At 29.0% G+C, this 45,207-nt stretch carries 42 protein-coding genes, 1 tRNA gene and 1 other annotated feature; of the genes, 5 read left to right on the forward strand and 38 right to left on the reverse strand.

The annotated features are described in order from the left end of the window. Window positions 1-53: 53 nt before the first annotated feature. The 18 genes from TCEL_RS05050 to lepA all read right to left on the reverse strand — a co-directional run bounded on the left by TCEL_RS05050 (window position 54) and on the right by lepA (window position 17,831). Complete coding sequence (locus TCEL_RS05050; RefSeq protein WP_018661794.1) at window positions 54-752, reverse strand: diacylglycerol kinase; 699 nt, start codon at window positions 750-752, stop codon at window positions 54-56. A 9-nt stretch (window positions 753-761) separates the two neighbouring features. Beyond that, window positions 762-1,265 carry an rRNA maturation RNase YbeY gene (ybeY, locus tag TCEL_RS05055; protein WP_018661796.1) on the reverse strand — a complete coding sequence of 168 codons (504 nt, stop codon included), beginning with the start codon at window positions 1,263-1,265 and terminating at the stop codon, window positions 762-764. A 5-nt stretch (window positions 1,266-1,270) separates the two neighbouring features. Next, window positions 1,271-3,346: an HD family phosphohydrolase gene (locus TCEL_RS05060; protein WP_198010645.1), complete on the reverse strand. Its 2,076-nt coding sequence runs from the start codon at window positions 3,344-3,346 to the stop codon at window positions 1,271-1,273. Beyond that, the gene (locus TCEL_RS05065) at window positions 3,321-4,286 is read right to left on the reverse strand and encodes a PhoH family protein (protein ID WP_018661800.1); all 966 of its coding nucleotides are present in this window, start codon (window positions 4,284-4,286) and stop codon (window positions 3,321-3,323) included. The genes TCEL_RS05060 and TCEL_RS05065 overlap by 26 nt, the downstream gene beginning before the upstream one ends. Window positions 4,287-4,300: 14 nt before the next feature. After that, window positions 4,301-5,488, reverse strand: a complete 1,188-nt coding sequence (gene yqfD, locus TCEL_RS05070) for a sporulation protein YqfD (RefSeq protein WP_018661802.1) — start codon at window positions 5,486-5,488, stop codon at window positions 4,301-4,303. An 11-nt stretch (window positions 5,489-5,499) separates the two neighbouring features. Continuing rightward, a complete protein-coding gene (gene yqfC, locus TCEL_RS05075; protein ID WP_018661804.1) occupies window positions 5,500-5,772 on the reverse strand; it encodes a sporulation protein YqfC in 273 nt (90 codons plus the stop codon). Between the two features lie 107 nt (window positions 5,773-5,879). After that, window positions 5,880-6,323, reverse strand: coding sequence for a GatB/YqeY domain-containing protein (locus TCEL_RS05080; protein WP_018661806.1), 444 nt, complete (start codon window positions 6,321-6,323; stop codon window positions 5,880-5,882). A 16-nt stretch (window positions 6,324-6,339) separates the two neighbouring features. Next, on the reverse strand, window positions 6,340-6,516 hold the full coding sequence (rpsU, locus tag TCEL_RS05085; protein WP_018661807.1) for a 30S ribosomal protein S21: 177 nt from the start codon (window positions 6,514-6,516) through the stop codon (window positions 6,340-6,342). Between the two features lie 152 nt (window positions 6,517-6,668). Then, window positions 6,669-7,007, reverse strand: a complete 339-nt coding sequence (locus TCEL_RS05090; protein WP_018661809.1) for a histidine triad nucleotide-binding protein — start codon at window positions 7,005-7,007, stop codon at window positions 6,669-6,671. A gap of 24 nt (window positions 7,008-7,031) precedes the next feature. Next, window positions 7,032-8,324 carry a tRNA (N(6)-L-threonylcarbamoyladenosine(37)-C(2))-methylthiotransferase MtaB gene (gene mtaB, locus TCEL_RS05095; RefSeq protein WP_018661811.1) on the reverse strand — a complete coding sequence of 431 codons (1,293 nt, stop codon included), beginning with the start codon at window positions 8,322-8,324 and terminating at the stop codon, window positions 7,032-7,034. A gap of 2 nt (window positions 8,325-8,326) precedes the next feature. Continuing rightward, window positions 8,327-9,070: a 16S rRNA (uracil(1498)-N(3))-methyltransferase gene (locus tag TCEL_RS05100; RefSeq protein WP_018661813.1), complete on the reverse strand. Its 744-nt coding sequence runs from the start codon at window positions 9,068-9,070 to the stop codon at window positions 8,327-8,329. An 11-nt stretch (window positions 9,071-9,081) separates the two neighbouring features. Then, on the reverse strand, window positions 9,082-10,020 hold the full coding sequence (gene prmA / locus TCEL_RS05105) for a 50S ribosomal protein L11 methyltransferase (protein WP_018661816.1): 939 nt from the start codon (window positions 10,018-10,020) through the stop codon (window positions 9,082-9,084). A gap of 114 nt (window positions 10,021-10,134) precedes the next feature. After that, window positions 10,135-11,277 (reverse strand): molecular chaperone DnaJ, encoded by a 1,143-nt coding sequence (dnaJ, locus tag TCEL_RS05110; protein WP_018661818.1) that lies wholly within the window; start codon window positions 11,275-11,277, stop codon window positions 10,135-10,137. A gap of 54 nt (window positions 11,278-11,331) precedes the next feature. Beyond that, window positions 11,332-13,146, reverse strand: coding sequence for a molecular chaperone DnaK (gene dnaK, locus TCEL_RS05115; protein WP_018661820.1), 1,815 nt, complete (start codon window positions 13,144-13,146; stop codon window positions 11,332-11,334). A 19-nt stretch (window positions 13,147-13,165) separates the two neighbouring features. Beyond that, the gene (gene grpE, locus TCEL_RS05120; protein WP_018661821.1) at window positions 13,166-13,768 is read right to left on the reverse strand and encodes a nucleotide exchange factor GrpE; all 603 of its coding nucleotides are present in this window, start codon (window positions 13,766-13,768) and stop codon (window positions 13,166-13,168) included. 12 nt (window positions 13,769-13,780) lie between these two features. Then, complete coding sequence (gene hrcA / locus TCEL_RS05125; RefSeq protein WP_040683746.1) at window positions 13,781-14,806, reverse strand: heat-inducible transcriptional repressor HrcA; 1,026 nt, start codon at window positions 14,804-14,806, stop codon at window positions 13,781-13,783. A 119-nt stretch (window positions 14,807-14,925) separates the two neighbouring features. Beyond that, entirely contained in the window at window positions 14,926-16,029 is a 1,104-nt protein-coding gene (gene hemW, locus TCEL_RS05130) for a radical SAM family heme chaperone HemW (protein WP_018661825.1), read from the reverse strand. Beyond that, window positions 16,029-17,831: a translation elongation factor 4 gene (lepA, locus tag TCEL_RS05135; protein WP_018661827.1), complete on the reverse strand. Its 1,803-nt coding sequence runs from the start codon at window positions 17,829-17,831 to the stop codon at window positions 16,029-16,031. Before lepA ends, hemW begins: the two co-directional genes overlap by 1 nt. Before the next feature lie 263 nt (window positions 17,832-18,094). Between lepA and TCEL_RS05140 the strand changes: the two genes are divergently transcribed. Beyond that, window positions 18,095-19,567: an IS1182 family transposase gene (locus TCEL_RS05140; RefSeq protein ID WP_479725388.1), complete on the forward strand. Its 1,473-nt coding sequence runs from the start codon at window positions 18,095-18,097 to the stop codon at window positions 19,565-19,567. A gap of 62 nt (window positions 19,568-19,629) precedes the next feature. Further along, the gene (locus TCEL_RS05145; RefSeq protein WP_018661831.1) at window positions 19,630-21,051 is read left to right on the forward strand and encodes an IS1182 family transposase; all 1,422 of its coding nucleotides are present in this window, start codon (window positions 19,630-19,632) and stop codon (window positions 21,049-21,051) included. Between the two features lie 78 nt (window positions 21,052-21,129). Here the strand turns inward: TCEL_RS05145 and spoIIP are convergent, their stop codons facing one another. Beyond that, window positions 21,130-22,194 carry a stage II sporulation protein P gene (gene spoIIP / locus TCEL_RS05150; RefSeq protein WP_018661833.1) on the reverse strand — a complete coding sequence of 355 codons (1,065 nt, stop codon included), beginning with the start codon at window positions 22,192-22,194 and terminating at the stop codon, window positions 21,130-21,132. 58 nt (window positions 22,195-22,252) lie between these two features. Continuing rightward, window positions 22,253-23,230 carry a GPR endopeptidase gene (gpr, locus tag TCEL_RS05155; RefSeq protein ID WP_018661835.1) on the reverse strand — a complete coding sequence of 326 codons (978 nt, stop codon included), beginning with the start codon at window positions 23,228-23,230 and terminating at the stop codon, window positions 22,253-22,255. Between the two features lie 178 nt (window positions 23,231-23,408). Between gpr and rpsT the strand changes: the two genes are divergently transcribed. After that, window positions 23,409-23,675 (forward strand): 30S ribosomal protein S20, encoded by a 267-nt coding sequence (rpsT, locus tag TCEL_RS05160; protein WP_018661836.1) that lies wholly within the window; start codon window positions 23,409-23,411, stop codon window positions 23,673-23,675. A gap of 26 nt (window positions 23,676-23,701) precedes the next feature. Here the strand turns inward: rpsT and holA are convergent, their stop codons facing one another. From holA to TCEL_RS05195, 8 genes are all read right to left on the reverse strand, one after another. Then, entirely contained in the window at window positions 23,702-24,688 is a 987-nt protein-coding gene (holA, locus tag TCEL_RS05165) for a DNA polymerase III subunit delta (protein ID WP_018661838.1), read from the reverse strand. Between the two features lie 15 nt (window positions 24,689-24,703). Then, a complete protein-coding gene (locus TCEL_RS05170; protein ID WP_018661840.1) occupies window positions 24,704-26,791 on the reverse strand; it encodes a DNA internalization-related competence protein ComEC/Rec2 in 2,088 nt (695 codons plus the stop codon). Window positions 26,792-26,800: 9 nt separating this feature from the next. Beyond that, window positions 26,801-27,058: a hypothetical protein gene (locus TCEL_RS05175; protein ID WP_018661842.1), complete on the reverse strand. Its 258-nt coding sequence runs from the start codon at window positions 27,056-27,058 to the stop codon at window positions 26,801-26,803. An 87-nt stretch (window positions 27,059-27,145) separates the two neighbouring features. Beyond that, complete coding sequence (locus TCEL_RS05180; protein ID WP_018661844.1) at window positions 27,146-27,658, reverse strand: ECF transporter S component; 513 nt, start codon at window positions 27,656-27,658, stop codon at window positions 27,146-27,148. A gap of 143 nt (window positions 27,659-27,801) precedes the next feature. Beyond that, entirely contained in the window at window positions 27,802-30,393 is a 2,592-nt protein-coding gene (locus TCEL_RS05185; protein ID WP_018661846.1) for a calcium-transporting P-type ATPase, PMR1-type, read from the reverse strand. A gap of 200 nt (window positions 30,394-30,593) precedes the next feature. Beyond that, entirely contained in the window at window positions 30,594-31,274 is a 681-nt protein-coding gene (locus TCEL_RS05190; RefSeq protein ID WP_018661848.1) for a TVP38/TMEM64 family protein, read from the reverse strand. Beyond that, window positions 31,274-31,438 (reverse strand): hypothetical protein, encoded by a 165-nt coding sequence (locus TCEL_RS13460; protein ID WP_018661850.1) that lies wholly within the window; start codon window positions 31,436-31,438, stop codon window positions 31,274-31,276. Before TCEL_RS13460 ends, TCEL_RS05190 begins: the two co-directional genes overlap by 1 nt. Further along, on the reverse strand, window positions 31,414-32,598 hold the full coding sequence (locus TCEL_RS05195; protein ID WP_040683747.1) for a D-alanyl-D-alanine carboxypeptidase family protein: 1,185 nt from the start codon (window positions 32,596-32,598) through the stop codon (window positions 31,414-31,416). The genes TCEL_RS13460 and TCEL_RS05195 overlap by 25 nt, the downstream gene beginning before the upstream one ends. A 130-nt stretch (window positions 32,599-32,728) precedes the next feature. Between TCEL_RS05195 and TCEL_RS05200 the strand changes: the two genes are divergently transcribed. Further along, window positions 32,729-33,709, forward strand: coding sequence for a biotin--[acetyl-CoA-carboxylase] ligase (locus TCEL_RS05200; RefSeq protein ID WP_018661854.1), 981 nt, complete (start codon window positions 32,729-32,731; stop codon window positions 33,707-33,709). 62 nt (window positions 33,710-33,771) lie between these two features. Here the strand turns inward: TCEL_RS05200 and TCEL_RS05205 are convergent, their stop codons facing one another. The 6 genes from TCEL_RS05205 to TCEL_RS05230 all read right to left on the reverse strand — a co-directional run bounded on the left by TCEL_RS05205 (window position 33,772) and on the right by TCEL_RS05230 (window position 39,534). After that, window positions 33,772-34,305, reverse strand: coding sequence for a biotin transporter BioY (locus TCEL_RS05205; protein ID WP_018661855.1), 534 nt, complete (start codon window positions 34,303-34,305; stop codon window positions 33,772-33,774). A 121-nt stretch (window positions 34,306-34,426) separates the two neighbouring features. Continuing rightward, window positions 34,427-34,523: transfer RNA gene (locus TCEL_RS05210), tRNA-Sec, on the reverse strand. Between the two features lie 72 nt (window positions 34,524-34,595). Beyond that, window positions 34,596-36,503: a selenocysteine-specific translation elongation factor gene (gene selB, locus TCEL_RS05215; protein WP_018661857.1), complete on the reverse strand. Its 1,908-nt coding sequence runs from the start codon at window positions 36,501-36,503 to the stop codon at window positions 34,596-34,598. Window positions 36,504-36,514: 11 nt separating this feature from the next. After that, on the reverse strand, window positions 36,515-37,900 hold the full coding sequence (gene selA, locus TCEL_RS05220) for an L-seryl-tRNA(Sec) selenium transferase (RefSeq protein ID WP_018661859.1): 1,386 nt from the start codon (window positions 37,898-37,900) through the stop codon (window positions 36,515-36,517). A gap of 9 nt (window positions 37,901-37,909) precedes the next feature. Then, window positions 37,910-38,941 (reverse strand): selenide, water dikinase SelD, encoded by a 1,032-nt coding sequence (gene selD / locus TCEL_RS05225; protein ID WP_018661862.1) that lies wholly within the window; start codon window positions 38,939-38,941, stop codon window positions 37,910-37,912. 47 nt (window positions 38,942-38,988) lie between these two features. Continuing rightward, a complete protein-coding gene (locus tag TCEL_RS05230; RefSeq protein WP_018661867.1) occupies window positions 38,989-39,534 on the reverse strand; it encodes a helix-hairpin-helix domain-containing protein in 546 nt (181 codons plus the stop codon). Window positions 39,535-39,644: 110 nt separating this feature from the next. On the opposite strand from TCEL_RS05230, the gene TCEL_RS05235 reads away from it, so the two are divergent. After that, window positions 39,645-40,868 carry a D-alanyl-D-alanine carboxypeptidase family protein gene (locus tag TCEL_RS05235; RefSeq protein WP_018661870.1) on the forward strand — a complete coding sequence of 408 codons (1,224 nt, stop codon included), beginning with the start codon at window positions 39,645-39,647 and terminating at the stop codon, window positions 40,866-40,868. A 20-nt stretch (window positions 40,869-40,888) separates the two neighbouring features. On the opposite strand, the gene TCEL_RS05240 is transcribed toward TCEL_RS05235, so the two are convergent. The 4 genes from TCEL_RS05240 to TCEL_RS05255 form a co-directional block, all read right to left on the reverse strand. Further along, entirely contained in the window at window positions 40,889-41,275 is a 387-nt protein-coding gene (locus TCEL_RS05240; RefSeq protein ID WP_018661872.1) for a RidA family protein, read from the reverse strand. Window positions 41,276-41,459: 184 nt separating this feature from the next. Next, complete coding sequence (gene leuS, locus TCEL_RS05245; RefSeq protein ID WP_018661874.1) at window positions 41,460-43,931, reverse strand: leucine--tRNA ligase; 2,472 nt, start codon at window positions 43,929-43,931, stop codon at window positions 41,460-41,462. A gap of 53 nt (window positions 43,932-43,984) precedes the next feature. Further along, window positions 43,985-44,166, reverse strand: a binding site (T-box leader). Between the two features lie 47 nt (window positions 44,167-44,213). Further along, complete coding sequence (rsfS, locus tag TCEL_RS05250) at window positions 44,214-44,537, reverse strand: ribosome silencing factor (RefSeq protein WP_040683919.1); 324 nt, start codon at window positions 44,535-44,537, stop codon at window positions 44,214-44,216. 356 nt (window positions 44,538-44,893) lie between these two features. Next, a partial coding sequence (locus tag TCEL_RS05255; protein ID WP_040683748.1) for an IS30 family transposase occupies window positions 44,894-45,207 on the reverse strand: 314 nt, incomplete at its 5' end.

Here is a 45,207-nt window from a genome sequence, read left to right on the forward strand (position 1 = left end):
TAATTTTGTGAAAAATTCAATACTTTTATAAAAAAAAATTGGGTAATTCTGCTTCATGATAACAATTTAAATATAAAAATTGTTATCAATATGCCAAGCAGAGCCCCAACAATAGTTTCATAAAGAGAATGTATTTTCCCCTCAACCCTACTTTGTGCTACTAAAAATGCTAAAAAATATACCAAAGTTATTATTAGTAAATCTTGTATAAACAGTGATATTGCCGTAGCTGCTGCAAATGCTAATGCACTATGACCACTCGGCATTCCACCCTTTAATGGAGTTCCTTCTCCATATACAGCTTTTATTATAACTGTAGCAATGACAACAAGTATTAAACAAATAAATACAACAGTTATATCTGATTGCTTAATTTTAAATAAAACTGTATTAGATAATGGTTTTAAACGATCAAAAAACAACAAATACCCAACAACAACAGCATTTATAGCAGCAATTAAAACAGCACCTGCTGAAACATTTTTTGCTATTTTAGCTAATGGATGATAATAATTAGCAGTAACATCGATTGTTGCTTCAATTGCTGTATTTATCATTTCTAGAACAATTACCAACGTTATAGTAAAAAACAATATTAGAATTTCAAGCTTTGAAAAATCGAAAAATAAACTCAAAAATAACACTAAAATAGCAGCCAACAAGTGTATTTTCATATTTCTTTGAGTTTTTATTGAGTAAATTATACCCTCAATAGCATAATTAAAACTATCAGATATTTTTTTTAGCTTCATATTTTCACCTTACCTTGGCAGTCCTATTTTGTTTAAGATTTCTTCTTCTTTGTATCTCATAATTTTTTTATCTTCTTCATTTTCATGGTCATAGCCTAGTAAATGTAACATACTATGAACTACAAGAAAAGCTATTTCTCTTTCAAAGGAATGACCATATTCATTTGACTGTTCTAATGCTTTTTCTAAGGATAAAACCATATCACCTAAAACAACACACCCACTTTCAGGGTTTATATCTTCTATACCTATTTCAATTTCACCCTCTTCTTCATAGCCCTCATCATATTCTAATTGTGGAAAGGACAGAACATCTGTTTCTTTATCAATACCTCTAAATTGTCTGTTTATTTCTCTTATCTCTTCATTATCAGTTATTATAACATTTACTTCACATGGATTATTAAATTTTTCATATTCCAAAACTGTTTCAATTGTTTTTTTAATTAAGTCTAAATGTTCATTTTTTAAATCTAATTTATTTTGTCTATTTTCAATTTCAATAAAGTTCATAAATCTTATTCCTCCTTTGTAATATCTGGATACTCTATTCTGTTATGAAAAATACCAATTAGTACTTTTACAAACACTTCTTTTATCTTCTCAATATCTTTTAAAGTTAATGGAGAATCATTTAATTGGTTGTCATAGAGTTTTTCATTTACTACCTTTTCTACCATGCTTTTTATTTCATCAACTGTAGGATTACTAATTGACCTTACTGCTGCCTCTACACTATCTGCTAACATTATTATTGCCGACTCCTTTGTATTAGGTTTTGGTCCTTCATACCTAAAGTTCTCTTCTTTTATTATTTCCCCATCATTTAAAGCTTGAACATAAAAATACTTAACTAAGGTTGTACCATGATGCTGCATAATAATTTCTTGTAATATCTTTGGAAGCTTATATTTTTGTGCTAATTCAATACCGTCCCTTACATGTGATGTTATAATTGAAACACTTAAGCGTGGAGTTACTTTATCATGTGGATTGTCATTTGTTATTTGATTTTCTTTAAAAAAGTATGGCCTTTTGATTTTACCAATATCGTGGTAGTAGGATCCAACTCTTGCTAATAATGCATTGGCTCCAATTTCATCCGCTGCTGCTTCTGCTAAATTTCCAACTAAAATACTATGATGATATGTACCAGGTGCTTCAAATAATAGCTTTTTTAATAATACTTGATTTGGGTTAGATAATTCAAGTAACTTTATAGGAGTTAAGATATCGAAAAATTGTTCAAATACTGGTAAGATTCCAATAGAAAATATAGAAGAAACAATACTATTAATAAAAACAAATATGCTGCTATAAAAAGTTTGTGAAAAAACTGAATTATTTAATATATTTATAGATGATATAATTATAAAATTTATTGCACCTACATAGAATCCCGTTAACAATATATTATTTCTTTCATGAACTTTTGAGGTAAAATATGTTCCAAGTATACTACCAAAAACATACATAACACAAACATCTAAATTAAAACCTGAGACAATTGTAATAACTAGTAAATTTATAAGAGACAATATAAAAGAAATTTTATGACCAAATATTAATGTTGACAATATTGGTAAAAAACTTATTGGTATTAAATATACAGAAATAATTTTAAATGCAAAAGATAATATAGCTGTTAGAACTATCAAAATGTTACTTATGAAGAAAAATGTAAAATTATCATACATAGTATTATTTTTTACTATTAGGTTTAAAAGAAACAACTCCAATAACACAAGTATAGCAATTCCTGTATATAGTATTAAATCATGTTTTTTATTTTGAGATAATATACCAGCCTTTGATAACAAATAAATATGGTGTTCATTTACAACTTCACCTTTTAGAATTATGTTTTGATTTTTTTTAATGATTACTGGATCAATTTGTTTTTTTATTTGTTGTTTTAAATCTTCAGTTTGTTGATAATCAAAAAACATATTAGGCTTTATTGATATAATACCAATTGTATTTGCTATATCTCTTAGATTCTTAGGAAGATTTGATGATTTAATATAGAAATCTAAATCTTGCTGAGCCTTTTTTATATCATCAAGGTTATTTTCGCGAATGTCTTGTGATAAAACTTTTATTAAATTGTTTTTAAAAAACTCATTTAATATATCTAATTCTTCTTCCTTTAATTTCAAAAGATATTTAATATCTTCGTCAGTTATATTAAGAGTAGTTTTGCTCTTTAATCTTTCAATTTTTAATGTGTCATCTATGTTCTGCTTCTTTTCAGTTTTTATGTCATTAATTAAGCTTTCTATATCTTCAATTGATTGCTTTGCAATATTTAAATCTTTATTATATTTAGGAGATAGACCTTCCAGTGCCTTATTTATTTTTTCTTGTGTAGCAACTTCATCTTCAAAATCTCTCGGTGCTTTGATATCTATTGGTGCGATATCTCCAACTTTTAAAGAATATTTTTTAGGTACTACACTAAATGAAGAGATAAGAAACAAAATTATAAATGTAATTACAAATATAATCAGTTTTATAATTTTTTCATTGAAAATATCTTTAAACATATATCTTTTGTTTTTCATTTTATCACCTATCTTCTTTTTCCTCTTCAAATTTATTGTAGGCTTTTATAATTTCAGATACTAATTTATGTCTTACTACATCTTTATCATTAAAATAAACAAAATCAATTCCTGGAATTCCTTTTAATATCTTTGTAACCTGCTTTAAACCTGAAACTTTACCTTGCCCTAAATCAATTTGAGTTAAATCACCTGTTACAACAATTCTTGATCCATACCCAAATCGTGTTAAAAACATCTTCATTTGTTCAGGTGTAGTATTTTGTGCCTCATCTAGAATTATAAAACAATCATCTAAAGTTCTACCTCTCATGTAAGCTAGAGGAGCAACCTCTATAATACCACTTTCCATATATCTATTAAAACTTTCAACACCTAATATATCAAATAATGCATCATATAATGGTCTTAAATATGGATTTATTTTTTCTTGTAAATCTCCTGGAAGAAAACCTAGCCTTTCACCTGCTTCAACTGCTGGTCTTGTTAGAACAATTCTACTAACTTTTTTATCTCTTAAAAATTTAACTGCCATTGCTATTGCAAGATATGTTTTTCCTGTTCCAGCAGGTCCTATCCCAAAAACAATTTCATTTTTTCTTATAGAATCTATATAATTTTTTTGTCCTAAAGTTTTACATTTTACAGGTTTTCCTTTTGATGTTGTTATTATAACATCATCTAAGATATTTTCAACCTTTTCTTCACAATCTTCTAAGACAAGGCTAATTATATAGTTAACAGTTTGTTTTGTTATTATCTCATTTCTTTTAGCTATCTCAAGTAGTTTTAGTATTGTTTTTGAGGCTAAATCTACTTGCCCTACACCTGTTATCTTTATTTCATTATCTCTATTTACTATAAATACATTAAAGCATTGTTCTATAATTTTAATATTCTCATCAAATTTACCATAAAGATTAGCTAATTGTTCAAGATTCTCAATTTCTATTTTTACTTCTTTCTGCATTTTAAACCTCCTCATTATCTATGCTGATCATATGATATTTCTTCTTCTGTAATATAAAGTAGTCTTACTTTTACTTTGTTTTTTTCTATTATTTTATCATATTTCTTATCTATTAAATTAACATTTTTAGGGATTTGTTTATTTATTTCCTCTTGAGCTTTTTGTGTAGCAATTTTTATTGCTTGATCTATTGTATAATCTACATTTTCTACATCAACTTCATATATGGTTTCTTCTATCTTATCTACAGGAATATTATAACCTAAAATGCTTACTTTTGTCTTATTTTCTATTTTATCATAATTTAAAAAATTATTTTCAAACTTCTTTATGTAAATTTTATTTCCGTTTAAGATAATGTACTCATTCTTAATAAATTTGCCAGTTCTTGTCCTTTTTTGTAATTTTAATTCTTGTTCTTGAAAGACCTCATACCATACCTTTGCATATACTTTTCCTAAAGAATGGACAGTTTTAATAACCTCCTGCTTATTAGTTTCCTTATTGGTATAAATTATATCTCCAGATATTAAAACCTGTCCTTTTTGAACATAATCACCAACTTTAACAAGTGGAGTTCCTTTATAACAATATAATTTAGTAATAATACCATCTTTTTTTGCTACTATATCAACAGGCTCATCTGAATTAAAAATACTTGGAGGCATTGTTCTTTCTACAACATCAACGTTTAGTTTTATACCATCAATAGATAGATTTATTAGCGACAACTCTTTAATTTCTTTTAATATGTTATTTTCAACTTCTCTTAAATTTGTTTTATTTTTTTTAGTCCCAATTTTAATGCCATTTTTATATAGACTATTTAATATTCTTTCTCTTGATATTGTTTTATTTCCCTTTATATCAATTTGCCATATTATGTTTGAAAGATAATATAAAGTTATAATAAACAATATTATACCAAAGATAAATATTTTTCTATTGTTTAATTTATATATTTGGAATGCCAAGCCACGTTTTTGTTTTATCTTTATTTTTGAATTTGTTATCTTTGCTATCTTCTTAATTTTTCTATAATCCCTAGCAAGTATGTTAAACTCTGTTGTTATAAAGTCACTTTTTTTAATATCCCAAATTTTAATTCCATTTTTATATGTTAAATTTAAAAATTTTTCTAGATTAAAGGTTTTAATTTCAACTTTTATTAAACCTTCAATGAAACTATTCCCCCTTCCCATAACCCCCTCCATCATTCATTACTTAACTTAACATTTTCAACTTTACCACTTAGAACTATAGAATCTTGACTTATCTCTTTTATAATAAAATTCTCTCCTTTAATTTGTATTGTTCCAATATTGCTACTTACTCTTACTATATTCGAGTTGTACTCAACAATTCCTTTGTGATTTTCAATTTCAACTTCTTCTGTACCAATAATCCTAATACAAGGTATGTCTAGAACTACTTCTTTTGGCATCTCTAATGATTCACTTATTTTATGCTTCAATTTTCTTTTCATAAACCACCCAATTCAAAATTACTTATTCTATTAATATGCTAAAAATTAGCATATTATTAAGTAACTTATAAAAATTTAAGAGGTTAACTTGCGTTAACCTCTTTATATTACTGCAGATACTGCTTTACTATTTGATTTACTAACTTACCATCAGCTCTGCCTTTTACTTTTGGCATTACTATAGCCATGACTTTGCCCATATCCTTGATTGAATTTGCCTGTACTTCGTTCATGGCCTCCTTAACTATTTCAGATATTTCTTCTTCTGTTAATTGCTGAGGAAGGTACTCAAGCAAAATCTCAATCTCTTTTTGAACTTGTTCTACAAGATCCTGCCTGTTCCCTTTTTCAAACTCCTCAATGGAGTCTCTTCTTTGCTTAACCTCTCTATTTAGAACTGATATTATTTGTTCATCATCTAATGTAGTTCCATCAGTTTTTTCAGCTTGAAGAATTGCTGCCTTTGCCATGTTTAATACATTAGCTCTAAATTTATCTTTATTTTTCATGGCAGCCTTCCAATCTTCTTGAATTCTTTCTTTGAGTGACATATTCACCCTTCTTTCATTACTTAAACTTTCTCTTTCTTGCAGCTTGTGACTTTTTCTTACGTTTTACGCTTGGCTTTTCATAATGTTCTCTCTTTCTAATTTCTGAAAGAACACCAGCCATTGCACACTTCTTCTTAAATCTTCTAAGTGCGCTATCAAGTGTTTCGTTTTCACCAACTCTGATTTCTGACACCTTTATCCCTCCCTCCGCTTAACATATTGCAAATACTATTGTGATGTAGCCATGAACTACAAATACAATCAAGGACACATTATATTATATATTATAAGTGTAAATATTGTCAATGAAATATATTAAATTTGTTAAATTTTGATTCATTTCCATCAACCTGGTGGCCATTGCATATCTCTTCCACCTATCAAGTGAAAGTGAATATGTTTTACGGTTTGCCCTGCTGATTCACCAGTATTTGTAACAAGTCTAAATCCACTTTCATCTATGTTTAATTCTTTTGCTATAACTCTTGCTGCTTCAAATATTTCATTTAATATATTAGATTTTGTATCTATATCTAATACACTTGTATAGTGTTTTTTAGGAATAATTAATATATGTACTGGTGCAACAGGATTAATGTCTTTAAATGCTAGAACACTTTCATTTTCATATACTTTAGACGCAGGTATCTCTCCGTTTACTATTTTACAAAATATACATTCCATAAAATCACCTCCTATTCATACATATTATACCATGGAACCTATTAACATGTCATCCTTATATTGCTTAATTTTTACATTAACTATTTCTCCTTCAATATTATTAATACTTTCAACACCAACTTTTAAATAATTTCTTGTATAACCTATGTATAGATTATCCTTTTTTTCTTCAACTAATATGTCCATTGTTCTATCTATAAATCTTTCATAAAATTCTTTTTCATACCTATCACTTAATTCAATTAATTTTTTACTTCTTACTTCCTTTTCATGATTACTTACAGTTTCTTTTAAACTGGCTGCCTTTGTTCCTTTTCTTGGGCTATATTTGAAAACATGTAATTTTGTAAGTTTAACTTTTTTTAAAAACTCATATGTTCTATTGAATTCATCTTCAGTCTCTCCTGGAAAACCCACAATAATATCCGTAGTTATAGAAACATCCTTGAAATAAATTCTTAAGTTTTGAACAGCTTCATAGTATTCATCTGTTGTATAATGCCTATTCATTCTTTTCAATGTTTCATCACAGCCACTTTGTAGAGATAAATGAAAATGTTCACATAGTTTAGCGCAATTAGATAATCTAATTATATTTTCAAGTGTAAAGAATGATGGCTCAACAGATCCTATTCTAATTCTTTCAAGCCCTTCTATTTTATTTAATTCTTCAATAACGTCAACTAATGTTACATTTCCTAAATCTTTACCATAGGATGCAACATGTATTCCTGATAATATTATTTCCTTATAACCATTATTAACTAATTTCTTAACTTCTTCTATTATAGTTTCAAATTTTTTACTTCTTACAGGTCCTCTTGCATAGGGTATTAAACAGTAAGAACAAAATCTATCACATCCATCTTGTATTTTAAGAAAAGCTCTAGTTTTATCTTGATAGTGGTCAATCTCCATTTCCTCAAAATCTCTTACTGACATTATATTTTTAACTTTGTTTAATTTGTTTTTTGTTTGTTTATATTCATCTATGTATTCTAGTATTTTGCTTTTATTATCTGTTCCTATTATGATATCAACATCATCAATTGAGGCTACCTCATCAGGTGCAACTTGAGCATAACAACCAACAGCAACAACAATAGCATTTTTATTTATCTTTTTAGCCCTTCTTAACATTTGTCTTGATTTTTTATCTCCAATACTTGTAACAGTACAAGTATTAATCACATAAATATCAGCATATTCCTCAAAATCAACTATTTGATATCCATCTTTTTCAAACAGCTCTGCCATAGCTTCTGTTTCGTATTGATTAACTCTACATCCTAATGTATAGAATGCAACTTTTTTCATCTTTATCCTCCTATATCTGATAGCTCATATAATATAATAGTTGATGCAACTAATCCTGCAGTTTCCGTTCTTAATATTCTAGGCCCCAATGTAACTAATACAAAACCATTTTCTTCAAAAATTTTAACTTCCTCTTCACTAAATCCACCTTCTGGTCCGATAACAACTGCTACATTTTTTATATCTTTCTTATCCTTGAGTGCTTTTTTAAATCCCATTGACCTTTCTTTTTCATAAGGTACAAAAACAGCATCGAATTCTTTTAACAGTTCTAAAGCTTCTTTGAAATCAATTATGTCCTTTACTTCAGGAACTATACCTCTATTTGATTGTTTGGAAGCTTCATACGCAATTCTATTCCATCTCTCTAATTTATTTTTTAAATCTTTTCCTTCCGTTTTTACAACTACTCTTTCTGTTATAACTGGAATAAACTCTTTTATTCCAATTTCTACTCCCTTTTGTATTATTAATTCCATCTTTTGTGCCTTTGGTAACCCCTGAAATAATGTTATGCTGACATCAGACTCATTTTCATTTTTGAATTTTTCTTTTACTAAACATACAACATTATTCTTATTTATTTCTTGTATGGAACATATATATTCATTTAAATGGCCATCACATACTTGTATTATATCGTCTTTTCTAAGTCTTAGTACTTTTGATATATGTTGTACGTCATCACCTTCTATTATTATCTTATCATTTATGATATTATTTCTTTTGACAAAAAACTTATGCATAATAACCTCCTTTACTTCTGTGCTACAATTGCAACCCATTCGCCTTTTTCATTTACATCTTTAATTTTAAATCCATTTTGTTTTAAAGCTTCCTCAACTTCTTGTTTCTTATCTTTAATTATTCCTGATGATATAAATAGCCCATTATCATTTATATAATTACCTATGAAAGATGATAAGTAAATAACTACATCAGCTATTATATTAGCTACAACCACATCAGCTCTACCTTCAACAACATCTACTAAATTTCCATGAATAATTTTTACATTTTTAGTTTTATTATATTGAACATTTATTTTTGCTGCATCAACTGCAACTTCATCTAAATCTACTCCTATAACTTCACTAGCTCCTAATTTTGCTGCAACTATTGCTAAAATACCTGAACCAGTACCAATATCAAACACTCTATCTTCTTCTTTTATGTACTTTTCTAAAAACTCAATACACATCATTGTAGTCTCATGTGTTCCAGTTCCAAAAGCCATACCAGGATCAAGTTCTACTACAATTTCATTTTGTTTTGGGGTATATTCTTCCCATCTTGGTTTAATAATTATGTTGTTTCCTATTTTAGTAGTTTTATAGTATTTCTTCCATGCATTTGCCCAATCTTGTTCTAATACTTTATTTGATAATATTTTTCCCATACCAATATCAATTCCCATATCCCTTAATTCAGCTAGTTTAGTATCTATAAATCTTATTATCTCTTCTAAATTATCTTCATTACTAAAATAAGCCTTAACAATTGCTGCTTCATTACCATATTCAAAAATATTATAATCAGCATAGTCCCAAGTAAATGGTCCTGAAGGTCTTTCTGTTATGTCGTTAGGATCTTCAATTGCAACTCCTTTAACATCAAGAGAATAAAATATGCCTGTAATTGGTTCAATAGCTTCACTTTTTGTTATAACTTTTACTTCTATCCATTCTCTGTTCATTTTTATCCTCCTTTTTATGTTTTCCGTACTATTATAACATAATAACACGTAATAACAATATTTTTACTTAACTAATTTTTAGTATATGTAAAAAGGCATGTATTAAAACATGCCTTAACTGAACATATCTTTTACTTTATCTGCAAATGTTTTCTTTTTGTCTACTTCTTCACCGAATTCTTCAGCAAGCTTTTTCAGTAATTCTCTCTGCTTTGAATTTAAACTTTTTGGTATCTCAACTTTTATTTTAGCATATAAATCTCCTCTACCTGTACCTCTAATTCTTGGTACACCTTTTCCTTTTAACTTAATAATTTCACCAGGTTGTGTTCCTTCCTGTATTATATGAGAAATTTCACCTTCAAGAGTTGGAATTTTTATTTCTCCGCCTAAAATTGCTTTTATAAAAGAAATTGGTACATCACAGAATAAATCTGTTCCCCTTCTTTCAAATTTTGGGTGTGGTTTAACCCTTATGTTAACATATAAATCACCAGGGGCACCACCTCTAATTCCTGGTTCACCCTGTCCTCTAATAGGAATTGTATTACCTGTATCCACACCAGCTGGAATGTTAATTGATATTATTTTTTTCTTTTTAATTCTACCCTTTCCATTACAATTAGTACATGGAGAATCTATCACTCTTCCTTCACCATGACATTTATCACATGTTGTCACGCTAACAAAACTACCAAATGGAGTATTTCTTTGTATTTTTACTTGTCCTGTTCCATGGCAGCGATCACAAGTTCTTGGTGTTGTTCCAGGCTTAGCACCTGTTCCATTACATACATCGCAATCTTCATTTCTATATATTTCTATATCCTTTCTAACTCCAAATACTGCCTCTTCAAAAGTTAGGTCAAGATTATATTCTAGATCAGCACCTCTTTTTGGACCTGTTCTTTCTCTCCTTTGTCCGAACATACCACCAAATATATCACCAAGATCATCAAATATATCCGAAAATCCGCCAAAACCACCAAAGCCGCCAAAATTAGAAAAATCAAATCCACTAAATCCACCTTGTGCATTAAAATCTGTTGTTCCAAATTGGTCATATTGAGCTTTTTTCTGTGGATCTGATAGAACCTGATATGCTTCGTTTATTTCTTTAAATTTTTCTTCTGCCTCTTTATTTCCTGGATTTCTATCTGGGTGATATTTTAATGCCAGTTTTCTAAATGCACTTTTTATTTCTTCTTCTGTTGCATTTCTGTCTACACCTAATATTTTATAGTAATCCTTTGCCAACTAATTCACCACCCTTCATTATACAAGGAGGGAATTATTCCCTCCTTGTTGTAATTACTTACCGTCTTTTACATCATAGTCAGCATGTACTTCATTTTCGTTTGTTGTTCCAGCTGTTTCATTGTTTTGTTGAGCATATTGCTGATATATTCTAGATGAAATTTGATAGAACTTTTGTGTTAATTCATCTGTTGCTGATTTTATAGCATTTACGTCTGTACCATTTAATGCATCCTTAACTTTCTTAATATGTTCTTGTATAGTATTCTTTTCTTGTTCTGTAATTTTTCCTTCTAATTCTTTTAATGTCTTTTCTGTTTGATATACAACAGAGTCAGCATTATTTCTTATCTCAATTTCTTCTTTTCTCTTTCTGTCCTCTTCAGCATATTTTTCTGCTTCCTTTACAGCTCTTTGAATTTCTTCTTCTGTTAAGTTTGTTGAAGCAGTTATAGTAATATTTGCTTCTTTACCAGTACCTAAATCCTTTGCTGAAACATGAACAATACCATTTGCATCAATGTCAAATGTTACTTCAATTTGTGGTACTCCTCTTGGAGCTGGTGGTATACCTGATAATGTAAATCTACCTAGTGTCTTATTATCTTTAGCCATTGGTCTTTCGCCTTGTAGAACGTGTATTTCAACTGATGTTTGACCATCTGCAGCGGTTGAGAAAATTTGGCTCTTTCTTGTTGGAATAGTTGTATTTCTTGGAATTAAAGTTGTAAATACTCCACCTAAAGTTTCAATACCTAGTGATAGAGGTGTTACATCTAGTAACAATACATCCTTAACTTCACCAGTTAATACTCCTGCTTGAATAGCTGCACCAATTGCAACGCACTCATCTGGGTTAATTCCCTTTGTTGGCTCTTTACCTGTAAACTTTCTAACAGCCTCTTGAACAGCTGGTATTCTAGTCGAACCACCTACTAAAACAACTTTATCTATTTGATCTATAGTAAGTCCTGCATCCTTTAATGCATTTCTCATAGGTTCAATTGTAGCTTCAACTAAATCATGTGTTAACTCTTCAAACTTAGCTCTAGTTAGTGTTAAATTTAAATGTTTTGGTCCAGTTGCATCTGCAGTTATAAAAGGTAAATTAATTTCTGTTGAAAGTAAAGTTGATAATTCTATTTTTGCCTTTTCTGCTGCTTCCTTAAGTCTTTGCATTGCCATTTTATCATTTCTTAAATCAATTCCGTTTTCAGCCTTGAATGTTTCCACAAGATAATCGATAATTCTTTGGTCAAAATCATCTCCACCTAAATGTGTATTACCGTTTGTTGCCTTAACCTCAAATACACCATCACCAATTTCTAGAATTGAAACGTCAAATGTACCTCCACCTAAATCGTACACAAGTATTTTTTGGTTCTTATCCATTTTATCAAGTCCATAAGCTAATGAAGCTGCAGTAGGCTCATTTATAATTCTTAATACCTCAAGGCCTGCAATTCTACCAGCATCTTTAGTTGCTTGTCTTTGACTGTCATTAAAATATGCAGGTACTGTAATTACAGCTTGTGTAACTGGTTCACCAAGATATGCTTCTGCATCTGCCTTCAACTTCATTAATATCATTGCTGATATTTCCTGTGGTGTATATTCTTTATCATCAATTTTTACTTTATGATCAGTTCCCATGTGTCTCTTTATTGATATTATTGTTCTGTCAGGATTTGTTATAGCCTGTCTTTTTGCTACTTGACCAACAATTCTTTCTCCATTTGGCTTAAATGCAACAACTGATGGAGTAGTTCTAGAACCCTCTGAATTTGGAATTACAACTGGTTCTCCACCTTCCATAACGGCAACACATGAGTTAGTAGTACCTAGGTCAATACCTATAACCTTTCCCATTCTTATCTCCTCCTTACAATTAATTTGCAACCTTAACCATACTGTATCTTAATATTTTATCTTTATATTTATATCCCTTTTGAAACACCTCAACTATAACGTTTTCACCATAATTTTCATCTTCTATATGCATAACTGCATTATGATAGTTTGGATCGAACTTTTCATTAATTGCAGGTATTTCTTCTATGCCTAATTTTGATAGGGTGTCTTTAAATAATTTTAAAGTCATTTCAACACCTTCATAGAAGGCAGTTCTTTCATCTGTAGAATCAACTGCCCTTTCTAAGTTATCAAGCACAGGTAATAAATTTTTTATTGCATCTGCAAAACCATCATCATAGATAATTTCCTTCTCACGCTGAGTTCTTTTTCTAAAGTTATCAAATTCTGCTTTTGTTCTTTTTAGTAATTCCAAGTATTCGTTACACTCTTTATTTTTTTCTTCTAATTGAGATTTAATTACTTCAATTTCATCTTGCATTACATCTTCTTTAGCTTCACTTTCATATGATGTTTGATCGCTAGAATTAACTTGTTCTTCAATCTGTTCTTTTTGTTCTTCTTGTTCTTTTTTATCTTGCTCATTAAATTGTTCATTAACTTTTATATCTTCTGTCACAATACCACCTCATTATAGAGTTTTTTCAAAAACTTCATTTAAAATATTAGAAATTGACTTTAATATACCAACAACTCTTGCATAATCCATTCTTTTTGGACCAATTATACCAATTGTACCAACAGTTTTGTCAGCTATGTTATAAGTTGCCTTTACAATGCTGCAATCTTTTATCTTCTCGTTTCCATTTTCACATCCAATTGAAACACAGAAATCATTTTCATCTTCAGAAAATACATTAGTAAGAAGTTTTTTATCCTCTATAAATGATAAAAAGCGTCTTGCTTTGTCTTTATCATCATATTCTGGATAATCAAATATATTTGTTGTTCCTTCTAAATATATTTCAGAATCATCTTCTTTTAAACTTTCATAAACTACAGAAATAATTGCAGAAAATATTTCACTATACTCCCTCATATGACTTTGTATATCTGAAATAACAGTTAAGCCTATATCATTTATAGTCAAACCAGAAAGTTTATCATTTAATATGTTATTTAACTTCAATATCTTTGCATCATCTACTGCATTAGGAGATTTAATAACCACATTTTTTATAATACCAGTATCTGTAACAACAACAGCTACAATATCGTAATCACTAACTCTTATTAATTGCAATGACCTTATTGAACTCTTTCTTACAGAAGGAGTTAATACTGCAGATGTATATTTGGTGATATCCGATAATAATTTAGTAGTCCTCTTTATTATTTTATCTAGTTCATTTATTGTCTGTATTTGAAGCATATATTTAATCTTTTCTATCTCTTGTGGGGATGGATATTTTACTTCCATAATTTGATCAACGTAATATCTATATCCTCTATCAGAGGGTATTCTTCCAGCTGAAGTATGTGGCTGCTCTAATAGACCTAAATCTTCTAAATCAGCCATTTCGTTTCTTATAGTTGCTGGACTTATATCTGTTAGATATTTTTTTGCTATCGTTCTAGAACCAACAGGTTCAGCTGTTTCAATATAGTCTGTAACGATAGCTTTTAATATCTTTTTCTTTCTATCACCTAATTCCATCATTCCACCCCCTTCTATTTAGTTTGTTAGCACTCATTTATTTTGAGTGCTAACGATTACGATTTTAAAATAACACTATTGAAATATTTTGTCAATACATACATATTTGTAATAAAAATTCATTTTATAAAAGAAACAAATACTAAATTGGATAAATCTCTGCCTTTCTCAGTTAATCTTATATTTTCTCCCACTTTTTCTATTAATCCATTATTTATTAATTCATTTATTTCTTTACTATAAATTTCCATTATATCTTTATTAAACTTACTTTTAAATTGATTTATGTTTATTCCTCTATTCATCCTCAAACCTAGAAAAATGAATTCTGACATATGTTCAGCTTCTGTCAAATTTATGCATTCTTCAACAGCACTGTTATACAACTTTATTTTATTAATGTATTCATAAACGTTACTTATATTATTAAATCTTTTTCCCTCATAATATGAATGAGCACCTGCTCCAACACCAATATATTCTTCATCTGTCCAATATATAATATTGTGTTTACATTCATAACCCTTTTTTGCATAGTTTGATATTTCATACTGTATATATCCATTTTGTTTCAAAACATTATTAATTTCATGATAAATTAATCGTTCCTCTTCTTCATCTAAAAGCATCAATTCGTTTTTAACATGCATTTCATAAAACTTGGTTCCTTCTTCAATTATTAAACTGTAACATGATATATGTTCGGGATTAATTTTAATTAGTTCATAAAGATTAAACATAAATTCCTCTTTAGTTTGATTAGGCAAATTAAACATAATATCAACATTGATATTTGTAAAACCTACATCTCTAGCATCAAAATAATTCTTTAAAAAGTCTTCATATTTATGAATTCTTCCTAGTTTTTTTAACATCTTATCATTAGCGCTTTGTAATCCCAAAGAAAGTCTATTAATTCCATAATTTTTTAATAAAATTAATTTTTCCTTATTTAAAGTACCAGGATTGGCTTCTATTGTATATTCTATTGGATTAAATCTTGATAGTTTATTTAGTAATTTCTGTAAATTTTTAATAGATAAAATGGTGGGAGTACCCCCACCAATAAATATAGTGTCAAAATTTTCTTCACTTAAACTATCTATTTCTTTTAATAAAACATCAATATACTCATCCTGTAACATATCATTTACTATAGAATTAAAGTCACAATAAAAGCATTTACTTTTACAAAATGGTATATGAACATACAATCCCTTCATTATTCCACCTTCAATACAGCCATAAATGCCTCTTGAGGAACTTCTACTGTTCCTATTTGTTTCATTCTTTTCTTTCCTTCTTTTTGCTTTTCTAATAATTTCTTTTTACGTGTAATATCTCCACCATAACATTTAGCTAAAACATCTTTTCTTAGTGCTTTAACGGTTTCTCTTGCTATAACCTTTGATCCTATAGCAGCTTGTATTGGTATTTCAAATAGTTGTCTTGGAATTATTTCTTTTAACTTTTCTGCTATAGCTCTTCCCTTTTGGTATGCTTTTTCCTTTGGAACAATTTGAGATAATGCATCAACAGGATCCCCATTTAACAATATATCAAGTTTAACAAGTTCTGATTTTTTATATCCTGCTAATTCATAATCTAATGATGCATATCCCTTTGTTCTTGATTTTAATGCATCAAAGAAATCATAAATTATTTCATTAAGTGGTATTTCATAATGTAGCATTACTCTTGTTGCCTCTAAATATTCCATATTTTTAAATATACCTCTTTTTTCTTGACACAACTCCATAACTGCACCTACATACTCTGAAGGACAAATTATACTAGCATTTACGATTGGTTCCTCCATATAACTTATTTCTGTCACAGGTGGCATATTTGTTGGATTAGTTAATTCAATAACTTCACCATTTGTCTTAATGATTTTGTATATAACGCTTGGTGCAGTAGTCACTATGTTTAGATTATATTCTCTTTCTAATCTTTCTTGAATTATTTCCATATGAAGTAGACCTAAAAATCCACATCTAAATCCAAATCCCAATGCAACTGACGTTTCAGGTTCAAATGTTAGTGCTGCATCATTTAATTGTAGCTTTTCTAATGCATCCTTTAAATCATTGTAATCTGAACTATCTGCTGGATATATACCACTATATACCATTGGTATTGCTGGTCTATAACCTGGTAATGGTTCACTTGCAGGTCTTAAAGCTTCAGTTATAGTATCTCCAACTCTTGCATCACGTACATTTTTTATACTTGCTGTTACATAACCAACATCACCAGCTTGAAGTTGTTCTACTTCCATAAGACTAGGTCTAAATATACCCACTTCTGTTACTTCATACTCTTTGCCAGATGCCATTAGCTTTATTTTTGTTCCTTTTTTAATTGTACCTTCCTTTACTCTTATATAGCATACAACTCCCTTATAAGGATCATAGAAGCTATCAAATATTAGTGCTCTTAATGGAGCTTCTTCATCACCTGTAGGACAAGGTATTTTTTCTACTATAGCCTTTAAAACCTCGTCTATACCTATTCCAACCTTTGCAGAAATTAGTGGAGCATCTGAACAATCTAAACCAATGACATCTTCTATTTCTTTTTTAATTTCATCTGGCCTTGCACTTGGTAAATCTATTTTATTAATTACAGGTACAATCTCTAGATTATGTTCTAATGCTAAATAACAGTTTGCTAACGTTTGTGCTTGGATTCCTTGTGTAGCATCAACAACTAATATGGCACCTTCGCATGCTGCAAGGCTTCTTGAAACTTCATAATTGAAATCGACATGTCCTGGTGTGTCAATAAGATTTAATATATATTCATTTTCTCCATCATTATGAATTAATCTTACCGCTTGAGCCTTTATTGTAATTCCTCTCTCTTTTTCTAATTCCATTGTATCAAGTACTTGTTCTTCCATCTCTCTTTGAGTTAGTGTTCCAGTCTTTTCAATTAATCTATCTGCTAAAGTTGATTTTCCGTGATCTATATGAGCAATTATACAGAAGTTACGAATCTTCTTTTGTCTATCACTTGGCATGACCTAACCTCCTTAAACTATATTACAAAAAATAGTCATATTTGATTATAACATAAGAAAGATTAAAAATGTCAACATTGTTTTTAAAATAGTAAAGGAATGTCGGTTGACATTCCTCAGGCTGTTGACAAACAAATTTTGTCAACAGCTTTTTTTGCGTAGCAAAAAGGATTTTAAACATCTATGTAGAATTATATATAGAGAAATAAATTTGGAGGTGCCCAATGATTAATGAAATTAAATCAAAACAACAAAAATTAGAAATGGTTTACATTGAAGATTTAGTTCCTCAGGATCATATACTGAGGAAAATTGATAAATATATTGACTTTTCTTTTATTCGTGAATTAACTAAGGACTTATATTGTCATGATAATGGACGACCTGCTGTTGATCNTGAAGATTTAGTTCCTCAGGATCATATACTGAGGAAAATTGATAAATATATTGACTTTTCTTTTATTCGTGAATTAACTAAGGACTTATATTGTCATGATAATGGACGACCTGCTGTTGATCCTGTTGTTCTTTTTAAAATGTTATTTATAGGCTACTTATTTGGTATTAGATCCGAGCGTCAGCTCGTTAGGGATATTGAAGTTAATGTTGCCTATAGATGGTTTTTAGGTTTCTCACTTACAGATAAGATTCCTGATCATTCAACTATAAGTCAAAATAGGAGAAGACGTTTTAAGGATACAGATATAGCACAAAAAATTTTTGATAACATTGTCCTTCAAGCGATATCTCATGGCTTAGTTGAAGGTAAAGTTCTTTATACTGATTCAACACATCTTAAGGCTAACGCCAATAAGAGAAAATTTATTGAAAAAGAAGTTGAAAAATCTACTAAGGATTATATGTTAGAACTTGATAAAGCAATTGATGAAGATAGAAATGCTCATGGTAAAAAGCCTTTAAAAAAAACTGAAAAAACATCTGAAACTAAAACTATAAAAGAAAGTACAACTGATCCTGAAAGTGGTTATATGATTAGAGATGGTAAACCTGAAGGATTCTTTTATTTAGATCATAGAACAGTAGACAGTAAACATAATATTATTGTAGATGTTCACGTTACACCAGGAAATGTAAACGATGTAGATCCTTATTTAAGCAGAATTGATAGAATAATTAACACATTTAATTTTAATGTAAAGTATGTGGGATTAGATGCAGGATATTTTACAAACTATATTTGCAAAGGATTAGCGGATAGAAATATAACATATGCAATAGCTACTAAGTTAGGTCCTCATGAAAAAGGCAAATATACAAAAAATAAATTTCAGTATGTAAAAGAATGGGATGTATATGCTTGTCCTAATAATTGTTTTTTAAAATATAAGACTACTACCCGTCAGGGATATAAAGAATATGTTTGTGATAAAGAAATTTGTTCAAATTGTAGATTTAAAGATAAGTGCCTAACTGGAAAAAGTGAATTTAGAACTATCAGACGACATGTGTGGGAAGAATATAAAGATAAAAACATAGCTTTTTTAAAAACTGATAAAGGTAAAAGGATATACAAAAGAAGAAAGGAAACAATAGAGCGAAGCTTTGCAGATTCGAAAGAATTACATGGGCTTCGCTATTGTCGCTTCCGCGGATTAGCTAAAGTAAGCGAACAATGCTTACTTACAGCAGCAGTTCAAAATATGAAAAAGATTGCAAGGGTACTATCCCTTCAGGCTGTTGACAAACAAATTTTGTCAACAGCTTTTTTTGCGTAGCAAAAAGGATTTTAAACATCTTTGTAGAATTATATAAAGAGAAATAAATTTGGAGGTGCCCAATGATTAATGAAATTAAATCAAAACAACAAAAATTAGAAATGGTTTACATCGAAAATTTAGTTCCTCAGGATCATATACTGAGAAAAATTGATAAGTATATTGACTTTTCTTTTATTCGTGAATTAACTAAAGACTTATATTGTCATGATAATGGACGACCTGCCGTTGATCCTGTTGTTCTTTTTAAAATGTTATTTATAGGCTATTTATTTGGTATTAGATCCGAGCGTCAGCTCGTTAGAGATATTGAAGTTAATGTTGCCTATAGATGGTTTTTAGGTTTTTCACTTACAGATAAGATTCCTGATCATTCAACTATAAGTCAAAATAGAAGAAGACGTTTTAAGAATACAGATATAGCACAAAAAATTTTTGATAACATTGTTCTTCAAGCTATATCCCATGGCTTAGTTGAAGGTAAAATTCTTTATACTGATTCAACACATCTTAAGGCTAACGCCAATAAAAGAAAATTTATTGAAAAAGAAGTTGAAAAATCTATTAAGGATTATATGTTAGAACTTGATAAAGCAATTGATGAAGATAGAATTGCTCATGGTAAAAAGCCTTTAAAAAAAACTGAAAAAACATCTGAAACTAAAACTATAAAAGAAAGTACAACTGATCCTGAAAGTGGTTATATGATTAGGGATGGTAAACCTGAAGGATTCTTTTATTTAGATCATAGAACAGTAGACAGTAAACATAATATTATTGTAGATGTTCACGTTACACCAGGAAATGTAAACGATGTAGATCCTTATTTAAGCAGAATTGATAGAATAATTAACACATTTAATTTTAATGTAAAGTATGTGGGATTAGATGCAGGATATTTTACAAACTATATTTGCAAAGGATTAGCGGATAGAAATATAACATATGCAATAGCTACTAAGTTGGGTCCTCATGAAAAAGGCAAATATACAAAAAATAAATTTCAGTATGTAAAAGAATGGGATGTATATGCTTGCCCTAATAATTGTTTTTTAAAATATAAGACTACTACCCGTCAGGGATATAAAGAATATGTTTGTGATAAAGAAATTTGTTCAAATTGTAGATTTAAATATAAGTGCCTAACTGGAAAAAGTGAATTTAGAACTATCAGACGACATGTGTGGGAAGAATATAAAGATAAAAACATAGCTTTTTTAAAAACTGATAAAGGTAAAAGGATATACAAAAGAAGAAAGGAAACAATAGAGCGAAGCTTTGCAGATTCGAAAGAATTACATGGGCTTCGCTATTGTCGCTTCCGCGGATTAGCTAAAGTAAGCGAACAATGCTTACTTACAGCAGCAGTTCAAAATATGAAAAAGATTGCAAGGGTACTATCCCTTTTATTTTTTAAAGGTATTAATAAAATATTTATGTTAAAATCAGAAATTTACTGTGAAAATTTATATGCTACCGCATAAATAAACCCCTTGATTTTTAGAATCAAGGGGTTTATCAACAATCTGAGGAATGTCGGTTGACATTCCTTTACTTTACTATTACTTTAAATAAATAGCTATTACCTTAGCCATAATTTTACCTGTTCTAATTGCTTCCTCTAGTGAATTCAAGTTACAACCTATCTCAAGTAGTATCATTTTACTTGATAGATCTTGATTATACCTTGCATTTTTATATAAAATTCCTCTACTAAAGTTTGGATACATACTATTTAATATGTCATTTATTTTAATTACCTTTTCTGCATTTGATTTATAATTTTTATTCTTTGCTCCTACAACAAACATTGGGCGAGCATATCTCTCATTGTTTATTATTGCAGTTGTTTTACTTACAGAATCTGAAGCATCTCTATGTAAATCTATTATTAATTTTAAACTTGGATATTTTTTTATATATGATTCAACTGTTGGTCTTGATTTTTCATAACCCTTTTCTCTTGTAGGTAAGTCATGAATTGTTATATCATGTATAACTGCTATGCCATACTTTTCTTCAAGCTCTTTTTTTATCTCTTCACCAACTTTAACTACATTCTGGCTATAATCAGTAGTAAAATTTCTATCCTTTTCATTTCTTGGGTTATAACTTTCAGTAGTATGTGTGTGAAATATTAAAACAAGAGGTTTTGATTTATCTAGTTTCTTTTTTGGTACATCTTTATCATTTGGGTTTATAACTGTAATACTTTCATTTTCTTTAGGTAAGTTATCCACATTAGAATTAGTTTCCTTATCACTTGTAGTTTCATTATTAGGTATTACAACTATTGGACTATCTTGGCTAGCTATTAAACTAGGTAAGTTCATATATGCAATTAAAGGTATTTGAGATTCAAAATAACTTGTTGGATTTTCTAAATCTATTCCTGTAGTATATTTGAGCAATAAAGGAAACAAGGATATTCTATCTTCGTCTTCTATATTGTAATAAATACATTCTAATGTACTACTTGATTTACTTATGACATTTATAAAAAAATTATTTGAATAGAAATCTTTAACTAATAATACAGGCCTGAATAATGAAATCGCTAGCCAAATAAATATGATTGCATAAATAAAAATTAAAACGAATATTGGTGTAGCACTTTTTTTATTCATACCCTCATCCCCTTTGTAAATAACCTCATAAAATTATATTCAGTAATTTTTTACATTATTACTGTAAGTATTTATTTAAATCTTCCTTATCTAATGATGGATGAAGGGCAAGATTAATTGAGTTTGCTATTATTTTAGCCATATCTTCAATTAAACCATCTATTTCTTTAGGAGTTACCATTAAATCACTTATATAAGGATTGAGTATTTCTTTTATCAACATATACTTTTCATTTTTATCTACCTTCTTTATTATGTCGTAAAATTCCTTATTGTTTTTGCTTTGTTTAATTAATTCATCTATTATTAAATCAATCGTATCATTTGCCATAGTTGCAGCATCCACAACAGTTGGAACGCCAATTGCAATTACTGGAACACCCAATGTTTCTTTATTTAATGCCATTCTCTTATTTCCAACACCAGACCCTGGACCTATTCCTGTATTTCCAATCTGTATTGTTGAAGCCACTCTCTCCATTTTTCTTGAGGCTAATGCATCTATTGCAATTACATAATCTGGTTTAACTTTTTCTATAACACCCTGTATAATTTCTGCTGTTTCTATACCAGTTAATCCCAAAACACCAGGAGCAATAGCACAAACTGGATTAATTCCTTCATCTATATGCTCTGGCATAAGTTGTTTTAAATGTCTTGTTATCAACAATTTTGATACTACTCTTGGACCTAAAGCATCAGGAGTTACATTCCAGTTACCTAATCCAGCAACCAAAACTGTTTGCCCATCCTTTATACCTATCATGGTCTCTAACTCTTTAGCTAATACTTCACTAATTTTATCATGAGCTTCAGCATCATAATGTTTGATACCAGGAACTTCAATTGTAACATATGTACCAATCTCTTTTCCCATAATTTTAGATCCTACTGCATCTTTTATGTTAACTATTGTTACTGTAACATCTTCATATGGTTTTTTTACATCGACTTCAACACCTGGTACTTCTCTGTTATTATCTTTTTTATATAATTCTCGTGCTTCAACTGCTAAGTCTGTTCTAATATTGAACATAAATTCACCTCCCTATATTTAGTATGTACATACAATTTTTTTTTATTTTATTATTAAATTTACTTGCTAAATTTAAATTACAATGATATAATACTATCGTTACGAACAAACTTGTTCGCCGTGTCCCCAATCTGCTGTAATGTCCCGCTAACTAAAATATTTCAGGAGGGATATTAGAATGGCAAATATTAAATCAGCTATCAAAAGAATTAGAGTAACAGAAAGAAGAACTCTAAGAAACAAAATGGTAAAGTCTGCTGTTAAAACTGCTATCAAGAAGTTTGAAGTAGCTCTAAACAGCGGAAACATCGAAGAAGCAAAGGTTTTATATGCTCAAGCAGTAAAAGCACTTGACAAAGCAGCAGCAAAAGGTGTAATACATAAAAATGCTGCATCAAGAAAGAAGTCAAGACTAACTGTTAAGCTAAACAATGCCCTTGCATAATAAAAACACCCATACGGGTGTTTTTATTATGCACATAATTCTATAATCAGATTCTCTACTCCATTTTCTGATTGCAAATCACCTGTTTTTATTTTTATATCATATAGATAACATCTTTTGATCGCATATACTATTTCATCTAAACTATAATTTTTTAGAAATCTTAAATAATTTTTTAAAGCAAAATCCTTTATATTATACTTTTTTATAACTTCATCATAATTATTAAAATAAACTTTAAGTAAATACATAATTTTAAAATTTCTAAAGATCATATACAATATCATTATCTCTTCTTCACCTAGGAATATCATATTTTTATAAGTCCTTATTGCATTATCAACATCTTTATTTAAAATGAAATCAATTAGTTTAAAAACATTATTTTCTATACTTTTTGTTACTATTGAATCTATATCATCCTTCTCTACAACTCTTTTTTCACCTAAAAAATCAATCAATTTGTTAAGTTCTAAATCAATATTTTCACTTCCAGCTGAAAGTTCTGAAGTTAAATATAGTAGGTTTGATTTTGTAATAGACTTGTTGTGTAAACTTAAATAGTTAAATATATAATTCTGCAAATCTAATCCTTTAAGCTTTTTATATTCTACAATCATCCCTTTATTTCTTATGGCTTTATAAAGGTTATTTGACTTATCAATATCTGTATAACATGAAAACAGCAAAATGGTATTATTAGATAAAGTATTTATATATTTCGATAACTCATTTGAAATACTATTGTTTAAAAATATATGCTGAGCATTTTTTATATGTACTATCTTTCTATTTGACATAAATGGAGTAGTCTCACAAGCGTTTATAATAGAATCTATAGTTATATTTTCACCATCATATATAGAAATATTAATTTCTCTAAATTGATCAATCAGATTGTAAATTAAATTAATTGTTTCATTGATTATTGCTTTTTCTTGTCCATAAATTAGTACTAAGCTCTCTATATTTTTTATATTTTTTTTAAAATCATTTATAGTTTTAATTTCCATAGCCAATCATCCTTTTCATTTTTGTGTTATTATTTTATATTTTTTACCATTACTAGTCACCTGTATATTACCATCAAGGTCAGTTCTGTAATATTTTATATTATTCTTTTCAAGTAAATCAATAACTTCTTTTGATGGATGTCCAAAATTATTCCTACCTACTGTAAAAATACAAGTTTGGGTTTTTAATTTTTCTAATACTTTCTCATTGAAGGAATATTTTGATCCATGATGTGGCATTTTTAATATTTCATATTCACCACTTATATTTGTCATTAAATTTAAATCTGCATCGGCTGTTAATAAAAAATCAAATTCTTTGTATTTACATGATAGAACTATACATTTTTCATTTGATTCCATGTTCATTGCCTTTTCGTTTGTTATTACATTTAATTCAACATTATCAATTATTATTTTATCACGATTTTTTAAATCTAAAAAATCATCTCTGTTTGGCATAAATGCATATTTATTCTTTACATTTAGATTTTTTAATATGTACTCTATACCTCCTGCATGGTCGTTATGAAAATGTGTAATTATGAATACATCAATCTTATTATATCCTCTCCTTTTAATATATGGAACAACCCTCTTTTCTGCCATATTATAACCTTCAAACTTAGCACCAGTATCAATTAAAATTGTTTTTTTATTAGGAGTTTCAATAAAGATACAATCACCCTGGCCAACATCTATAAAATTTATAGTTAATTCATGTTTAAAATTAAAATTAAAAAATACTAATATAAACAAAACTATTGAAATAGCATATTTGCTTATTCTATTTGTTCTTATTATGTTAAATAATGTTAAAATAAAAACATAATATATTATCACTAAAATTAAATTAAAATTACCAACAAAAAATTCAATATTGAACTTTTGTATTATCTTAAGTAAATTTACAAGTAGCCTTCCACAAAATAATATAGGTAATAATAAAGGATTGTAATTAAATAATATATAGAGAAGTACTGATATTAAGGAAGTTATAGTTAAAATTGAAACTAATCCAGCTATAAGCATATTAATAGGAATAGATATCAATGAAAATCTACCATTTATATACAAAACTATAGGTAAAGTAAACAAAAAAGCACTGATAGGAACTGACAATTTATTACTTAGTTTAGTTGAAATTATTGGCGATAATAATATAATACCAAAGGTAGAACTGATTGATAAAATAAAACCTAAATCATAGATTAGAAATGCATTATATGCAATCATCATAAAAGTAGCTGTAAATAATATGTTTATTTTATTTGGGTATTTTTTTAGAGTTTGAGCAAAAACAGTTAAAAGCAACATAATATATGCTCTAACTGCTGAAGGGTTGAAGTTAGCCAAAATAACATAACAGGTAGTAAATAAAAGTAAAAATATATACCTCAGTTTGAAATTGAAGGCAAATACTATCATTACAAATAAAGCTAATATACCCAAGTGGGCACCTGATACAACAACTATATGACTTATATTCAAATCATTTAATAAACTTTTTATTTCTGAATCTATACCATCAATGTCACCTGTCACAAGCCCAGATATAAATGGTCCAGAAATTTTATCTATTTTATACATTTCTCTTTTTAGCTTATCATGAATTTTATAAATATATATAATAAATCCACTCTTTTTCCCAATTACTTTATATTTATTTGATTTTACATATGCATTTAAATTGCGACTATATACTTTTTTCATATCTATGTCTTTGATGATTTCTCCATAAACTACTATTTCATCTCCCACATTTATTTCAGCACTCTTATCAAAATACAGATATAACTTACAATCTCTTTCTTTAATTATACAGTTTCTTTTATCAATAGATAACTTTAATACTATACCTTTAAAGGTATTGCTATCTTTTAACTTTAAAAACCTATCATTATAAAAATTGAATGAAGTATATCCTATATACAATCCTAAAATTAAAAACAGTAAAAAATAATTGATATTTTGTCTTTTATATAAATAAATTAAAAATAGTGCAACTAAAGTTGCACTAGTATAAAAGTTTATACCTTCTAAGTAAATTACCAATCCTATTAAGTAAGGTATAATAAATTTAAAAATAATACTTTTAAACATATTAGTACCTCACTTGCTTTTGTGGTTTCCTAAATAATCTAAATCTGCTTCTATATTAATCATATGTGCATTTCTATTATGGTTTATATTAATATTTTTGGGCTTACCATCATCTTGATGTATTTTTAAATAATGATTTAATATTTCACTTGCTATGTTTTCTGATACATTATCATATACTAAAAAATATTCTTTTTCTGGTATCTGTAAGGATAAATGATACATACCGTCTTTTAATATTCTTGTTTCTCTAGCTTCATTAAACACTATATCACCTCCGTTTTTAACTATTAAAAGTATTTACTTATTTTTTGGCATTTATACAAATTAAGAGGATGTTTTATCAACATCCCCTTATTCTTGATTCAACAATTTAAAATTTGTTTTTTTAATTGCAATTATAAAAGGAACTGCAATTATACTACTTAAATAGCCTTGCATTATATCGCCCGGAATTAATGACCCAATTGCATCTGCATATCCAAACATAATATTGTTGTAAATAAAATAACCCAAAAACATTTCTGTACCAGCTATTAAACCTGCAATTAACAATGAAACAACTGTATTGTTATTTTTTAATCTTTCATAAACAGACGCAAAAATTAATCCTTCTAGACCCTTTATAATAAACGTTGCAGGCATATATATGAAATATCCTCCTATCAAATCAGCAAGCATAGATCCAAATCCACCTGCTACAAATCCAAATTTTCTTCCTAAAACAGCTGCTACTATAAAAATCATAATATCACCAAAATTAACGTATCCATTAATTGAAGGTATTCTAATAACCATAGTACAAACTGTAACTAACGCTATTGCCATAGCCATAGTAGTAATTTTAGATGTTTTTTGATTGTTCATATCAATTCCCCCTTATAATTGTTTCGATACACTTTAATATGTCTTTATTTTTTTATATAATACACTTTTAAATCAATTTGTCAATCAATTTTTTAATTTTTCTACTGTAAATATTAAAATAGAAGAACTGCCTAAGTTTAAACTTAGGCAGTTCTTCTAAACATCTTTACTATTTCAACAGCAAACAAAATAGCAATTGAACAAACAAAAACAACTATAATCTGTTGTGTATTTAATAATACAATTTTAAATATTTTTCTAGTAAATGGAGTTACAAATACAATCATTTGTATTAAAATTGATATTAATACACCGTAGTTTAGATACTTGTTACTAAACATATTATTTAATATTACTGATTTTTTATCATATCTAACATTAAATGCATGCACCAACTGTGAAAAACTTAGAGTATAAAATGCCATGGTTCGAGCCACTTCTTCACTAAACATTTCGCCATATTTAAAGGCAATTAGTGTTGCAATACCAATGAAAATTCCTTGAAGTACAATTCTTATACCTAAACCCTTAGAGAAAAAGCCTTCATCGGGATCTCTTGGTGGTTCATTCATAACATTACTTTCAGGCAATTCCATTCCTAATGCTAAAGCTGGGAATGTATCTGTTACAAGGTTTACCCATAGAATGTGTATTGGAAGTAATGGTTCGGCCCAATTTAAAGCTGTAGCTATAAATAGTGCTAATATCTCACCTATATTGCAGGATAACAAGAAACTTATTGACTTTCTAATATTAGAATAGATTGTTCTACCTTCTTCAACAGCAGATACAATAGTAGCAAAATTATCGTCTGTTAATATCAAGTCGGCAGCTTCTTTAGAAACATCTGTTCCAGTAATACCCATAGCTACACCAATATTAGCTTTCTTTAGTGCAGGCGCATCATTAACGCCATCACCTGTCATAGCAACAATATGTCCATTTGATTTCCAAGCTTCAACTATTCTAACTTTATGCTCAGGAGAAACCCTAGCATAAACTGAATAATTGGAAACATTTTTTGTTAGTTCTTCTTGAGTCATATTTTCAAGTTCTGCACCTGTTATTGCCTCTTTTTCGTCATTCAAAATGCCTAGTTCTTTAGCTATTGCAACTGCTGTAATTTTATGATCTCCTGTAATCATTACAGGTTTTATTCCAGCAGTTTTACACTTTTTAACAGCTTCTTTAGCTTCTTCTCTAGGTGGATCTATCATACCAACTAAACCAACAAAAATCAATTCTTTTTCAGCTTCATCTTTGTTAATTTCATCAACTTCTTTATAAGCAAAGGCCAAAACTCTCAAAGCTTGTTTTGCCATCTCTTCATTAGCCTGTTTTATTCTTTTTACATCATCTTCATTAATACTTCTTATGTTGTCTCCTTCTAAGATATAGGTACATCTTGAAAGTAAAATATCTGGAGCACCCTTAACATTTACTTCTATCTTATTCTCATTTTTGTTAAATGTTGTCATCAGCTTCCTATCTGAATCAAATGGTATTTCATCTAATCTTGTGTAAACCTTATCAAGTTCCCTTTTGTCTAAAGAAACCTTCATTGAAAAATCGACTAAGGCTGTTTCTGTAGGATCTCCTAAAAGCTTTATTTCTCTATTTTCTTCTACTATCTTTGTGTCATTACAAAGATTAGCTATATGAAAAAGCTTTTTAGCATCAATAACATCATCAGCATATTTATTAGATGTATAAATTCTCTTTACAGTCATCTTATTTTGTGTCAGCGTTCCTGTTTTATCTGAACATATAACTGTAGCACAACCAAGTGTTTCAACTGCAGGAAGCTTTCTGACTATTGCATTCCTTCTGATCATCTTTTGAACACCTACAGCCAAAACTATTGTTACAACTGCTGGTAGTCCCTCAGGTATTGCTGCAACTGCAAGTGAAACTGATGTCATAAACATACTGAATACATCTCTTCCTTCAAAAACACCTATACCAAACATTATTGCACATATAACTAATGCTGATATACCCATCCATTTACCTGCTTCTTCAAGTTTTTCTTGCAATGGTGTTTTTTCCTCTTCAACCTTAGATATCATATCAGCAATTTTACCTATTTCTGTGTTCATACCAGTTGTTACTACAACTCCAACACCTCTACCATAAGTAACCATCGATGACATGAAGGCCATGTTTTTCCTATCACCAACTGGAATATTAACGTCTTCTATTACTTCATTACTTTTATCTATAGGAACAGATTCCCCTGTCAATGCTGCTTCTTCAATCTTTAAATTTGAAGCTTCAATTAGACGCATATCTGCTGGTACATATTTACCTGCCTCTAGAACAACAATATCCCCTGGTACCAACTCTCTTGCAGGAATCTCTTTAGATATTCCATCCCTTATAACATGAGCAAGAGGTGCTGCCATTTTCTTTAATGCATTTAAAGACTCTTCTGCTTTATTTTCCTGAATTACTCCTAGTACTGCATTTAACACAACAACTAGAAGTATTATTATTGTATCAGCCACCTCACCTACAACCCCTGAAATTACTGCAGCTACAATTAGTATAATTACTAAAAAATCCTTAAATTGATCAAAAAACTTTTGAATAGTTGTCTTGTGTTTTTTTTCCCTAAATTCATTAAATCCATATTCCTTTAATCTTTTTTCAACTTCTTCTTCTGATAACCCATTTTTAGAAGTCGATAGTTGGTTTAAAACTTCTTCGTTTGTCATGTTGTAATATTCTCTCATGTCTATAACCTCCTTTAAAATTATTATTACAAAACAAAAAGACCTTTATCCAGAAATTCTGAATAAAGGTCTTACTCACAAGCATTGCTTGCTAACCAACCGGGCAATAGCCGTTTTGACGATTGGTTATACTCTTACGAGTCGAGTTACTCCCCTTTTAAATATTAAATTATTACATTAGATATTATATTGATTATATTTTATCTGTCAATATCTCTATAAAATGGGTCTATTTCCACGTCCATATACTCATCCTTCTTTTTATAATGTTTAATTAGAATAGGTATTATTGTTAAAATAACAATCATAACAATTGAAAAAATAAATTCTTTTGAATAAATATTATTTAATGAGTGTCCAAAATAGCTATAAATAAATGTTCCAGGTATTATTCCTAAGAAGGATGCTATAGTATATTTTATAACATTGATTTTTGACAATCCACAAATGTAACTTACAAAATCACAAGGAAGTATTGGAACAACCCTCATAACGAAGGTTATTTTAAAAGCATTTTTGTCATCAAAATAATATTTTTCAATGATATCCCCAAAGAATTCCTTTAAAAAATCAGCTCCTAAAAACCATGATATATAATATGCTATTAATGATCCAATTGTACTCCCTAAAACTGTAATAAAAGTTCCTTTTATAGGTCCAAATAATATTCCCCCTAATACAGAAAAAAGACCTATGGGCAAAAGTAATATTGGACGTAATATGCACAATACAAAGAATATAAAAGGAGCTAGTTTACCATATGATAAGACATACTTCCTAACTATAGTAATATTATATAATTGAAACTTTACTACTAAAACAATTATACAAAGCAAAAAAATACCCATTACATAAAATTTATATTTATTTATTTTATTCATTAGTTCATCCCCATGCCATGTTTGAAACAGTTAATAAACTCTATTTTATGTTTTATCAGTTTTTCATACTCTTCTACAGTTATTCTATTCTCCTTAAGTAACTTGTCTGCTAGTTCAATAAACCTTTCACATAAAATAATTAAATCTTCTTTAACTCTATCCATCCAAACCACCCCATATTTTTAAATAAATTCTTTATATGCTGAAATAACCTAAAAAACAAACTCTTTCTTGTATAATCATTAACAGAAATTAAATCTACTTCTTTAGTTCCTATACTTGTCTTTATAAATAGCCTTCCTATAACATCGTTTTTTCTTATTTTTCTATTAAGCTTGTCATTTAATTTTATACTTAATTCTGGTGATTCATGTTTATTCTTTAATATATATACATCACCACTAGGTTTTAATTTTATCAAATCTCCAACATAATCAGTATTTTTTACTTCAAAAGTCTTTTCACTGTCCAATACATAATTTTCAAAATTGTTTTTTGCATAATCTAAAAGTTTTCTAGTCTCAACAAAACGTTCAGCATCTGAACTGCAACCTAAAACAACTGTTATAAATCTTAATGGCTTACTATTTCCACTGTATTTAGATGCATCTAATGTTGAAATTAAACAATAACCTGCTTCTTTTGTATATCCCGTCTTTAATCCATCTAATCCATGATAATTACCTAAAAGCTTATTTGTTGAATAATACCTTTTTCCATTATAATCAAAATATTTTTTTGATGTATATCTTAAAATATCTTTATGTTTTTTTAAAATATAATATGATAGTCTTGCCTGGTCATATGCAGTTGATATATTATACTTGTTTTCCTTTGTTAAGCCACTAGGATTAACATAATATGTGTCATTTAATCCAAGCTTTTTAGCAGTTTGATTCATCTTTTCAATAAAGTTTTCTTTTTTTACTCTTTCATACTCGTTAACTAACATATCTGGAGCATTGTTAGCAGAAAAAACAAGCATAGCGGTAATTAAGTCACCAGTCTTTATTCTTTCACCAGCCTTTATATCCAATATTGGTTCATCTTTTTTGTATTTTGAATTATCTATGTTATAAGTTAAGTATCCATTTATGTATTCTTCACCTAATTCCTCAACAAAAGTATAAAATGTCATTAACTTAGTTATTGAAGCAATGGGCAACCTTTCATCTTTATTTTTTTCATATAATACTTTTCCACTTTCTGCATCTATTAGTACAGCTGACTTACACCTTAAATTTAATAAATCTTGAGCAAAAACAATTTTGTTATCTATTATTAGAATTAAACTAAGACATATTAAGACAATTAATCTCTTCATAACTGCACCTCTTTCTAATTTTAACATTTTATTCCTTATTTATCAATATTTTTTACATTTAACTATTGTTGATTTTTATTAAAAATGAAATATATAATTAAAGCATAACATAAAAATAAGAGGTGATGTTGTGAAGTCTAAAATTTTAAATATTTTAAAATCTTCTGACACTTATGTTTCAGGTGAAGAAATGAGTAAAAAATTAGGCATTTCTAGATCTGCAATTTGGAAACATATTTCACAATTAAAGAATGAAGGATATGTGATTGAATCAATTACTAATAATGGCTATAAACTAATTGAAACACCAGATATATTAACCTATGATGAAATATCTCAATATTTGCATACACAATTTGTTGGTAGAAACATATTGCATTTTAAAAAAATAGAATCAACTAATAAATACGCTAAAACCATAGCAAATGAAAGTGTTGATGGAACAGTAGTTATAGCTGAAGAGCAAACAGCTGGTAGAGGAAGACTTGGTAGACAATGGGTTTCACCTCAAGGAAAAGGAATTTGGATGTCAATATTGCTTAAACCTGATATCCTACCCACTGATGCACATAAATTGACACTATTAACCGCTTCCTCAGTATTCAATGCATTAAAAGAATATAAATTAGATATAAAAATTAAATGGCCTAATGATATCCTAATAAATAATAAAAAGGTTTGTGGCATTTTAACTGAAATGAGCGCTGAATTAAATAAAATAAATTTTTTAGTAATTGGAATAGGAATTAATGTCAATATAGAAAAATCTGAATTTGGAGATGATTTAAAGGATAAGGCAACGTCCCTTAAGATTGAAATTGGAAATGACATAAATAGAAAAAAATTAACTGCTGAAATACTTAACAACTTTGAATCTTTATATTTACAGTTCTTAAAAAATAATGACATCAGTAAAGCTCTTGAAATTGCCCGCAACAACTCTGCCTTAATTAATAATTATGTTGAAATCACAACACCACAAACAAATTATGTTGCAAAAGTTATTGGAATTGCTGACGACTGCACATTGATTATAGAAAACAATGGTAAAATTGAAAGGTTGATATCAGGTGAAGTGTCTTTACATACAAACTATAACACAAAAATTTAATTTAAATCAAAATTTTTTAGCCCCATAATATTTTATGGGGCTAATTAAATTATATATCATTTTTATATATGTTTCTTTAATTTAATTCCAATAACTGTTGCTATAAAACACTTTAACATATCTACGGGAAGAAAAATTAAGAATCCATTTTTTAATACCCAAAATAATGTGGTTTGTTTTTGCATATATAAATTTAATATAATATACAAATATGTAACTCCAAATAAATATATTACCATAAGACCAACAATTGTAGCTAAAAAGACATTTATTATATTTAAGTTTTTATATTGTTCTATTATTTTTCCTATAATAAATGCACCAAATATAAACCCAATTATATAACCAAAACTAGGCTTTAAAACTGTTTGTATACCTCCAGTACCACCAGAGAATACTGGTAAACCTATTAATCCTAATAATAAATATACTATTTGTGAATATAATGCATTCTTTGCCCCCAATAATATTCCTGATAAAATAGTAAAGACTATTTGTAGTGTAAAAGGAACATAAAAGAATGGTATACTAATGTAGGCACCTATTGCAGTTAAGATAGCAAATAAACCTATCTTCACTAAATCCCTAGTTTTCATAAAACACCTCCATTGTTTACTTGTTAATTATTGTCGGTTTACAATTATTATATTACAACATATTTTGATTGTCAAACTTTTATAAATAAAAAAAACGCCATTTAGGCGTTTTTTACTATTTTGGCGGGAGTATGTGGGAATCGAACCCACCTAACGGGGTTTTAGCCCGTCAACTCGGTTTTGAAGACCGGTAGGCACACCAGCACCTATCTACTCCCAATGCACTTTCATTATACAATATATTTAACTATTTGTAAATATAATAATTTAATAAATTATAATTTAAAATATCAATAAAGTACTCTCTTGTCATCTACTCTTTTAGTAAATTTAATTGAATCAAAATATTCTAATATCATTACTGCATACTTTCTACTTATATTTAAGGCATCTCTAAATTCAGATGTTATTATTTCACCTTTTTTATCAAGCATTGAAATTGCAACATCTTTTGCTTCTTTTATATATTTATCTAATATACAATAATCACTATCTACTTTTATCAATTCCTCTTGTTCAATTAATAAATTTATAATACTCTTTGCCATTTCTTTTTCTCTTCCAAAACCTTCAATTATAGTATCTAATTTTGGAGGAGCTAACATTGCTTCATTTAATATGTTCAATATTTTTTGCTTTATCTCCTCTTGTCTTTTATTTAATTTTATATTAAACTCTTTTAGTTTTACGTACTTTGTATTAATATCTATAATATCATTTTCTAAAATGTTAAATAAATTATCTACTATTTTTGCTTTTGTATTTTGTTTAAAGACTTTATTTTTAAATTCCTCTTTATTCATTCCATATTTCAATGGATTATTCTTATGGTAATCACTTAAAATCTTATAAGATTCTCTTTTAATACTTTCTATATAAGTTGCATGAACATATACTATTTCAGTTCCTAAATCAAATGAATATATCTTTCCTTCCTTTTCTAAACTTTTTAGTATTTCATTTAGTTTATCTATACCTCTACCAATTAATTTACTCAAATCGTTGTAATTTGGATACTGTGAGCTAAATTTTTCTATTGTTTTTTCAACTATTTCTTTTGAATCACCTTTTTCCTTCATCAATAGTTCTTCTATTACTTTATTATCGTATTGCTTATGTTTTTCTGCATTTGGTTCAAGAATTGTTCCTCCACCTATTGTAACCATAGGTGAATAAGTACGAATTATATATTTATCTCCTCTTCTTGCAGCTATAGGCTCTTCTAATCTAAATTGAACAAAAGTACTTTCTCCTGGAATTAACTCTTCTCTATCAAGCAACACTACTCTTCCAATAACTTCTTTTGTACCATGATAAAGTTTTATTCTATCTCTATTTTTTAAGCTTCTTGGTGCGCTCTCTAAATAAGTTAATTTACAATCAATTAGCATAGAATTTTCTAAAGCTCCAACTCTTGCAACTACGTCTCCTCTTTCAACTTCTTCTTTTTTTATACCAGATATATTTAATGCAACCCTTTGGCCTGCATATGCCCTATCTACATCTTTTTCGTGTACTTGAATATTTCTTACTTTCCCTTTAATTCCCTTTGTATATACTTCGCATTCATCTCCAATAGATATCGTACCTGATATTAACGTACCTGTAACTACAGTTCCAAATCCTGATACTGTAAATACTCTATCAATAGGCAATCTAAAATCAGTTAAGATATCTCTATCTTCCATTTCTAAAGTCATTTCATCTATTGTTTTAACCAATACATCTAAACCTTCTCTAGTATACGATGATACTGGTATAATAGGTGAGTCTTTAAATGGAGTGGATTGTAAATAACTTTTAACGTCATCTATTACATAATCTAACCAATTTTTATCAACAATATCTATCTTAGTTAATACAACTATGCCTTTTTTTATATCTAGCAGCTTTAATATATTTAAATGCTCCTCTGTCTGAGGCATAATACCTTCATCGGCTGCAATTACCAGTAAAAATATATCAATACCACTTACACCTGCAAGCATGTTTTTAATAAATTTTTCATGACCAGGTACATCAACAATTCCTGCTCTTCTTTTGCTCGGTAAATCAAAGTATGTGAAACCTAAGTTTATTGTAATTCCTCTCTCTTTTTCTTCTTTTAATGTATCTGTATCATGTCCCGTTAGTGCCTTAATTAATGTTGTTTTACCGTGATCAATATGTCCTGCAGTACCTATTATAACATTTTGCATAATATTGCCCCCTAAAGAATGCTATTTAAATTATCTACAATTACTTCATAATCATCTTCAAATATTGTTCTAACATCAAGTAGTATAACATCTTTAGATATACGAACAATAACTGGTATTTCCTTTTTTCTAAGTTCATTCTCTACTTCTTCAACTCTTTTTCTTTTTGGTTCTAAGGCAACAACATAGGTTGGTATTGTTTCAAGTGGCATAGCACCACCACCAACAGTTGAAAAATCCATTTTAATTGTAACATTAACCCTATCTTCTGATATCTGCTTCTTAATCATTCTTGATAATTTTTGAGCCCTCTTTTTTAAAACCTCTCTACTTATTGTTAACATATTTAAGATAGGAATTTCCTTTACAGCCTTCTCTTCATCCAAATAGAGTCTTAAAGTCTCTTCTAACGCTGCTAATGTAAATTTGTCAATTCTTAATGCTCTTGTTAATTGATTTTTTTTCATCGCATCTATATATTTCTTTTTACCTACAATTATACCTGCTTGTGGTCCTCCTAATAATTTATCACCGCTAAAGGTTATAACATCAACACCTTTTTTCACACTGTTTTGAACGGTCGGCTCATAACTCAACCCATATTTTGATAAATCAATAAATACTCCACTTCCTATGTCTTCAACCAACGGCAAATTATATTTTTTTGATAATGCTATTAAACTTTCTATATCCACCTCTTCTGTAAAACCTAAAATTCTATAGTTACTCTGATGTACTTTTAATATAGCTGCAGTATTTTCATTAATTGCATTCTCATAATCATGTAAATGTGTTCTATTTGTTGTTCCTACCTCTTTTAGTATAGCTCCACTTTGTTCCATGACAAGAGGAACTCTAAAGGAACCTCCTATTTCCACAAGTTGCCCTCTAGATACTATTACTTCTCTACCTTTTGCTAGTGTTGATAAAACCAACATCACTGCTGCAGCATTATTGTTAACTACCATAGCAGCTTCGGCACCGGTAATATTGCATAGCAGATCTTCAACATGGCTATACCTTGATCCCCTCTTCCCCTCCTCAAGATTATATTCTAAATTATTGTATCTACATCCTATCTCTACTATCTTTTCTAAGGCGCTTTTGGATAGGGGTGACCTACCTAAATTGGTATGTATCACAGTTCCTGTAGCATTAATTACCCTTCTTAAACTTGGCCTTGTACTTAATTCTAATTGCCTATATATCTCCTCTAATATTTCATCATATGTTATTTCTGATAACTCACCCTTTAATATTCGAAATCTATATAAATCAATTACCCTCCTTATAGTTTCAACCACTATCTTTCTAGGAGTCTCCTTTAAATATTCATTTATTTTATAATCATTTAAAACACTATCAACCTTAGGAAGTTTAGATAATAATTTGTTCATAAGTTCCTCCTATTCTATGTATATATATTTACCATCGTATTCTGTAGCGTAGCCTACTATAAATGCTTGTACATTACATTTATTTAATTCATCTAGTAATTTAAAAGCTTCTATACTGTCAAGTGAAAATACAAGTCCTCCTGATGTTTGTGGATCAAAAACAATGTCTTCAATATAATCCTTTTGTCTTAAATTAATAAACTTATCCTTTAAATATGATTTATTCCTATATGTACCTGCTGGTATAATACCCATCTTAGCTAGTTCCTCTACACCTTCTATTAATTTTAAAGAGTCCCACTCAATATGAATTGATACCCCACTACCTTTAGCCATTTCATAGAGATGTCCTCCCAATCCAAAACCTGTTATATCCGTACATGAATTTACATTGTATTTTTTAGCAATGTCTGATGCATATTTATTTAGTGTTGACATAATTTTTATAGCCGCATCTATCTGATTTTTTGTTGCAATTTCTCCTTTTATGGCTGTATTAATTATTCCTGTACCAATAGGTTTTGTAAGAATCAAAACATCTCCTGGCTTTACATTTGCATTTGATAAAACTTTTTGGGGACTTATAATACCTAAAACCGACAAACCATATTTAGGTTCATCATCATCAATAGTGTGCCCACCTGCAATAATTCCATTTGCCTCTATTACTTTATCTGCACCACCTTTTAATATTTGTGCTAAAATTGAAGGATCTTTACATGATGGAAAACAAGCAATATTCAATGCTAGCAGAACATCTCCACCCATTGCATAAATATCACTTAATGAATTAGTAGCCGCAATTTGACCAAAAATATATGGATCATCTACAACAGGTGTAAAAAAATCAACTGTATGTATTATTGCAGTTTCTTCATTTATCTTATAAACTGCTGCATCATCGGATGTATCTATTCCAACAATAAGATTTTTATCATACACTTTAGGTAATTGACACAGAACCTGTGCCAAGGTCTCAGGACCTATTTTAGCCGCTCAACCTGCAGCTTTTACCATTTGTGTCAACTTTACTTCTGTCATTCTATTCCCTCCCCTCTAGTCTATTTTACATCATACATTTTTTTCTATCAATAAACACATATTAAGTCCTTTATATTTTCAAACATTTTATCACCAATACCACTTACATTTTTAATATCTTCTATTCTTTTAAATCTTCCATACTTTTCTCTATATTCGATTATCCTTTTTGCAATTGCATCACCTACTCTTGGTAGTTTTTTTAACTCCTCTACAGTGGCTGTGTTTATATTTATTTTAGTATCACTTTGATTGTTGTTTATATTATTTAAATTTTTTGAAGGAATTTTTATATAATCCTCATCTTTTAATTTAAGAGCTAAATTTATATTATTAATGTCAGCATTTTCTGTAATACCGCCAGCCATTTCAACTAAGTCTACAATTCTTTTGTCACTTTCTATTTTATAGACCCCAGGATTTTTTACTTCACCACAAATATATACTTTTATTGTATGTGGCTGTGAATTATCACTTTTATACACAGTAAATTCATTTGAATCATTTTTACTATAAAACTTTATTGAGCTTATACAAAGTACTATTAATGCAAATACAATTAATCCTATTTTTTCTTTTCTTGACATATCCATATAATCACCCCAAAATAAAATTTTGACAAATATTATAAATTTTATACTCCATTGTTTTTAGTGAAATTTTTTGTTATAATTTTACTAGCTAGAAAGGAGAGGTACGAAAAATGAAAAAATTAAGCTATATTTTTTTTGTCCTTTTATTATTAATTTCTTTTAATACTCCTGCAAGCGCACTTCAAAATAGCGATATTTCCTCTGAAGCTGCAATTTTAATAGATGCAGATACAGGGCAAGTTTTATTCGAAAAAAATTCCAACTTAAAATATGCCCCAGCAAGTACAACTAAAATTTTAACAGCGCTAATTGTTCTTGATAAATGCAATCTACAAGAAAAAGTTATTGTTGGTAAAAAACCTCCTTATGCTGATGGTAGCAAAATCTATTTATTAGAAGGAGAAGAGCTTACAGTTGAACAACTTTTATACGCGCTATTGTTGGAATCAGCAAACGATGCAGCTGAAGCATTAGCAGAACATGTTGCGGGTAGCGTTGAAAATTTCTCTAAAATGATGAATGAATACGCTAAAAATCTAGGATGTAAAAATTCTAATTTTATAAATCCCCATGGTTTGTACGATGATAATCACTACACTACCGCATATGATATGGCACTAATTGCAAAACATGCCATGCAAAATGAAATATTTAGAACAATAGTGGCAACTAAAAATTATAAAATACCTCCAACCAACAAACAAACTGAAACAAGATACTTAAATAATCATAATAAACTTTTATGGAATGGAGGACGATATTACTATAAATATGCTACAGGCATTAAAACTGGATATACAATAAAGGCTAAACATACATTTGTAGGTTCTGCAACAAAAGACAATATAAATTTAATTGCTGTTGTATTAAAAAGTCCAACTGCTGTATATCCAGATATTACTAAGTTATTTGAATTTGGTTTTAACAGTTTCAAAAAAGAAAAAATACTTGATAAGTTAGTTCCTGTAACCTATTTAAATTTAGATAATGGAAAAGCACTTATACCAGTTGTGCCAAGCAAAGATTTTTATTATCTTATTAAATCCTCTGAAACAAAACTACCTGCTCAAAACATCATACTAAATAAAAATATTAAAAGTGTTCATAAAAATGAGATTGTAGGTAAAGTAGAACTATTATTAGATGGTAATATAGTTGATAGTATTGATTTATTAGCAACTCAAGATTATAAAATGAATATTATAAATACTATAACAAAACCAAACATACAATTAGCTAAAAAAAATTATTTAAAGTTTATTTATCCTGTGATGGCATTATTTTTAATTAGGGGCTTTTATAGAAAATATAAACGTAAGAAGGGACTCAGTTAAATTGAGTCCCTTCTTAATTATTATTCTGGTATGTACGCAATTGCTTCAATTTCAACTAATGCATCTTTTGGAAGCTTGCCAACTTGAACTGTTGATCTTGCTGGCATTTTATCTTTGAAATACTCACCATAAACTTCATTTACTGCTGCAAAATCATTTATATCCTTTAAGAATATAACTGTTTTAATTACATTATCCATTGATGTACCTGCTGCTTCTAGAATAGCCTTTACATTTTCTAGTGATTGTCTTGCTGCAAGTTTCACATCATTTGTTACTAATTCACCAGTTTGAGGATTTATAGGTATTTGTCCTGAAGTGAATACTAAATTACCAAATTTTATAGCTTGTGAATATGGACCAATAGCAGCTGGTGCATTGTTAGTACTAATAACTACCTTTTCCATTGTGTTACCTCCTTTATTGTTTGCTAATAATATTATATATCTTTGAAACATTTTTTGCAAATTTTAATTCAAAATTATAAATTATATTTATATATCATTCAAATTTAAGAATTTATAAAAATATATAAAAAACAAGTGCCAATGCATTTTATCATTTGGCACTTGTTTTTTATAAACAAAATTACTATTTTACAACTAAATTAACCAATTTTCCTGGAACAACTATTTCTTTAATTATTTGCTTTTCTTCTAAAATTTGCTTTATTTTTTCATCATTTTTAACAATACTCAATACCTCATCTTGATTAGCTTCTGCAGGAACTAATACCTTACCCCTAAGTTTTCCATTAACTTGAACTACTATCTCTATTTCATCTTGTTTTAATGCTTCTATATCATAATTAGGCCACATTTGTTCGTGTACACTACCTGTTTTACCCATCATTTCCCATAATTCTTCTGTTATATGAGGAACAAAAGGTGCTAAAATTAAAATTAATTTCTCTAAAGCTTCTGCAATTATTTCTATTTTTGCATTATCCTTTTCTTTATATTGATAAAGAGCATTTACTAGTTCCATAGTAGCACTTATTGCCGTATTAAAATTAAATCTATCATTTATATCTTCTGTAACCTTTTTAACAACTGAATGAAGAATTCTTCTCATTTCTTTATCATCTTTTGTTAAAGTATTTATGTCTATCTGTTTAGCATCTCTACACTTTGGAGCAAGCTCATCAACCAATCTCCAAACTCTATTTAAAAATCTAAAGCATCCTTCAACACCTTGATCGCTCCACTCTAGATCTCTTTCAGGTGGTGCAGCAAACATAATAAATAATCTTGCTGTATCAGCTCCGTATTGAGATATAATTTCTTCAGGGCTAACTATATTACCCTTTGATTTTGACATTTTAGCTCCATCCTTTAGTACCATTCCTTGAGTTAATAAGTTTCTAAATGGTTCGTCAACTGGTGAAATATTAAAATCATAAAGAGCCTTTGTAAAAAATCTTGAATATAATAGATGCAATATTGCATGCTCTACACCACCAACATATTGGTCAACATCCATCCAATACTTTGCTTTTTCAAAATCAAAAGGTTTTTCATCATTATTTGCATCGGTGTATCTTAAGAAATACCAAGATGAACAAACGAATGTATCCATTGTATCTTTTTCTCTCGTAGCTTTAGCACCACATTTAGGACATGTTGTATTCATAAATGTTTCAGATGTTGTTAATGGTGATTCACCCTTTCCTGTAAAGACAACATCTTCTGGTAGCATAACAGGAAGTTGTTCCTCTGGTACTGGAACTTCACCACATTTTTCACAATATACTATTGGAATCGGTGCACCCCAATATCTTTGTCTTGAAATTAACCAGTCTCTTAATCTATAGTTTACCTTATAGTCTCCTACTCCTTTTTCTTTTAAGTAATCTATTATTTTGTTATAAGCCTTTCTATTATTCATTCCGTTAAACTGACCAGAATTGCACATTATACCATCATCTGTATAAGCACTAATCATACTTTCTGGATCTAACTCAGAACCTTCAGGATTAATTACAACCCTTATTGGCAAGTTATACTTTTTAGCGAATTCAAAATCTCTTTCATCATGTGCTGGAACAGCCATAACAGCACCTGTACCATAATCTAAAAGCACATAATTTGCTGTTAAAATTGGTACCCTTTCTCCATTTGCAGGGTTTATCGCATAGGCTCCTGTAAATACCCCTTCCTTCTCCAAATCAGCAGATGTTCTATCAACTTCGTTTACAAACTGCATCTTATAAACAAAATCATTTACTTGTTGTTCATATTCTGTTCCCTTAGAAATTTGTGTTACCAATGGATGTTCAGGTGCCAGAACAATATAAGTTACACCAAAAACTGTATCTGGTCTTGTTGTAAATACTTTAATTTTCTCTTCTCTTCCCTCAATAGCAAAATCTATTACTGCACCTGTGCTTTTTCCTATCCAGTTTTCTTGCATTATTTTAACCTTTTCTGGCCATCCCTTTAATTTTTCGATATCATTTAACAACCTTTCTGCATAGTCAGTTATTTTGAAATACCACTGTTCTAAATTCTTTTTACCAACCTTAGTACCACATCTTTCACATTCGCCATTTACTACTTGTTCATTTGCTAAAACAGTTTCACATGATGGACACCAATTAACAAATGACTTTTTCTTATATGCTAATCCATTTTTATACATTTGCAAGAACATCCATTGAGTCCATTTATAATATTCAGGCATACATGTTTTTACTTCTCTATCCCAGTCATAACTAAAACCTAATCTCTTTAATTGTTCTTCCATCTCTGCCATGTTATTTATTGTCCATTCCTTTGGTGGTATACCATGTTTTATAGCCGCATTTTCTGCTGGTAATCCAAATGCATCAAAACCAATTGGGTGTAGTACATTGTATCCTTGCATTCTTTTAAATCTAGCTATAACATCTCCAATAGAATAATTTCTAACGTGGCCCATATGCAATTTACCTGAAGGATAAGGGAACATTACTAACATATAATATTTTTGTTTTTCGGAAAAATCTTCACCATGAAAATTGTTTTTTGTCTTCCATTTTTCTTGCCACTTTCTTTCTATTCTTTCAAAATCATAAAAAGACATAACTCCACCTCCACTTACTTTTGTTAACCAATATAAAAAGCCTCATCCCTAAACATAGGGACGAGGCTAAAACTCGCGGTACCACCCTATTTGACCAAATTTGGCCCACTCATTGATTTATAGGTCTCCCTGTCTTCTTTTTACGAGGCGAGTTCAGAATTTCGTGCAACTGGTTTGCACCAACCACCAGCTCTCTTAATGCCGTAAATTCCTACTACTCCTCAGAAGACTATATATTAATTTTTTGTATATTATACTACATATATCTTTTTTTGTCAAAGTTTATATGCTTATTGCCTCTGCATCTATCCATAATCTTTCTAAATCATAGAACTCTCTGTCTTCTTCATGGAATATGTGTGCAATAACAGTTCCGTAATCAAGTAGTATCCATTTTCCACTATTGTACCCTTCCTTATGATTTATTACATAGCCACTCTCAGCCATCTTTTCTTCAATTTCATCAGCAATTGCTTTAACTTGAATAGTTGAGGTACCACTACAGATTACAAAATAATCTGCTATTTCTGATAGCCCTTTAACATTTAATATTTTGATGTCCCTGGCTTTCTTGTTTGAGGCTGCTTTACCAATGAAATACGCCATGCCAGTAGATCCCTTCAAGAAACATTCCTCCTAACTAAAAATTTATTTAATCTTATTATATTTATATGGTCAAAATTATAAAAAAGACATAATTATTTTACAATATCCGTACCTAAAATTACAACTATTATTTCATTATTATCTTTAACTAATTTCACATCTTAAATTGCAATATTAAATGCAACACCCCTGTGAAAAATCATGTAGAATAGGACTGACAATAGTCAAAATCAGCCTTAAGCCCATCTTAATAATAACAGGAGATGGAGTGCATGGGTTTGTCAAGGGCTGCGTAGCAGGCGGAGCTTTACCCTTGATAAACCACAAGCGACATCTATAATATTCAAAATATGGGATTAAGCAATCTTCGATAGTTCTTCATAAAAATATTTTTCTGGGGTTTTGTAATTTAGCAATTTACGTGGCAACCTATTCATCCAATTTTGAATCCTTTGAATTGTATCAAAAGATAAGTCTTTGATGCTTTTACCCTTAGGGATAAAACGACGTATAAGACCATTATGACGTTCATTAGTACCCCTTTCGAAGGAAGAATAAGGGTGAGTATAGTATACCTCTATACCATATTCTTTAAGCAAAGTTTCTAAATTACTAAATTCAACCCCATTGTCAGCTGTGATACTTTTAAATACATGTTTAAAAGTATCAC

This window comes from Thermobrachium celere DSM 8682, from assembly GCF_000430995.1.
GTDB lineage: Bacteria > Bacillota > Clostridia > Clostridiales > Caloramatoraceae > Thermobrachium > Thermobrachium celere.

Coding starts and splice junctions, on each gene's coding strand:
- TCEL_RS05050 (WP_018661794.1), bottom strand. CDS start 752: ATGAAGCTAAAAAAAATATCTGATAGTTTTAATTATGCTATTGAGGGT.
- ybeY (WP_018661796.1), bottom strand. CDS start 1,265: ATGAACTTTATTGAAATTGAAAATAGACAAAATAAATTAGATTTAAAA.
- TCEL_RS05065 (WP_018661800.1), bottom strand. CDS start 4,286: ATGCAGAAAGAAGTAAAAATAGAAATTGAGAATCTTGAACAATTAGCT.
- yqfD (WP_018661802.1), bottom strand. CDS start 5,488: ATGGGAAGGGGGAATAGTTTCATTGAAGGTTTAATAAAAGTTGAAATT.
- yqfC (WP_018661804.1), bottom strand. CDS start 5,772: ATGAAAAGAAAATTGAAGCATAAAATAAGTGAATCATTAGAGATGCCA.
- TCEL_RS05080 (WP_018661806.1), bottom strand. CDS start 6,323: ATGTCACTCAAAGAAAGAATTCAAGAAGATTGGAAGGCTGCCATGAAA.
- TCEL_RS05090 (WP_018661809.1), bottom strand. CDS start 7,007: ATGGAATGTATATTTTGTAAAATAGTAAACGGAGAGATACCTGCGTCT.
- mtaB (WP_018661811.1), bottom strand. CDS start 8,324: ATGAAAAAAGTTGCATTCTATACATTAGGATGTAGAGTTAATCAATAC.
- TCEL_RS05100 (WP_018661813.1), bottom strand. CDS start 9,070: ATGCATAAGTTTTTTGTCAAAAGAAATAATATCATAAATGATAAGATA.
- prmA (WP_018661816.1), bottom strand. CDS start 10,020: ATGAACAGAGAATGGATAGAAGTAAAAGTTATAACAAAAAGTGAAGCT.
- dnaK (WP_018661820.1), bottom strand. CDS start 13,146: ATGGGAAAGGTTATAGGTATTGACCTAGGTACTACTAACTCATGTGTT.
- hrcA (WP_040683746.1), bottom strand. CDS start 14,806: ATGGAATTAGGTGATAGAAAGAAAAAGATATTAAAAGCTATCGTTACA.
- hemW (WP_018661825.1), bottom strand. CDS start 16,029: ATGAAGGGATTGTATGTTCATATACCATTTTGTAAAAGTAAATGCTTT.
- lepA (WP_018661827.1), bottom strand. CDS start 17,831: ATGCCAAGTGATAGACAAAAGAAGATTCGTAACTTCTGTATAATTGCT.
- TCEL_RS05145 (WP_018661831.1), top strand. CDS start 19,630: ATGATTAATGAAATTAAATCAAAACAACAAAAATTAGAAATGGTTTAC.
- spoIIP (WP_018661833.1), bottom strand. CDS start 22,194: ATGAATAAAAAAAGTGCTACACCAATATTCGTTTTAATTTTTATTTAT.
- gpr (WP_018661835.1), bottom strand. CDS start 23,230: ATGTTCAATATTAGAACAGACTTAGCAGTTGAAGCACGAGAATTATAT.
- rpsT (WP_018661836.1), top strand. CDS start 23,409: ATGGCAAATATTAAATCAGCTATCAAAAGAATTAGAGTAACAGAAAGA.
- holA (WP_018661838.1), bottom strand. CDS start 24,688: ATGGAAATTAAAACTATAAATGATTTTAAAAAAAATATAAAAAATATA.
- TCEL_RS05170 (WP_018661840.1), bottom strand. CDS start 26,791: ATGTTTAAAAGTATTATTTTTAAATTTATTATACCTTACTTAATAGGA.
- TCEL_RS05180 (WP_018661844.1), bottom strand. CDS start 27,658: ATGAACAATCAAAAAACATCTAAAATTACTACTATGGCTATGGCAATA.
- TCEL_RS05185 (WP_018661846.1), bottom strand. CDS start 30,393: ATGAGAGAATATTACAACATGACAAACGAAGAAGTTTTAAACCAACTA.
- TCEL_RS05190 (WP_018661848.1), bottom strand. CDS start 31,274: ATGAATAAAATAAATAAATATAAATTTTATGTAATGGGTATTTTTTTG.
- TCEL_RS13460 (WP_018661850.1), bottom strand. CDS start 31,438: ATGGATAGAGTTAAAGAAGATTTAATTATTTTATGTGAAAGGTTTATT.
- TCEL_RS05195 (WP_040683747.1), bottom strand. CDS start 32,598: ATGAAGAGATTAATTGTCTTAATATGTCTTAGTTTAATTCTAATAATA.
- TCEL_RS05205 (WP_018661855.1), bottom strand. CDS start 34,305: ATGAAAACTAGGGATTTAGTGAAGATAGGTTTATTTGCTATCTTAACT.
- selB (WP_018661857.1), bottom strand. CDS start 36,503: ATGCAAAATGTTATAATAGGTACTGCAGGACATATTGATCACGGTAAA.
- selA (WP_018661859.1), bottom strand. CDS start 37,900: ATGAACAAATTATTATCTAAACTTCCTAAGGTTGATAGTGTTTTAAAT.
- TCEL_RS05230 (WP_018661867.1), bottom strand. CDS start 39,534: ATGGATATGTCAAGAAAAGAAAAAATAGGATTAATTGTATTTGCATTA.
- TCEL_RS05235 (WP_018661870.1), top strand. CDS start 39,645: ATGAAAAAATTAAGCTATATTTTTTTTGTCCTTTTATTATTAATTTCT.
- TCEL_RS05240 (WP_018661872.1), bottom strand. CDS start 41,275: ATGGAAAAGGTAGTTATTAGTACTAACAATGCACCAGCTGCTATTGGT.
- leuS (WP_018661874.1), bottom strand. CDS start 43,931: ATGTCTTTTTATGATTTTGAAAGAATAGAAAGAAAGTGGCAAGAAAAA.
- rsfS (WP_040683919.1), bottom strand. CDS start 44,537: ATGGCGTATTTCATTGGTAAAGCAGCCTCAAACAAGAAAGCCAGGGAC.